This window comes from Staphylococcus rostri (genome assembly GCF_002902145.1).
GTDB lineage: Bacteria > Bacillota > Bacilli > Staphylococcales > Staphylococcaceae > Staphylococcus > Staphylococcus rostri.
The window spans coordinates 1-57,671 of the sequence record NZ_PPRF01000047.1 but is presented as its reverse complement, the minus strand read 5'-3'; the positions used below and the strand labels follow the sequence as shown (position 1 = coordinate 57,671).

The following is a 57,671-nucleotide window of genomic DNA, read 5'->3' as shown; positions in this document are numbered from 1 at the left end:
GGTGTTATTTTATGGGGTGTCACAATTTATTCACAACATAAGTATAATTAATATACCTTTGAAAATCAAAAGAAGAGATTTCTACTCGCAACTGTCTAATTTGGAAAACTCTTCTTATTTCGTGGCATTGTTTAAACTTATATAGTAGATATGCGCTTAGTAAAACCTTGTAATCACTAAATTACTAATATTTAAACGACTGTCATCATTATAGAACCCCTTGTTTCATTGATTTTTCATAAACGGCCAACCTTAAAACGGAACTTAGCAAAACCATTGTTCATACACATTCATTTAATAAGTGTTCTTAGTTCTCATTGTTACTTATATTTTGACTATACTATTTTAATATCACATCTAAGACTTGTTGAATATAGGCTTCTTTAGACAATTTCAAATCATTTTTGGCAAAATAATAAAATTCATTTGAAAAGCAATTCAACAACAAATGTGTTTTAAAATGGCCTTGTTCTGTTTCATCCAGTTGTTCACTAATCGTCTCGGCCAATTGTTGATAAAATGGGATTTGTACGATTGAAATCGAACGGTTAATCGACTTTTCAATGAAAGATAACGTGTGAAAGTGTGTTTCTTTGAGATCAACATAAATTTGGAGAATCCCTTTTACCCGTTCGTAAGCCGTGGCAGTGGCGTGTGTAGCTAAAAAATGTTGAATTTCATCAAACATCGTTTCCACTTGGGCATCCATCATAGCGATACAGAGGACAGCTTTATTTTCAAAATGACGGTACAATGTGCCGACCCCAACATTTGCTTGTTTGGCAGTTTCTGTCATTTTCATTTCTGAAATGTCAACGCCTTGTTGTGATAATTGATTGACGGTCCCGAGTATGCGCACTTTATTTTGACGTGCGTCACTACGCTGTTTGTTTTCTGGCATGAGGGCCTCCTTATGTTTCTAGACGTTGAATCTCAACATCTAAGTTAAAATACGTTTTTAAAAGTTGACGATAATTGTCTGATGTGACGTTTATTTTACGTTTTTCACCTTTTTCTGTTAATGTAAGGTGATTTTGTGACATTGTGGCACGTCCTTTTTCAGTCGGCATTGTTATGACTAAGCGTTTCACAAAAACAGAATTCGGATTTGTTTGATTGTATTTGATGTTGTCCTAAAACATATCAATCGTGCGTGGGGAAATATCGGACTCATATTTTGTATCCCATGCGTCGTTTTCCCATTTTTGAACTTCAAATTGTTTGTGCGCTTCATCGATAAACACCGCTCTAAATGTTCCTGTGACATCTTGAACAACATTATGTTCTGCATCCTCTGTTAACGGTATTGCTTGTAGAGGTAGATCACCGAAACCGACATCTGCAATGTAATGTGTTCCATCGATCACGAAAATTGTGGACATGTGAGAGTCGGGTTGGCTACGTCCTCCGACTGGGGTAAGCATTAAATATTTCCAAATCTGCAGCATTGAGGGTTTCATACCTTATTTTTGCCTCTTGCTTACTCCCTGATACTACGTTGATATACAATGTTGCTATTTCTTTATCAATATCTTTTAATTTATCTTTTAATTCAAATAAGTCGCTTAACAATTTTTCATCTACCATATTTTTTCTTCTCTTTATAATTTGAGCTTGGTTGATTAAGTTCATAAATGTTTTATCATTATCATAATTCAGCTAATTCTAATAAATCGATACTTTGAGTTTCATCATAGGCTGCGATTAATTCTAATGCAAAATTATTTAGTTTCTCCCATTTAATGTCAGATTGAATAGCAATTTTATCTGATTCAACACATTCTTTAATAGCATTTATATCAAAATTTAGTACATCTACAATCATATCTCTTGTTAATGTGTACACAATTGGTATCTGTACAGATTCTTCTTTTGTAACAGCTTTAAATCTATCCATAAAATCATTCACATTGACATTATAACCTTACCTCCTCTTTTAGATACTTCTTTTCCTTTAACTTGAACTTGTATTTTTCCAACGGAATTTTTTATTCAAATTTTCAGAATCATGCACTTCCAATTCTCTCTCGAAAGACATTTTTGTATAGTTAGAATTAATGTCTGGGTTTATTTTCAATGTATTAGTGACCATAGATTCAATTTCTAAGGTAGCTTCCCTTTCCATAATTTTTGAATTCAAAGTTTTAATATAAATCCCTTTCTTTTATATTATACACAATCTATTTTTTAGTTTTATTTGTGATACGCTTCTCCACGCATAATTTTAAATGCACGGTACACTTGTTCTAACAAAATGACGCGCATCATTTGGTGTGGAAACGTCATTTTGCTGAATGATAATGCATAATCGCTGCGCTGCATGACATCTTGGTGTAGACCGTTAGATCCGCCAATGACGAACGTAAAATCGCTTGTACCACGTGTCATGCGTTGCTGTATTTCTTGAGCCAATGCTTCTGAACTCAACATCTTGCCTTGAATTTCTAATGTGATGACTGTGGATTGTGGTTTGATTTTGGCTAGGATGCGTTGGCCTTCTTTCTGCTTAACTTGTTCTATTTCTTTATCACTCATTGTCTCAGGGGCTTTTTCATCTGGCACTTCGACAACTTCTATCTTTGTATAAGCACCCAGGCGTTTTTCATATTCTGCCATGGCTTGTTTCCAATATTTTTCTTTTAGTTTTCCAACTGCAATGACGGTAATTTTCATAACAGGCTCCTTTGTGAATAATATAAAAGTTATCCACATGTTATTAACTTGTTCACACATTTACACCTTTTTATACATGCTATACATTTTTATCCACAGTAAATATGCGCTATTCTCGAACGATTCTGTGTATAAATATGTGGATATGTTAATAACTTTGTTGGTAAATACTTTATTAACATGTGGATAGTGTGTTTTTCTGCATACTTTGTGCACAAGCTTGTGGGTAACTCGATGTATACACTGTACTTTTATTCATTCTGCTTTGATGTTTCTACTATACAACAAAAAAGGCCATGAATACACACCATAATCCGTGCATTTCATGACCTTGTCTTGTAACTATAAGTTTTTCTTATAACGTATAAATCGGTGTTGCTTGTTCCTTATCCGTATCGCACAACTTCACTTCGTTGACTGTGTCTATATCGTGTGCCTGCAGGATTTGGCCTACACTCATGCGTGCTAGGTCTTTCATGTTGTTGTCTTGCGATAGATGCGATAAGTAAATGCGCTTCGTTTGCCCTGTAATCACGTCTCTCATCGCATGTGCCGCATCTTCGTTAGAGACATGGCCCATATCACTCAAGATACGTTGCTTCGTCTTCCACGGATAACGTCCCATTCTCAACATATCCACATCATGGTTACTTTCGAATACAAACGCGTCACTTCCGCGAATCATACCCTTCATACGGTCTGACACATAACCTGTATCTGTGATGAGTGTTAGTTTCTTATAATCGTTGTGAAAGATGTAAAATTGCGGATCAATCGCGTCATGTGAAACGTTAAATGATTCAATATCAAACCCTGCGATAGACTTCGTTTCATACGGGTTAAAAATAAACTTTTGATCGTTCGGAATCTTACTATCCTTCTTTTCAATACATGACCACGTTTTTTCGTTCGCATAAATTGGCAAGCCATACTTACGTGCAATTACACCCAGTCCTTTAATGTGATCAACGTGTTCATGCGTAATAAGAATTCCGTTCAAATTCTCAATTTTGCGGTCTATTTGTTGAAATAAACCTTCCATCTTCTTGCCTGTCAGACCGACATCGACAAGTAGACTCCCTTTATCGTTTTCTATATAAGTGGCGTTACCTGTACTACCACTTGCGAGCACGCTCATTCGTATCAAGTGACCACCCTTTCTACTGTTCTATAATTTTCGGCTTGGCTGATACAGCCTCCACATAATACGTTTTTGTTTCTTTGCCACTTTTAACTTGAATTTCCCAGTTTGCTTGAAGTACTTGCAGATTTGTCTCTTTTACAACCGTATAGTACCCCAATCTTAAGTTTTTAACCTCGTCGCCATCTTTAAGATATTGATTATAATACAGTGCTTCTAACGCTTCGTACGCGCTGATCACCTTATGACGCTTATTATTCTCACCTTTAGACGGACGGATGTCTTGCATTGCTGACTGCTTATAGGACTTCACACGATTATCACTCGCAACAAATGTCAATGCTGCACGTTGATTATTCATAATCGGAAAGCCTTCATATGTCTGCTCATAACCAATTTCATTATCCTTTGTTTCATGATATTGATACTCGTCGCCTTTATACACATTATCGTTAATATACGGCTTGAGATGCGAAATTGGATCGACTCTCACATTAACGTCTTCAGTCACTTTTTTCGTTAACACATATCCGTCATCACTTTGACTGGCATCGCTCCGACGTTCCGCTTCTTCTTCAAAGTTACGCGAACGAGCGGTAATCAACTGCATTTTGACTTTGCTGACGTCTGGTATATTTTTCGGCAACTTAATGTTTTCCTGTGCAAAGTTCACCCCGGTATCATTAGACGCCGGATTCACTTTCGATTTGTTGTATTTATCGATATACACGTAGACGAGGCACACGTTAATCAAGAAGAATACGATAATGAAAAGTGTTTGTGCACGTTTCCAGTTCATTGTTCGATCAACTCCCCATCATCATATTGATACCATGTGTCTGCATGCTTAACATACCATGTCGGCTCAAATTGGCTATTCTCTTGGATTTCCAAACGATCGTCTGGCCCTTTCTCAGACACCATACGATAGCCCACGACCATCTGTTCAACCTTTCTAAAGTCAATTGCGTTATTACCCGCTAATGACGCCCGGACGTCTTCCGCTGTCGGTAATTCGTCCGCTTTTTTGCCGTTATCTATCGTTACGTTCGTTTTCAACAGACCACGACTGTATTCGAAAATACCACGCTCACCCCAACTTACATGTATCTGATTAAGCTGGTTCGGATAGAAAATCGGGCGCCCGTTCAGAAACATTTGGTACGTAATCAAGCCTTGCTCGTCATTCGTCTGGAACAACCGGAAGTCATCCGTAAAACCACCATGCTCGTTAATATAGTCAAATGTTCTCGGGATACTAATATTCATATCACGTGTACTGTGTTCATCCTCTGACAGGTTCGTATAATGATACGTTTTCTTATCAGGGTCATAGTTCACAACACCCGTGTTATTGTTGTAAATCGTATTCCCACTCTTAGTCGTGCGCACAATTGGCGTATCGTCAAACAAAATCGCATTCAAATCTTCCACATTAATATGATTAAAAATCGTGCGATATGTCTTCAAATTCTCCGGTGACTTTTGTGCGTAAATATACGTCGCCTTATTAATCGTATCTTCATTCGTTGATATGTTCATATACGGACGCAACGCTGTTTGTAGTTCATTAAGGTGCTGTTTAACACTCTCCACCTTAACCGACGTTGTCAACTTCACCGCGGTATGTCTATCTCGACCAATCGCATAGACAACCAGATGGTCTGACGTATCAATATCATAAAGTAAACGATCAAACTTAAAATGACTCGGCACTTTCGCTTGAAGATCTAACGTTTCACCTAAATACATCGACAGCGGGATGTCTGTCGGGTAGTCTAAAACTAAAAAATGATCGCTCAACTCTCGCAATAAAAGTGTTTGCTCATTTTCAATATAAACTACCTTTTTAATGTGCTGTTTATTAAAAACGTCTGTCAGATGATTCACTTCAGACGTCGCAGGCATACCTTCAACCTTTGTGCCATGCACATCAATAAGTTGTAATGGCGCAACTACTTGGCTAATCTCCGTATCAAAACGAGGACCGATTGCTTTCGTAACTTCTTTCGTCGGCTCATTATCGATGTCTGTTGAATCTGGTGAAAAGTCCCATATCAGGACCGTTAATACAATACTTGATAACACGAGTGCACCTAAGATGATTGATTTCACGAGTTCTTTAATTCGCATCCCAATCACCATCTTCTATCGCTTCACATGGTAGCGTGATGAAAATAGACGTGCCTTGGCCTTCTACGCTATTCGCCCATATACGACCTCTATGCGCTTCGACAATCTCTTTAGAAATCGCCAGACCTAGTCCTGTACCGCCCATTTTACGTGTACGCGCCTTATCCACTCGGAAAAAGCGATCAAATATCTTGTCCACCTTGTTAACTGGAATACCGATACCGTTGTCCTTAATACGCACCGTCAATCGCTGATGCACTGGGTTATGTTTCACATGGAACTCTACCCGCTTCTCACCACGCGAATATTTCATCGCATTCGTAATGACATTGTCGAACACTTGTGTCATCTTGTCCGGATCAATCTCTGTGAAAATCGTCTCACGCGGAATGTCGCGTACGAATATCGTATCCTTTGCCGACATCTCGTGACGATTAATGATCTTATTGATAAACATATTAAAGTCGACAATCTCTTTCGTTATTTGTTCAGACTTGTTATCCATTTTCGACAAGTGTAACAGGTCGTTTACTAATCGAATCATACGCTCTGTCTCTTCACGCGTGACTGACAAAAATTGTGGCGCGATTGTCTCGTCTTGCCAAGCACCTTGTTCTAACGCCTCGATATAGCTATTCATAGACGTTAACGGCGTACGCAATTCATGCGACACGTTCGCAACGAATTCACGGCGTTCCCGTTCGATTTGTTGCTGTTCTGTAACGTCGTGTAATACCGCAATATAACCGTTCACAAATCCGGTGTTCTGAACAATCGTACTAAAGTTCAAACGCGCAATAATGCCGTCTTCTTCGTTAATATCCAGTAATAAGCTGTCATTATTTTCATTAAGCTCTTCTAAACTCAACTCGTCGTTCAAATCAAGCACGTCAAAGATAAATGCACCTTCAACGTCTTCTTTCGACTGTCCAAGCATTTTGAGTGCCATATCGTTAATAATCTTAATACGTCCACGTCTGTCCGTCGCGATAACACCGTCACTCATATGTCGGATTACAGAATCAAGACGACGCTTTTCACTCTCTGTATTCGCTTGTGCTTCTTGTACACGCTTGGATAGGTTGTTGAACGCGAGCGCCAGTTCACCAATCTCGTCATTTCCGTAGATTTTCACGCGCTGTGTATAATTCCCTTTAGACATCTCGACAGTCTGGTTACGCATATCCGTGATAGGTTTCGTAATCGTACGTGCAATGAAAAATCCGAGTATCACCGTAATAAGCAATGAAATACCGGTACCAACGATAAAAATTTGATTAATGTCACTCAGCTGTTCATAAACCTGATTGATGTTGGATTCAATATAAATATTACCAATCAACCCTTTGCTGGTCGTTACTGGCATATTTTTAACCCACACACGTTGTTTGCCCTCACCGTAGTCTTTCAATACGACATCGGAGTTCGCTTGACGCAATGACAGGGCTTTTTGAATCGAGCTATTATTCGCCTTCTGATTGATGAGATGTCGATTCGACTGTTTAGACGTTGCGACAATAATTTGATCCGTATCAATAAAACGAATTTCAATCATCTCGTTACGGTTCGCATATTCATTCAACAAGTTTTGAATTTCTTTCTGTGTATTCGTCGTATTGTTGCCTTCCGCATATATCTTTTCAATACTCAGCTCAATCTGCTTAGCATTTTGTGAAATATTGGTCTTGAACGTTTCCGTCATTTCCTTTTCAAGACTGTTCGTAAAGTACAATCCGATAATCTGCATCCCAATGATGATCAGTAAAACATAAACAATAACAAGCTTGGTGTGAAGAGATTGAAATTGTTTTAACCACTTCATATACGTAACTTCCTTCTATTCATGATTTTGTAGGAAGTATCCCACACCTCGACGTGTCACAATATAATCTGGATGTGATGGATCATCTTCAATTTTTTCACGTAATCGACGAATTGTTACATCAACCGTACGTACATCGCCGAAATAATCATAGCCCCATACTGTTTGAAGTAGGTGCTCACGCGTCATAACTTGTCCCATATGTTTTGAAAGATAATGGAACAATTCAAACTCACGATGCGTCAAATCGATTGACTCGCCACGTTTTTTGATCGAATAAGCATCCGGGTACACGACAATATCTTTAATCGCAATCTCATTGGCTTGTTGGTTATTCTCAACACTTGGCTGTGCATGATGACGGCGTAAATTCGCTTTGACACGTGCAATCAATTCACGTGTGCTAAAAGGCTTCGTTACATAGTCATCTGCGCCTAATTCAAGCCCTAATACTTTATCGATTTCTGAGTCTTTTGCTGTCAGCATAATAATTGGCATGTCGTACTTTTTACGCACTTCACGGCAGACTTCCATACCGTCTCGACCTGGTAACATAATATCGAGTAACACAATGTCTGGTTCTTGTGCATAGATAAGCTCCACTGCATCATCTCCGTCATACGCCACGAATACATCGTAGCCTTCTTTTTTCAAGTTAAACTCAAGTATATCTGCAATGGGTTTTTCATCGTCTACTACAACTACTTTTTTCGCCATAAAGCATGACCTCATTTCTTCATTAATACAACGCTTTGCCAATTGCTAGTTGGCACAATCCTATACCTTATAATGTATCACTTCTATAATGTGAATTCTATCCTTTTACCTTTATGCTTCCAATGCTGTCACAAGAATCTGTACGAAATCACTAACAGATAATAAAAACTGGACGTCATTCTTTACATTGAATGCATCCAGTTATACGAACTATTATTTTGTCTCTAAAATATGTAGAAAACCTATTTTCATATAACAAAAAAGCTCACCCGATTGGGTGAGCAATTAGCGGTCCCGACGGGAATCGAACCCGCGATCTCCTGCGTGACAGGCAGGCGTGTTAAACCGCTCCACTACGGGACCATAATGGTGACTCCTACGGGACTCGAACCCGTGTTACCGCCGTGAAAGGGCGGTGTCTTAACCGCTTGACCAAGGAGCCGTTCTTTAACACAAAAATTATTATAGCATCGACTCATCTCGTTGACAAGATTTTTTTCGTATTTTTTTGTATAATTTTTTGTAGACGATTAAAAGGGGGACAACATATGGATATAACGGAACAACAAACAGTATCCTACAAGAAGGAAAAACCGCGCCGTGGCGCGAGTTATTTCGTTAAAAGATTTTTCTTTATAACACTTGGTGCTGTATTAATGGGTGTTGCTTTGGAACTATTTCTTGTACCAAATCAACTACTTGATGGGGGTATCGTAGGTATTTCCATTATTTTATCTCATTTAACAGGGTTCAAGTTGGGGCTTTTTATCTTCGTGCTCAATCTACCATTCTTCTTCCTAGGGTATAAACAGATAGGAAAAACATTCGCCATCTCCACGATTTATGCGATTACCGTTTTATCTATCTCAACTGTACTACTGCATCCTATCGATCCAGTGATTGAAGATAAGTTCTTAGTCACAATCTTTGGTGGTGCCGTTCTCGGTATCGGTGTCGGCATTGTTCTAAGATACGGTGGCTCACTCGATGGTACGGAAATATTATCGATTCTCGTACAAAACAAAGTACCGTTTTCTGTCGGTGAAATTGTGATGATTATTAACTTCTTCATCTTCGCAGCGGCAGGCTTTGTCTTTACATGGGAAAATGCGCTTTTCAGTGTTGTCGCATATTTCATCGCCTCTAAAATGATTGATACGGTATTACTCGGCTTTGATGAATCGAAGTCTGTATGGGTCATTAGCGACGCATACAAAGATATTGGAGAAGCGATCAATTCTCGTCTCGGTCGTGGTGTGACGTATTTAAAAGGTGAAGGTGCGTATACAGGTGAGGATAAACGCGTCATTTTCTGTGTCATTACACGTCTTGAAGAAGCAAAACTGAAAGATATCGTAATGGAAATTGATGAAAGTGCCTTTCTTTCTATCGGTAATGTATCCGAAGTTCGTGGTGGTAATCACAAAAAACGTGATATTCACTAAATCAGTAATCTGCTTACATATTTATGACTTAATGCGATTAGGTACTAAATATGTAAGTGGATTTTTTTATTGCAGTTAACTTAATAAAAGTAACGGTTGGGACAAAAGCGTTTAGGATTTGAGCAGAACCGAACGATGAGCAAAATTGCTTTTTAACTTTGCCGAAATCGTGGCAGTCATGTTGAAAATCCTGCTTTTGGGACACCGTTTATCGGTTTCGCAGTGCATAAATTTTTTGTTTCCCAGCCCCATATCTTTTTAAAAGTGACTCATTGGCTCAAAATCTCATATACCATTCTGATTCTATTCAAAAAGCCTGAGATATTGAAATCTCAGGCTTTCATCACATCAGGTAAGTCTTACCGCAATACTTCCGGTAGACTCCCCTCTTTATTCAATTAAACCCAAAGTTGCTCTACAACATTTGTTTGGTTACGGTCTGGACCTACTGAGAAGATTGAGATATGAACGTTACATAATTCTGAAATACGCTCTAAGTAACGACGTGCATTATCTGGTAATTCGTCTAATGTACGTACGTTTGTAATATCTTCTGTCCAACCTGGTAACTCTTCAAAAATAGGTTTGCAGCGTTTTAAATCATTTAAGTTTGCTGGGTACTCTGTAATTTCCTTACCATCTAACTCATACGCTGTACAGATTTTCACTGTATCTAAGCCAGTTAAGACGTCGATTGAGTTAATAGATAAGTCTGTAATACCACTTACACGGCGAGAGTGACGTAATACAACTGAGTCGAACCAACCTACACGACGTGGACGACCTGTTGTTGTACCATATTCACGACCGACTTCACGGATATGATGACCGTCTTCGTCAAATAATTCTGTTGGGAATGGACCATCACCAACACGAGATGTGTAAGCCTTACATACACCGACTACTTTTGATACATTTGTTGGTCCTACACCTGCACCTACTGTTACGTTACCCGCAATTGGGTTACTTGATGTAACGAATGGGTACGTACCGTGGTCGATGTCTAACATCACACCTTGTGCGCCTTCGAAAAGCACACGCTCATCCGCAACGAATGCGTCATCTAATACTTTTGCTGTGTCAGTTACGTATGCTGCTAAACGTTGACCAGCTGCGTAATATTCTTCAAAGATTTCTTCAAATGTAGGTGCTGTTTCGTTAAACATACCTTTGAAGTAATCATTTTTGTATGCCAAGTTTTCTTTTAAACGCTTCTCGAAGACTTCTTTGTCTAAAAGATCTGCCATACGGATACCAATACGTTGTGCTTTGTCTACGTATGCTGGGCCGATACCTTTTTTCGTTGTACCGATTTTGTTATCGCCACGACGTGCTTCCTCAAGCTCATCTTGTTTCAGATGATAAGGTAAGATCACATGTGCACGGTTCGAAATGCGTAAATTATCAGTTGCAATACCACGTTCGTTTAAACCGTCTAATTCTTTTAATAATGCGACTGGGTCTACAACAACACCGTTACCAATTACAGATAACTTGTCTTTGTAGAAAATACCAGATGGTACTAAGTGCAATTTGTATGTTTCGCCGTCAAATTTGATTGTGTGACCTGCGTTATTACCACCTGAAAAGCGTGTAATCACATTTGCTTGTTCTGCTAAAAAGTCTGTAATCTTACCTTTACCTTCGTCTCCCCATTGTGTCCCAACTACTACGATTGATGACATAAGAGCACCTCCAAGTTTTCTCAATTAACCAAATGTATTCTACCAATAACTCGACGTGAATGCAAATTAAAAAACGAACATTCACATTCACAATTTATAGCTTATCGTGTTTTAATCACACATCGTCTTGAACCCTAATGGTTATGCTAATTATCGCTATTTCAATAGTTATACATACGTTTTAAAATCCTAACTTAATCAAAAAAACAGTTTTAAATACATAATAAAAACCGTACAAAACTCAAACAGAGAATTTTAAAGTACGGTTTTTAGCACCGAAAATATTTTTACGCCATCTCGGCATGTGCATAATCAATATCGGTAAATTTATTGTATTGTTTCATAAAGTGCAGTTTCACGGTACCAGTTGGGCCGTTACGTTGCTTGGCGATGATGATTTCAATCTCACCATTTTCATCATTCGTTTGTGGTTCAAAGCCTGCATCGTCATCATCTTCGTCGCCATCGCCACGATTGTAATAATCGTCACGATATAAGAAGGCAACGATATCGGCATCTTGCTCAATCGAACCTGATTCACGAATATCACTCATCATCGGACGCTTATCTTGTCGTTGCTCCACGCCACGTGATAACTGACTCAACGCAATAACGGGACATTCTAACTCACGTGCAATCGCCTTTAACATGCGTGAGATTTCAGAGACTTCTTGTTGTCGGTTGTCTGAAAAACGTGACCCGCTACCTTGAATTAACTGTAAGTAGTCGATAACAATCATATCTAAGCCGTGCTCTTGTTTTAGACGACGGCATTTTGAACGAATATCGGTAATACGAATCCCCGGTGTATCATCTATGAAGATCTTTGTTCGCGACAATTTACCGACGGCTACGGTGAAACGATTCCAGTCTTCTTCCGTCATCGTCCCTGTTCTCAAACGGTTAGAGTCGACGTTACCAGAACTACAAATCATACGTGTCGCTAGCTGGTCAGCACCCATCTCGAGCGAAAAGATACCTACCGTATAGTTATCTTCATGTGTCGCCACTTTTTGAGCAATATTAAGTGCGAAGGCAGTCTTACCTACTGAAGGACGTGCCGCTAAAATGATTAAGTCATTGCGGTTAAAGCCTGCCGTCATCTGGTCTAAGTCTCGATAGCCTGTTGGGATTCCTGGCGTCTGACCGCTATTTTGATCCAACTGTTCCGCATTCTCGTACACTTGACCTAATACGTCACGAATGTCTTTAAATCCGTCACTTTCTCGTGTGGATGACAATTCCAGTATGCGCCGTTCCGCATCGTTTAAGACGGTATCAAGGTCTAGCTCGTCGTTGTAACCATCACTGGCAATGCTGTCGGCGGTATGAATCAACTTCCGCTTCAACGCATCTCTGAATACGACGTTCGTGTAATACTCAATGTTACGCGTTGTCGGTACGCTAGACGTGATTTCAGCTAAATACTGCACGCCACCCGCTTCATTAACAACACCATCCTGTGTAAGACGGTCTAATACGGTCACAATATCAATATCATTGCCATCTTCGTTTAAATGCATCATGGCACGGAAAATATGCTGATGTGGTGCACGATAAAAAGATTCAGGCAACAAGACTTCTTGCGTCGTTGAGATAAGCTCTGGATCTAAAAATATCGCACCTAACACAGATTGTTCCGCTTCATTACTATGTGGCATCTGATTATGTTCAAACATACCATCCATGCCAACAACCTCCTTTAAATTCATTGTGTACAAGCGCCGAGACGTGAATAATGTCCATACACAGCAATTCCTGCAAAAATTAGAATGCCAGCAGACTGTCTAAAAGCGTTGAAAGCTTATTCTATCCATAGCCTCAACACGAACATTCTTTTCTCTGCTTTCATCCCAACGCGCAAGTACAACTAATGTTTAAGGCTGGAACATGTTCATATGCCCCAGCCTTTTCACATGCGCCATCACGCTATTATTGTTCTACTGTATGAACACGGATTGTACCATCTACATCTTTGTGTAATTTCACTGGTACGTTTGTGTAACCTAATGCATGGATACCGTTTGGTAAGTCCATTTTACGCTTGTCTAACTTAATACCGTGCTGTTTATTTAACGCTTCTGCAATTTGTTTTGTGCTGATTGAACCGAACAACTTGCCGCCTTCACCAGACTTTGCTTTCACTTCTACTTCAAGTGTTTCTAATTTTTCTTTTAACGCTTTCGCATCTTCAAACTCTTGTTGTTTCTCTTTTTCAATACGTTTGTTTTTTTGTTCCAATTGTTTCAAGTTACCAGGTGTTGCTTCCACCGCATAACCATTTTTAATTAAAAAGTTATTCGCATAACCTACTGGTACGTCTTTAATATCGCCTTTTTTCCCTTTACCTTTTACGTCTTGTGTGAAAATTACTTTCATGATTCGTCACTCCTATCTATTTGTTCCGCAATTGCTTCTTTCAACTGCTCGATCGCTTCTTCAACCGTCACATTTTTAATTTGGGTCGCCGCATTCGTCAGATGGCCACCGCCACCGAGTGCCTCCATCGTTAACTGTACGTTAAACGCACCGAGCGAACGTGCTGACATGCCGACAAGATCATCTTCACGTCGTGCTACAACATAAGATGCCTCTACGCCGTCCAAGCTCAATAGTTCATCTGCCGCCTGTGCAACCGTGACAGGATGGTAAATCTTATCATTCGCACCGTACGCAATCGCAATACCATTGTCTTGTAGCATGACCGTACGAATCAGTTCTGAACGATTAATATACGTTTCGATATCGTCCTTCAAGAAATGCTGAGTCAAAATCGTATCTGCACCGTGCGCACGTAAATAGCTTGCGGCATCGAATGTACGAGAGCCCGTACGCAATGTAAAGTTACGCGTATCGACGATGATACCTGCGTACATTACCGTCGATTCTAGACGTGTTAAACGTTGCTCTGTCGGTTGATACTCCAACAACTCTGTGACCAACTCGGCTGTCGAGCTTGCATATGGTTCCATATATACAAGTAATGGACTTGAGATAAAGCTTTCGCCTCGACGATGATGGTCAATCACAACTTTACGGTTCGCTTTATTAAGAATGTTTTCATCAATGACCATCTCAGGTTTATGTGTATCCACAATCACGAGCGTCGTTTTCGATGTCATCATATTCCATGCGTCATCCGATGTAATGAAACGTTCTTTCAACTCTGGTTTTTCGTCGATTTCGTTCATCACACGCTGTAATGTTGGATCGATATCCGAGTCATTCAACACAATATACGCATCTAAGTTGTTCATCATCGCAAAACGTGTCACACCAATAGCTGCACCAATCGCATCAAGGTCTGGTCGCTTGTGCCCCATAACAATGACCTTGTCGCCTTCTAACAAAATGTCTTTCAAGGCGTGAGAGATAACACGTGCACGCACACGCGTACGTTTTTCCATCGGGTCCGTCTTACCACCGTAGAAACGTACGTTACCATTCATGTGCTTAATCGCAACTTGGTCACCGCCTCGACCTAATGCTAAGTCGAGACCTGATTGCGATAACTCACCAAGGTCGATTAAGTTTTCCGAACCTTCGCCGACACCGATACTTAACGTTAACTGAGCACGGTAGCCACTACTTTTCTCACGTAGCTGACTTAAAATATCGAACTTATCTTCTTCAATTTCACGCAAGATACGTCGGTTCAAGTACGCGACAAACTGATCTGAGCTGTAACGTTTGAAATAGACGTTATGCGCTTGTGCCCAGCGACTAATAACACGCGTCACCATCGAGTTAATCTCAGAACGCTGTGTATCATTCATATTTTGAGTGATTTCGTCGTAGTTATCCAAGAACAGCGTCGCAATAATCGGTTGCTGATCTTCATACTCTTGACGAATTTCCGTCTCTTCCGTCATGTCTAGGAAATACAACATTTTCTCTTCTTCTGCGTATTTCACACGATAGGCATACGGTCCGTCTTGAAACTCAATTTCTTTCGCTTTTTCTAACTGTTTTAAAATATTCGGGTATACTTCATTGATTGGATCTGAAATAACGTTACGATCGATACGCTCCGTCATAAACGGATTCACCCATTCAATTTGTTCTGCATCGTCTAAAACAATCAAGCCCATTGGCATCGACTTGACAGCACGCTCGGTCCCCAATGATATCCTGCCGCTCAAACTATCTATGTAGCGATCAAAATGCTGGTACACACGTCTGAGAAGCACTGCGCTAATGATGAGTACTACGAGCAAGACAACGCCTGCAACCGATGCGTACATTTTGTTGAACAACAACAGAATGCCCACACTTATAATCGCAGCGAGTGTCATCAATATAAAGGGGATGACCAATGCTTTCTTTATGGCATGACAATTCATTTTGTCACCTCTTATCGTTTATTAATCATACTTTTTAAATTCAAACCAATATCTAACAAACCAATTAATCGTGTCAGTGGATAGAAAATAATACCTAGCGTCACAAATAAAATCGATAAACTGATGTGCAGACGATTCATCGCACATACGTAGTGAATAAAGCTTAAGCCTTGAATCACAAGTAAAAAGCCTAAGACGATTTGGAAGTTGACACTAATACTATTCATTGTCGTTGCAGGTTCCGTTGCCATACCTACTAACAAAGCAATTGCATAAATGATGAAAATAGAACGCTGCATCTGCCATAAATAAAGCGGTCTAAAAACAGGTGTTGCAATTTTGAATTTACGCAGAATCGGACAGATGATTAAGAGTGTCACAAACATAAAGATTGCTAAAGTGATCACGACCATGCCCGGAATCTGTATCGCAAGTTGTTGTACTGAGGCATTTAAGACTTCTTGTGATGCCTTATCTAACTCCTGCATTGCAATCGTTTGATCGACGATTGCTTGATAAGGTTGTAATAATTCTTGTGCATATGGTAATTGTTGCATACTTTGTAACAGCATGATGACGCCTAACGTCAAAATACTTGAAACAAAAGTTGTCATATATAGGATGCGTTCTTTTGATGCGCGCATTTGTAACATACGTGCAATTAATGCGCTGATCACAAATGTAATGATCATAAAGCTCATAACGAACACATTGCCTGTTAATGTTGCGAAAATAAATGTAATGAACGTGCTCAAACCAAAGGAATGGATGGAGCGGTGCCACAAAATAATACCTGGGAGTGTCGCAAACAACGCCACAAATAATCCCAATGGCGGTATGAAGTGTATCACTAAGATGACCAATATCCATGCAAGTGTGCATAGCATCATCGGTTTAAACTGAATTTTTGAAAACAATAACGCCACTTCCAAACTAATTTATTTCTATAACCCTTATTTTACAGGCTTTGTAACATGAATACAATGACTTGCGCTGTACCGGATTATACTAAAACGGCAAGGCACTTTGTACAATTTCTAACACTGTTACTTAGCGTCCTTACCGCTTCTTTCTTCATTCCTTTGATTATAACAAAATGTAGGATATCCGTCTAAGTTTAGCGACGAAAACGAGAAACTTTCAAAAAATGATACAAATAGGGTGCCCAATCATTGAAGTTAAGTAGGAAGCCATCATGTCCGACATTGTCTGGCACGAAGAAATGACGATGATAACGGAAGTGTCGCCCTACCGCTTCTACCTGGTCATCCGGATACAATAAGTCATCCGCAAAACCAATCGTCAGCACTTTGGTATCAAGCATACGGTAAACCGCACTCACATCGGCACGATTGCGATAAATATCATGACTATCTAAGACGTCCAGCAGTGTTAAATAACTCTCCAAATGGAACGACGCCTTGAACTTATCTCCCTGATATTTTTGATATGCCACCACTTCATCTGGCGTAAAGCGCGATTCGTAACTTTTAGAGGAGCGATACGTAAGAAAGCCAAGCTGTCTCGCAATGCTTAAGCCGTCTGTACCGCTTAAATGAATCGCCTGACGTGCAATTTCATTGAATGCGCGACTATACGAAGATGTCTTAGCTGTTGCGGCAAGAATGACCGCTTTTTTTACGTGGAATTGACGGTTGTATAGTAATTCCATCACTTGCATGCCGCCGAGAGACGCACCAATCAAAATATCAATTTCTGTATAACCGAGTGCTTTGACACCAAGTTCAATTGCACGCACAATATCACGCATCGTTAAATGCTCTGGAAAATGTCGGTCGTTCGCACGTGAACTGGAACCAAATGGACTGCCAATCACATTGAACGTTAAAAATTGATAATCATGAAACGGCATATAGCCACCATCGATAATTTCTCGCCACCAGCCCGGCTGCTCATCTGTCCCATATGTTAAGTGATTACCCGTTAATGCATGACAAACTAACACGAGCGGTTGCCCTTTGTATCCGACATACTCATAACGCAACTGTAAATCATCTATCGTTTCACCAGATTCTGTCGTAAATGCACCTAAATGTAACGTATCCACAATATAATTGGTCATCCTACGCGTCCCCCTTTAAAAAATTAAAAACTGTATCATTGAATTAACAACGATACAGCCTAGTAATGTATATGACTTATCATTCGACTTCAATCGTTGGTAGTAGCACCGTACTTAGCTATAAGTGGTTGCTGAAGCGTCAACGGGCCAAATCCCTCAGCTTCTCTGAATAAGTTTTTGTAATATTTAGATTTAGTGTTATGATACACCATTTAAAGCAATAACACAACAAATTAAAATAACGTTGCCATTCTTAATATGGCTACCGTTACCATGCCTACGATAACAGTCATCGTTAAACTTCGCGTACGCAATGCGATCAATATCGTTGGCACAAGCGCGATAAGAAAGATCCAATTAATCGTGTATCCAAATGTGCCATCGTGTTGTTGTATTAAGCCGTCTACAACGAGCGCGGTAAATAACGTAATGGGTATAAACGATAACCACTTAATGACTTTCTCAGATAACTCTAAGCGTGAAATGAGTACGAGCGGTGTCACACGTACAAGCAACGTCACAATACATGATAAAATAACGGCACTTAAAAAGTAGAATGTCATTGATCCATCACCATCCCTAATGTCGCTGTTAATACAGACGCAATAATAATCGCTAAGTAAGACGGCATGAACAGACTTAGAATGAGCATCAAGGCAATCACTACGAGCATTAATAATAGATAAAGACGCAGCTTGGATTGCTGTAGCCCTTCAAATTGCGCAGCGGTTAGAAAGACGAACATGCCTAGAATGGCGTAATCTAAACCGAATGATTCTGGGTGACTGATAAAATCACCAAACGCCGCACCGAGCACTGACATTAATATCCAAAAAGTATACGCCGTGATGTTTAAGCCATGCATCCAATGCCGTCCTATCGTCTCCCCTTTTGAATATGGAGTAATTGCGACACCGAACGTTTCATCAGTCAACAACGTACCAATCCCTATGCGGTGCCAAAGTGTTTCATGTTTAAAGGAAGGGGCTAACGTCATACTCAATAAAAACATACGACTGTTCACAATAAATGTTGTCAGCACAATGACCCAAACAGGTGTATGTACGGCCATTAAGGCAATCACGACAAATTGTGCTGATCCGGCGTATATGAGAATGGATAATAGTGCAATCTCAAAAATATTAAATCCAGATGCACTCCCTACGACACCAAAGGAAAATCCGATACCTGCATAGCCAAGAAGTGTCGGTATACAGTCTTTCACGCCTTGCTTAAATGTCATATACGCCATACTATCCGCCCTTTCATAAAAATTAAATTTATTATATTACAAAAAGTTGACGAAATCTATAAGATTAGTAGAACGCCATAGTGCACGCATACAAACCGAAGTCTAAAAACGCCGTTAAATCAACGTTTTATTTAACGTAATTTTCTGACAAATGTAGCGTGAAGGCAGTCTTAAAATATTAAAAAGACCTCTTAAAGCGAGAGAGAGTCAACTTTAAAAGGTCTTCTATTTATCTATATTTAGAGAGAAAAATTGGTACCGATTATTATTTAGGTTCGATTACAGTTTGACCACCCATGAATGGTACAAGTGCTTCTGGAATTGTAATAGAACCATCTTCATTTTGATAGTTTTCAACGATTGCAGCAAACGTACGACCTACTGCTAAACCAGAACCGTTCAATGTGTGTACGTATTCAGGTTTTGCGTCTTTGTCGCGTTTGAAGCGGATGTTCGCACGACGCGCTTGGAAATCAACACAGTTTGAGCAAGAGCTGATTTCTTTGTAGTCGTTGTAGCTTGGTAACCATACCTCTAAGTCATATGTTTTACTTGAACCGAAACCGATGTCTCCAGTACATAAGATAACACGACGGTATGGTAAGCCTAACTCTTCAAGGATTGCTTCTGCGTTGCCTGTCATTTCTTCCAATGCATTCCAAGAGTCTTCAGGTTTTTCGATGCGCACCATTTCTACTTTATCGAATTGGTGAAGACGGATTAAACCACGTGTATCACGGCCGGCAGATCCCGCTTCACTTCTGAAACATGCTGATTGACCAGTGAATTTTTCAGGTAACACACCTGGTTGGATAACTTCATCACGGTAGTAGTTTGTTAATGGTACTTCCGCTGTTGGAATTGTGTAAAGACCTTCTTTTTCTACTTTGAATAAGTCTTCTTCAAATTTAGGTAATTGACCTGTACCGTACATTGCGTGACGGTTTACAAGTTGAGGTACCATCATTTCAGTGTAACCGTGTTGTGTTGTATGTTTTGTTAACATGTAGTTCATTAACGCACGCTCTAACTTCGCACCTTCGTCTGTTAAGAATACGAAACGCGCACCTGATACGCGTGCAGCACGTTCAAAGTTTGCCATGCCTAAGTCTTCTACGATATCCCAGTGTGCTTTTGCTTCAAAATCAAACTCACGTGGTGTACCCCATTTTTTAAGTTCAACGTTTTCAGTATCATCAGCACCTTGTGGCACATCGTCATGGATTAAGTTAGGAATACGTGATAATTTATCTTGTAATGCGTTGTCCACTTCTTTAAGTTCTGCATCAATTGCTTTTACTTTGTCTCCCGCTTGACGTTGCAATTGAATCGCCTCTTCAGCATCTTCGTTATTGCGTTTCTTTTGTGCAATTAATTCAGATGCTTTGTTGCGCTCTGCTTTTAACTCTTCTGTTTGTTTGATTAACTCACGGCGTTTTTGATCAAGTTCTAACACTTCATCAACGACTACCGGATCATCTCCACGTAATTGAATCTTTTCTTTTACTTTTTCTGGCTCGTTTCTGAATAATTTAATGTCTAACATATTTTGACATCCTTTCATGGTTTTATAGTGAGATTTATTTAGCGGATAGTAAAGCAAATAAAAAACCACGCCCCTCAATACAAGGGACGTGGTTACTTACGCGTTGCCACCCTATTTAACAAGCATATTAAAAATACGCTTGCGCTCTAACAAAAGTTAACGGTTTCACCCGAATTGTTCTTCATGTGTGGGTAGATTTCATATCGTCATCGAATGTTTGTTCACACCAGCCACAAACTCTCTGTAAGGAATCTGATACTACTTAGTCCACAAACAATTAAATATCTGAATTTACTTATAATATAGCAGAGTATTTTTCGTTTTGCAAGCCTATTCATAATAAGAAATTTTTTGTAAATAATTCGCCACTTGTTCGATATCTTTATGAAATTGTCTATCTTCCGTGATGGATGGGACGATTTCACGCAACTTATCGTATTGTTCACGTGTTTTTGGTGACAGTCCGTCTACACCCCTTAATTCCACGGCTTGCAAGGCAATAATTGTTTCTATCGCTAACACACGACGTACATTTTCTAATATTTGATAGCCATGTCTTGCCGCAATTGTTCCCATTGAGACATGATCTTCTTGGTTTGCTGACGATGGTATTGAGTCCACACTTGCCGGATGTGCGAGCGTCTTATTCTCAGACACAAGACTTGCGGCCGCATACTGCATAATCATCGCTCCACTTTGCAAACCAGGTTCTGGACTTAAAAATGCTGGCAATCCACCATTCAATTGTGGATTAACGAGACGCTCAAGACGTCGCTCTGACACATTCCCGAGCTCACTCATCCCAATTTTCAAGAAATCTAACGCAAATGCGATCGGTTGTCCATGGAAGTTACCACCAGAGATAACTAATGTCTCATCGCCTTCATCAAAAATAAGCGGGTTATCGTTGGCCGCGTTCATCTCATGTGCTAACTTCTCTCGTACATAGTTGAACACTTGGAAACTGGCACCGTGAATCTGTGGAATACAACGCAATGTGTATGGATCTTGCACACGTAGTTCCCCTTGACGTGTCGTTAATGATGAACCTTCAAGCCAGTCTAACATCCGTCTTGCTACAGCTGTCTGTTCATCAAAGTTACGCACAATATGTATCGATTGATGATACGCATCCGTAATTCCTCGCAATGCTTGGTGTTTCAATGAAGCAATCCACTCTGACTGATACGCTAGACTCTCCGCTTCGATAAATGTAATCACACCTTGTGCAGTCATTGCCTGCGTACCATTAATCAATGCCAGTCCTTCCTTCGCTTGCAATACTAACGGCGCTCTATCTAAACGTTTTAAGACATCCGAGCTGTCTAAAACTTGCCCTTCATAATAGACTTCCCCCTCCCCTATCAAAGCTAATGCCAAGTGAGAAAGTGGTGCCAAGTCTCCTGACGCTCCGAGTGAGCCCTGTTGTGGAATCACTGGAATAATACGTTGATTGATAAAATATTGAAGTTGTCTCACTAAATCAACCGTCGCACCTGAGTGACCTTTCAATAACGTGTTTAGTCTTAACACCATCATTACGAGCGCGACATTTTGTTCAAATGGTTTACCGACACCGCACGCATGTGAACGAATCAAATTGACCTGCAGTTGATTATACTGTGACGGGTCAATTAATACGTCACTGAACAGTCCAAATCCTGTTGTAATACCGTATATCGTTTCCTTGTTAGCGATAATACGTTCAACGGTTGCACGACTTGCTTTGACACGTTCCAGCGCTTCTGAAGTAATTTCTACCGTTCCTTCTTGAGAGAGAAACGTCCGAATATCATCAATACTTAATTCATTACCTGTTAAATATAAACGCATATGATTCAACCCCTTTGTTATTTCTTACCATCCTTCTTCAGTATAGGATTCAGGAACAAGTTACACAATAGTTGTGACAATATTCGTTATCAGGTAGCGCGTTACTAGACTAGTATGCTAAAACGCCTTATTTTATCTATTGACGAATGGCACATGCGCGTATATCATATCTTGTTGTAATATCGGAAATACCAGATAGGAGGTCTTGCTCTATGGAAATATTGTCGGATGTTAAAATACCGAAACGCAAAGAGGATACACATAAAGGGGACTATGGCCGTATTCTACTGATTGGCGGCAATGCGACTTTAGGTGGCGCAATTATGCTAGCCGCACGTGCCTGTGTCTACAGTGGCAGTGGTCTGATTACGGTAGCAACACATCCAACGAACCACGTCGCACTCCATTCACGCTGTCCAGAAGCAATGGTCATTGACATTAATGATACGAAAAAGCTCACAAAGGTCATCGAACAATCGGACTGTATCTTAATCGGTCCTGGACTCGGTCTAGACTTTAAAGGGAACAATGCAATGACATTCTTGCTACAAAATATTCAATCGCACCATACATTGATCGTTGATGGCGATGCGATATCTATCATGAGTAAGCTCAAACCAGAAATCCCACCTTGTAAAATCATCTACACACCACATCAAAAGGAATGGGAGCGTCTAAGTGGTATTCCAATAGAGGAACAGACGTATGAGCGCAATCGTGCAGCGGTTGACAAGATTGGCGCAACGGTTGTCTTGAAGAAACATGGTACAGAGATTTTCTTTAGAGATAATGAATATAAGTTAGAAATCGGCACACCTGCAATGGCGACAGGTGGCATGGGCGATACATTAGCAGGGATGATTACGAGCTTTATCGGTCAATTTGATGATACGATTGATGCTGTAACAAGCGCAGCCTACACACATAGCTATATTGGTGAAAAACTTTCCAAAGATATGTATGTGGTTCCACCATCAAAAATCATCGATGAAATCCCATACGCAATGAAACAGCTCGAACAATAAATACACATACAAAAAGAAGGTTCAGCACGCAATCATGTGCTCAAACCTTCTTTTTTTGTTATGCTTATTCGTCTTCATTGGCAATGTCTTCTTCAACACGTGCCATAAAGTCTTCTCTTAATGTTTCTGGTCCTTCAGATGGTGCTTCTGTTACTTCAGTATCTTTAGACACCGTTCCGTCTTGTTCGTCCGCTTCTAGGTCTTCAGGTTCTTGTTTCACCTTAGCAACTGTTGATACGAATTGATCGTCGTCTAAACGAATCAAACGAACCCCTTGCGTGTTACGGCCATTGACAGAGATGTCTTCTACTTCCATACGAATGATAACACCATGATCGGTTACAACCATAATATCTTCATTACCTTCGACTGTCGCAATACATACCAGCTTACCATTACGCTCTGTAATATTCGCCGTCTTAATACCCATACCTGCTCGGCGTGATAAACGATATTCACTAATTGATGTACGCTTACCGTAACCTTTTTCAGTTACGACGAGAATCTCAGCTTTGTTATCTTCGTCAGCGACACCTAGACCAATAACCTCATCATCTCCGCGTAGTGTAATACCCTTCACACCTGACGCAATTCGACTCATCGCACGAATATCCGTCTCTTTAAAACGGATGAGTGATGCTTGAGATGTACCAATCAATATGTCTTTGTCGCCATCTGTAAGACGTACCGCTACAAGTTCATCGTCATCTCTAAACTTAATCGCAATCTTACCGTTTTTGTTAATGCGATTGAAGTTGCTCAATGCTGAACGCTTAACCAAACCTTTTTTCGTTACAAAGACTAAGAAGTCATCTTCAGAGTTTAAGTCTTTTACCGCAATCATTGTGCTGATAACTTCATCATTCTCAAGCGCAATCGCATTGACCACTGGGATCCCTTTAGACTGACGTGAGAGTTCCGGTACTTCATAACCTCTCAACTTATAAACGCGCCCTTTATTCGTAAAGAACAGGACATCATCGTGCGTGCTTGTTGTAACCAGTTGGCTGACAAAATCGTCTTCAAGCGTATTCATACCTTGAACACCACGACCGCCTCTGTTTTGTGCACGATACGTTGATACAGGAAGACGTTTGATGTAGTTATTGTGACTCAATGAAATGACAATTTGTTCTTCAGGAATCAAGTCTTCATCTTCAAGGTTATCAACACCGCCTAATTGAATTTCTGTACGACGATCATCACCATAGCGTTCCTTGATGTCTGTTAACTCTTCACGTACGAGTTCTAATAACTTCTCTTCATCTGCAAGAATCTCTTCTAACTCAGCTATGTAAGCAATCAGCTCGTTATATTCATTTTCAATCTTGTCACGCTCTAAACCTGTCAAACGACGTAGACGCATATCTAAAATCGCTTGTGCTTGGCGATCTGACAATGCAAAACGTGCTTGTAAGCTATCCATTGCTACTTTATCTGTTTCTGATTCACGGATAATCGTAATAATCTCATCGATATGGTCTAGCGCAATACGTAGCCCTTCAAGAATATGTGCGCGATCTTTCGCTTTACGTAAATTGTAGGCCGTACGACGACGCACGACTTCTTTTTGGTGTTCTAAGTAGTGATATAACGCCTCTTTCAACGTAATAAGCTGTGGACGTCCGTTCACCAACGCAATCATGTTAACGCCAAATGATGTTTGTAATGGGGTCTGCTTGTACAAATTGTTCAGTATGACACTTGCATTTGCGTCTTTACGCACATCAATCACAATACGCACGCCTGTACGTAAGCTCGTTTCATCACGTAAGTCTGTAATACCTTCAATTTTCTTATCGCGTACAAGGTCCGCAATCTTTTCAATCATACGTGCCTTGTTCACTTGGTACGGTATTTCTGTAACGATAATACGTTCACGACCGCCACCACGTGATTCAATATCTGCTTTGGCACGCATTATAATCGATCCGCGTCCCGTCTCATAAGCACGGCGAATACCGCTCTTACCGAGAATCAAACCTGCTGTTGGGAAGTCTGGTCCTTGAATGTCTTCCATCAACTCTGCAGTCGAAATATCCGGGTTGCGACTGAGGCTCAATACGCCATCAATCACTTCACGCATATTATGTGGTGGAATGTTCGTTGCCATCCCTACCGCAATCCCTGATGCACCGTTCACTAATAAGTTAGGGAAACGTGACGGTAACACGCTTGGTTCGCGCTCATTACCATCATAGTTATCAATAAAGTCAATCGTATCTTTGTTAATATCTCTTAAAAGTTCCAAAGCCAACTTCGTCATACGTGCTTCCGTATAACGCATCGCAGCCGCACCGTCGCCATCCATTGAACCAAAGTTCCCTTGACCATCTACAAGTGGATAACGGTAGCTGAATTCTTGTGCCATACGCACCATCGCTTCATAAATTGACGAGTCACCGTGTGGGTGATATTTACCCATAACGTCCCCGACGATACGCGCTGATTTTTTGTATGGTTTATCTGGCGTCATGCCTTGTTCATTCAATCCATAAAGTATACGGCGATGTACAGGCTTCAACCCATCTCGTACGTCTGGCAATGCACGAGATACGATAACACTCATGGCATAGTCCAAAAATGATTCTCGCATCTCTCTGCTGATATTCCGTTCATTAATTCTTGATTCAGATGTTTCAGCCATCAAGATATCCTCCTTCTCATTTTTCAAGTGTATATGTTAGAAATCCAGGTTGGCATATACAGCGTTATCTTCAATGAACTGACGACGATTCTCTACTACATCGCCCATTAACATCTCAAACGTCTGATCCGCTTCAATCGCATCATCAAGTGTGACTTGCAACATCGCACGATTTTCTGGATTCATTGTCGTCTCCCAAAGTTGATCTGCATTCATTTCACCCAAACCTTTATATCGCGCAATCGACCATTTCGGCGTCGGATTGAGTGTCTCTTTCAACTTGTCTAATTCACGGTCATTAAAGACATAGTGCTTTTGTTTCCCTTGCGTCAATTTGTACAACGGCGGCTGTGCAATATACACGTAACCCGCTTCAATCAACGGACGCATAAAGCGATAGAAGAATGTTAATAGCAACGTACGAATGTGCGCACCATCGACATCCGCATCGGTCATGATCACAATCTTGTGGTATCTCGCTTTTGAAATATCAAACTCGCCACCAATGCCTGTACCGAATGCAGTCACCATTTGACGGATTTCATTGTTGTTTAAAATCTTGTCTAAACGTGCTTTTTCTACGTTCAAAATTTTCCCACGTAATGGTAGAATCGCTTGGATACGTGAGTCACGTCCTGATTTCGTAGACCCCCCGGCAGAGTCACCCTCTACTAAAAAGATTTCACTTTCGGATGGATCTTTACTTGAACAGTCAGCAAGTTTACCAGGTAGACTTGAAATATCTAAAGCCGTTTTACGACGTGTTACTTCACGTGCTTTTTTCGCCGCAATACGTGCACGTGATGCCATAATTCCTTTTTCAACAATCGTACGCCCAACTTGTGGGTTTTCTAGCAAGAAGCGTTCAAATAACTCTGAGAATGTACGGTCAACAATTTGACGTACTTCTGAGTTACCTAACTTCGTCTTCGTTTGCCCTTCGAATTGTGGATCACCATGCTTGATAGAAATAACCGCTGTTAAACCTTCGCGTGTATCTTCACCAGAGAGGCGCTCCTTGTCTTCTTTAATAATTTTGGACTGTAACCCATAACTATTAAGAACGCGTGTCAGAGCCCGTTTAAAGCCGTCCTCGTGTGTCCCACCTTCATACGTATGAATGTTGTTCGCATATGTCAGCAAATTCGTCGCATAACCACTGTTGTATTGCAATGCGATTTCTACTTCCACATCGTCGCGTTGCTCATGTACGTAGATAGGTTCTGGATGGATTGGCTCTTTCTTCTCATTGATGAGCTCAACGTATGATTTAATACCGCCCTCATAGTAATACGTGTCTTCACGTGGCGCTTCATCATCACGTTCGTCTCGTAATGTAATCTCAATGCCTTTATTCAAGAAGGCTAACTCTCGAATACGTTTTTGTAATGTTTCATAGTCATATACAGTCGTTTCTTGGAAAATATCAGCATCTGCTTTGAAGCGGATCACTGTTCCTGTTTGATCTGTATCATCAATTTGTTTCAAATCAAATTCCGGTACGCCGCGTTTATAAGATTGGTGGTGCACACGACCATCACGATGGACATACACCTCAAGCGTCTCACTCAGTGCGTTTACAACAGATGAACCTACACCATGCAAACCACCTGAAACTTTATAACCGCCGCCACCGAATTTACCACCGGCGTGGAGTACAGTCAGAATAACTTCAACAGCCGGACGCCCCATTTTCTCTTGAATATCGACTGGGATACCACGCCCGTTGTCCGTTACTTTAATCCAATTGTCTTTTTCGATGACTACTTCAATCTTGTCTGCGTAGCCTGCGAGTGCCTCGTCAATACTGTTATCTACAATTTCCCATACGAGATGATGCAGACCGCGTTCTGAAGTCGACCCGATATACATCCCTGGGCGTTTACGTACCGCTTCAAGACCCTCTAATACCTGAATCTGACTCGCACCATAGTTTTCTGTGTTGTTCACATCAGTCAATGCTTCCACCTTCACTTTCTGCTATTTCTTAATATTTCCTTCTGCGATTCGATACACTTTTGCATCTTTCATAATTTCATGATCGATGCCGTCCACTGATGTTGTTGTAACAAATGTCTGTACTTTATGCTGTATCGTACTCAACAAGTGTGTCTGTCGAGAATCGTCTAATTCACTTAATACGTCATCAAGTAATAAAATGGGGTATTCCCCCACTTCTTGATGCATTAATTCAATTTCTGCCAGCTTGATTGAGAGTGCTGTTGTACGTTGTTGTCCTTGAGAACCGAACGTTTGTGCATCCATCCCGTTGACTTTAAATCCTAAGTCATCTCGATGGGGTCCTTGCATGCTAACACCCCGCTCAATCTCTTTCTTCAACGATGCTTGGAGTGTCTCAAATACCTCGTTGATTAAGTCGTCCTCATTCTGCGGGGTGTCTTCTAACTTGATACTTGGTAAATATTGCAATGTGAGCGTCTCTTTACCGTTCGTTATCCCCGAATGAATCGGCGCAGCAAGTGTCTCAAGTTCCGCAATAAACTGCTGGCGTCTTAACGTCACTTTAACCGCATATGTTGCAAACTGTTGGTTCAGTACCTCTAGCATTGTCGTATCTTTTTGTTGTTTGAGTTGCAGTTGTTTTAAATAATGATTGCGCTGTTTAAGTATGCGCTGATATTGGGATAAATCATTGAGATATAGACTTGAAATCTGTCCAAGCTCCATATCTATAAAACGACGTCTCACTTGAGGGGAGCCCTTCACAATATTGAGGTCTTCAGGTGCAAACAGGACGACATTCAAATGTCCGATATATTGCGTCAAACGACTCTGCTCTAAATGATTCACCTTGGCTTTTTTGCCCTTTTTCGTAATAAACATCGTAAGTGGCATACTGCCATATCTAAAGCTCAGTTCACCCTCTATTTTAGCATATTCTGCATCAAATCGAATAAGCTCTCTATCGTTCGTTGTTCTGTGACTTTTAGCTAAGGCCAATGTATAAATTGACTCAAGTAAGTTGGTTTTTCCTTGTGCATTTTCTCCAATGAGTATGTTGACTTCCGGATGGCATTCTAATAGCACATGCTCATAGTTCCGGTAGTTTTCCAACTGGAGTGTTGTTAACTTCATTGTGCACCAATTTTTATGACATAAGATCCTACTTCAGGAATCTCAACCACATCGCCATCGTCAAGTTTTTTACCACGACGTGTTTCATGCGCTCCGTTCAAAAACACCTCATATTCTTGTAAAAACCATTTCGCTTGGCCACCTGATTCAATGATGCCTTCATAATTCAAAAACTGACCTAACGTCAGCACGCTGTCGACAATAACTTCCTCAGCCAAATTTATCACTCCATTCGTAATTGCTCACCTAGTATATTATACCTTTTTATCGGCGAAATTTCATGCCCAAACGCGTAATTATTTTATGTTCAACACGTAAAAGTTCCACGTGAAACGATACTGTCCGCTATCATGATATGACAAGGACTCAGACAGCGTTCATTTACGCGTGAAAAAGCTGATAATCAGTACCTTAAAAGCAAGATTTCTGACAAAGTACAAAGATTCGATGTGCATCACTCAAATCTCCATTACAGCACCAACACAGTTATTTCATCGGCTGCTCTTTAAGTGCCTCATCAATGACGTCTTTCACAACCTTGTAGTCTGTCACATCTTTGACACGTTCGCCATTAACGTATACTGATGGCACTTCAGGTACTTGATATTGCTTAGCCAGTTGATGGTCATGTTTCGCTTGTTTATGGAATTTCTGTTGATTATAAGCTTTAAGAATTTGCTGTTTTTGCTCAGATGTAATGTTCAATGCTTGTATTTCTTTTTTTACAAGGTCTTCTGTCAGCCATTTATCTTTAGAGACCGCTTCTTTATCTTTAGGTTGCGCACGATATAACGCTTGATGGAAATCCCAGTATGCTTCTGGTGCGTATTGATTAACCGCTAAAGATGCACGGGCACTCAAATTAGACTCTTCGCCATGTAATAACACGTTGACATAGCGCAACTCTATTTTCTGCGTATCGATATAGTCTTTCTGAATTTTAGGCAAAATATCGCGTTCAAAGTTACCGCAATATGGACATTTAAAGTCACCAAATAACACTACCTTGACACTGCTCTCTTTATTTCCTTGGTGTGGTTGTGATGCTGTATCTTTGTTCAACGCCTGTGCATCAACCGTGTCACTCGACTTGGCTGTGAACGACAGTGTACCGAGAATAGCAAGTGCAAATAAACAAATGACAACGCCAATTAAAAGCGTCTTTTTAGTTTTCATATATCGTTCCTCCGTTACTCGTTATGTATTTAATTATACTAAATTTTGACCAGGTATAGCACTACACGTATGAAAGAAAATAATTGCTTTTTACGGCATAGAAAAAAGCTAAGGTAATGTCCCTTAGCTTTCTCTATAAATTTATTTTCTAGTATGTTCTGATTGGCAAGATAAGTTGTGTAACTGTGTCGTCATCTTTTGGCTTTAAGATAAATGGTTTCATCGTACCAAAGAATGCCACTTCAACTTCATCATTGTCGATGGCTTTCAACGCATCCATCATGTATTTCGAGTTGAAAGATATTTTTAAGTTGCCACCTTCAACATCATTGGCAGTAATCTCTTCTTTTACCGTTCCGATTTCAGGAGATGTTGATGACAATTCAATTTGATCTTCACCCGTACTTAATTTGATGACATTGTTACCACCTTCACGTGCTAATAACGAAGCACGATCAATCGCGTGATAGAACTCATTATTATCAAGACCTAACTTAATCTCATAATTCTCTGGGAATAAGCGAGATGTATCCGGATAATGACCTTCTAACAAACGAGAAATGAAGTTTACATGACCAACACGGAATAATACTTGGTTTGCCGCAAAGTAAATGTCAATGTGATCTTCACTATCTGTCATGATTTTGTTTAACTCAGCAAGTGCTTTACCTGGAATGATGACATTTTTATCACTAATATCTTCGTCCTCAAGTTTTAACTTTCTTACAGCCAAGCGGTGTGAATCGGTTGCTGTGCATATTAATTCATTTTCTTGTATAAGCCAGTTTACACCTGTGAGTACCGGGCGTGTTTCTGACGTGGACACTGCGAAATTCGTTTGTGCGATGATGTTTTTCAGCACTTTGATTGGTAATTGTAGCGCATCTTCACTAGAAATTTGTGGTAATAAAGGGTATTGATCAGGATCTAGTCCACTTAAATTAAATTCAGAGTGACCAGATGTAATCAATGTTTGAAATTGTTCGTTTGTGATCAATTTTACTTCTTTACCTGGTAATTTTTTAATAATGTCAACGAAGAAACGACCTGGTAATACGACTGAACCTGGTTCTGTCACTGTTGCAATTTCTTCACCATCTACTTGAGTTTGAATGGTAATTTCGATTGAGATTTCTGAGTCTGACCCAGTTAACACAATGCTTTCATTCGTTGCATTGATTTTAATACCTGTCAAAATTGGTAAAGTTGTTCTAGGCGAAATGGCCTTTAATGTATCGTTCAATTGTGTGATAAAGTAGTCACGTTTAATAGAGAACTCCATTTTATAAACTCCTTTCAGTCGTTTATATATTATAGTTATTATTAAAAGTCGTAATAATCGTAATAGGGCTTGTGGATTAGTGGATAACTCGGATGAATATCGAGTTTTAAAGGTTGTGCACATGTGGATAACTTGTGTATTGTGTGTACAACTTCTTCACATTCTTCACAAATTAACTTCTGATCTCTTTTTCAAGACTCGCAATTTCTTGCTTCAAAGTCGGGTCATTTTCAATTTCTTTTTTGATTTTGTCATGTGCATGGATGACTGTTGTATGATCACGTCCACCGAATTCTTCACCAATTTTTGGTAGTGAAAAATCTGTAAGTTCACGAGATAAGTACATTGCGATTTGACGTGGGTACGCAATAGATTTTGTACGCTTTTTCGCGGCAAAGTCTTCAATGCGAATACCATAGTAAGCACCGACCACTTTTTGTATATCTTGAATGGTAATTTTTTTAGATTTTGTTACTTGAATAATATCTTCAAGTGCAGCTGCCGTAAGTTCTGTTGTAATCGGCTTACCTTGTAAATTTGAGTAGGCATTAACACGTGTCAGTGCACCTTCCAATTCACGGATGTTTGTCTGAATTTGGTTTGCAATGTATGTCAGTGACTCAATCGGAATATCCAAGTTTTCTTCTTCTGCTTTTTTCTGCAAAATTGCCATACGTGTTTCAAAGTCAGGTGGTGTAATGTCAACGATAAGTCCCCATTGGAAGCGGGATTTCAAACGTTCTTCTAGTGTCGCAATCTCTTTAGGTGGTCGGTCACTAGAGATGACAATCTGCTTATTGTTTTGGTGTAAATCATTGAACGTATGGAAAAATTCTTCTTGCGTTTGTTCCTTTTTCTGAATGAATTGAATGTCGTCAATCAGTAAAATATCGATGTTACGATACTTTGCACGGAACGCCTCTGTATCATTGTTACGAATAGACTGAATGAATTCATTTGTGAACTTTTCAGTAGAGGTGTAAAGGACTTTTGCATCTTTGTTGTTTTCCATAACATAATGTCCAATCGCATGCATCAAGTGTGTTTTGCCGAGTCCAACGCCACCGTAGATAAACAGCGGATTGTAGGCTTTTGCTGGTGATTCAGCGACTGCCAGACTTGCAGCATGTGGAAATCGGTTACCTGGTCCAATCACAAATGTATCAAACGTGTTGTTCGTATTAAATTGTTCCCCTTGTATGACGGGATCAGCGGTTTTGACTTCATTCTGAGTTGCTTTTGAAAAATCTGCTTGGAGTTCATCCAAATCATCTTCAGTTAACACTTCTACTTTTTTAATTGTTTTCCCTGAAACGGCGCCAATGAATTCGATAATCATATCTCTATAGTTGTCGAGTAGCCAATCAGCGACAAAGGCATTGTCCGCAACTAAGACAACTTTGTCATCAGTAAGGGAATGCAACTTAGTATCTTTGAACCATGTGTTAAAAGAAGAAGCAGTTACAGCATCATGAAACAACTTCAGAACATTGTCCCAAGTTTCTTGTTCTGTCATGTTTAACGCCATCTTCCTTAATAAATTTTTAGTTATACACAATATCCCCATGAATTCTAAAAAATAAACACAGGCTGTGAACAAATATCCACAAGTTAATCACAAACTGTGGATGAAACAGGTAACACAGATAGTTATCCACATAGAATTGGGAGAATATTGGTAAGTTTAAAACTAGAGGACATAAGGGCTTCTGCCACTTATCCACACAATTATACTTTTTAACATGATTGACTGTCAAATGGGTGTGAATATGTGTGTTGTATTTTGGATAATATGTGTGCATGAAATAATTATCCACAACTTTTGCGGAAGTGATTGTGCATAAGTGGATAATTTGTATCATCCCATTTTATTGAAAAAAGGCGCTGTGTATAACCTCTTTTTCAAGCGTATGTGATGCTTGTTACATTATTTAAAATAAGAAGATGGAAAATCGTACTTGATTTACAAATTGTATTTTGTTATATTGTAGTAGTTGCTTGAAATGTAAACATTTCATTTAAAAGACAGTTCTATTTTAAATGTAGAAATCGAAATTAACTTATCTAGAGTGATGGATTAGATAATTGTATGAATCGAGACGGAGGTGTTTTGCATGGTAAAACGTACTTATCAACCAAATAAACGTAAACATAGTAAAGTTCATGGTTTTAGAAAACGTATGAGCACTAAAAATGGCCGTAAAGTTTTGGCGCGTCGTCGTCGTAAAGGTCGCAAAGTTTTATCAGCATAAGATCACTGACTTATTCAGTGGTCTTTTTTTTGCGAAAGTAATGCATAACCATCCTATTGAGTAGGGGAGGGGACATCTATTTTATATGTGTGAGGTTGAAGTATTTATAGGAGCTGAGACATTAATACAAACATTCAAATTAGGCTTGAGATTTTATGTATATGCTTAGTCAGCCTTGCCGGGGTGGGACAACGGAATCTTTTAGAAAAATGAGATTCCTGTCCCACTCCCAACACACATTCAATAAAAGATGTCGGAGTCCCGTTAAAATGAGAAAGACGAGTGATATGAAATGGAAAAAGCATACCGAATCAAAAAGAATGCTGATTTTCAACTGATTTATCGACGTGGCAAGTCTGTTGCGAATCGTCAGTTTGTCGTATATACGTATGATCGCCAGGAAGCGGATCATTTTCGACTGGGGATTAGTGTTTCTAAAAAGTTGGGAAATGCTGTCACGCGAAATCGAATTAAAAGAAGTATTAGAGAATGCTTCAAAGTGCATAAAGCAGACTTTTTAGCGAAAGATATTATTGTTATTGCACGTTTTCCAGCAAAGGATATGTCGGTGAGTGAAGTGCAAAAAAGTTTAGAGCATGTTTTGAAGATTGCTAAGGTTTTCAACAAGCGAATAAAGTAGAGGTTAGACTTCGGTTTGTGTGACGTCAGACAAACCGAAGTCTAAAATGTAGAGATATTCTTACGCTTTGAACAGTATAGTCGCAATTAGCGCTGAAACATTTTACAATAAGGCATAATCAAATTGAGCAAAGGAGGCACGTCAACGTGGAACAGTTAGATACAATCACGAGTATATCAACGCCTATGGGTGAAGGTGCGATTGGTATTGTGCGTATGTCTGGGCATGATGCGGTCGCAATTGCAGATAAGTTATATAAAGGAAAGCAGAAGCTTGAGCAGGTGCCAACGCATACGATTAACTATGGGCATATCATTGATCCTGAGACGGGTGATGTTGTCGAAGAAGTAATGGTGTCCGTATTACGAGCGCCACGTACATTTACAAGAGAAGATATTGTAGAAATTAATTGCCACGGTGGGATTTTAACTATCAATCGTGTGCTAGAGTTGACGATGACGCATGGTGCGCGTATGGCAGAGCCAGGTGAATATACGAAGCGTGCCTTTTTAAATGGACGTATTGACTTGTCTCAAGCAGAAGCGGTGATGGACTTTATTAGATCTAAGACGGACCGCGCGTCTAAAGTAGCGATGAATCAAATCGAAGGACGTTTAAGTACATTGATTCAACAACAACGTCAGTCTATTTTAGAAGTGCTGGCACAAGTCGAGGTGAATATTGATTATCCTGAGTATGATGATGTTGAAGAAGCAACGACGGAATTTTTACTAGAGCGTTCAAGAGAAATTAAGGAAGCAATCCAGCAGTTACTCGATACGGGTGTGCAAGGGAAGATTATGCGAGAAGGTCTATCAACGGTCATTGTTGGTAAACCTAACGTAGGGAAGTCTTCCATGCTGAATAACCTTATCCAATCTAATAAGGCGATTGTTACAGAAGTTGCTGGAACGACACGTGATGTACTAGAAGAGTATGTCAATGTTCGTGGTGTTCCGTTGAAGTTAGTGGATACAGCTGGTATTCGTGAAACAGAAGATATTGTTGAACGTATTGGTGTCGAACGTTCACGTAAAGCATTGCAAGAGGCGGATCTCATCTTGTTCGTACTGAATAATAACGAAGCGTTAACACAAGAAGACCGTCAACTATATGATGCAATTAAGAATGAAGACGTTATTGTGATCGTGAATAAGACTGACCTTGACCGTCGACTTGATATAGATGAAGTCCAACAAATGATTGGGGATAAACCATTGATTGAGACGTCGATGCAGACGCAACAAGGCATCGATGCGCTAGAATTACAAATCCGTGACTTGTTCTTCGATGGGACGGTACAAAATCAAGATATGACGTATGTCTCTAACTCACGTCATATTTCACTGTTAAAACAAGCAAAACAAGCAATTCAAGATGCGATTGAAGCGGCAGAAGCAGGGGTTCCTATGGATATGGTACAGATTGATTTAACACGTACTTGGGAACTTCTAGGCGAGATTATCGGTGAATCAGCGAGTGAAGAGTTGATTGATCAATTGTTTAGTCAGTTCTGTCTCGGAAAATAATAAGTGGAGGAATACGAATGATTAAAACATTTGATGTCATCGTTGTAGGTGCAGGACATTCGGGCGTTGAAGCAGGATTAGCGTCTGCACGTCGTGGCGCACGTACATTGATGTTAACGATAAATTTAGACAATATTGCATTCATGCCATGTAACCCGTCAGTAGGTGGACCGGCGAAAGGTATCGTTGTCCGCGAAATTGACGCACTTGGTGGACAAATGGCAAAAACCATTGATAAAACACATATTCAAATGCGTATGTTAAATACGGGGAAAGGGCCTGCAGTTCGTGCATTGCGTGCTCAAGCAGATAAAGTGTTGTATCAACAAGAGATGAAGCGCGTACTAGAAGATGAAGACAATCTTGAAGTCATGCAAGGTATGGTAGACGAACTGATTATTGAAGACGGTGCCGTGAAAGGTGTGCGCACGAATGTCGGAACGGAATATCGTGCAGAAGCGGTTATTTTAACGACAGGAACGTTCTTACGCGGTGAAATCATCCTCGGTAACTTGAAGTACTCAAGCGGTCCAAACCACCAATTGCCGTCTATCACTTTAGCGGATCATTTAAGAGAGATTGGTTTTGACGTTGTACGTTTTAAAACAGGGACGCCACCACGTGTAAATGCGAAAACAATTGATTACAGCAAGACGGAAATTCAACCGGGTGATGATGTTGGTCGTGCATTTAGTTATGAAACAACAGAATATATTTTAGATCAGTTGCCATGTTGGTTAACATATACAAACGGTGAAACACATAAAGTTATTGATGACAACTTGCATTTATCAGCGATGTACTCAGGGATGATTAAAGGAACTGGGCCACGTTATTGTCCATCGATTGAAGACAAATTTGTGCGCTTTAACGACAAACCACGTCATCAATTATTCTTAGAGCCAGAAGGACGCAATACGAACGAAGTCTACGTTCAAGGGTTGTCTACAAGTTTACCTGAAGCGGTGCAACGCCAAATGTTAGCAACGATTCCAGGCCTTGAAAAAGCAGATATGATGCGTGCAGGTTATGCGATTGAGTATGACGCGATTGTACCAACACAATTATGGCCAACACTTGAAACGAAAAAGATTAAGAACCTTTACACAGCTGGGCAAATCAACGGGACATCTGGATATGAAGAAGCGGCAGGTCAAGGTTTAATGGCTGGAATTAATGCGGCTGGACGTGTATTAGGTAAGGAAGAAAAGATTTTACGTCGTTCAGACGCCTATATCGGTGTATTGATTGATGACCTTGTAACGAAAGGGACGAATGAACCGTATCGTTTGTTGACGTCTCGTGCGGAATATCGCTTGTTGTTAAGACATGACAATGCAGATTTACGTCTGACTGATATTGGTTATGAACTCGGTTTAATCTCAGAAGAACGCTATGCGCGCTTTAATGAGAAACGTGAACAAATTAAGGATGAGTTGGCCCGTTTAGCAGGATTACGTATTAAGCCATCTGAACGCGTGCAAGAGATTATTGAACGTGAAGGCGGTTCTCGCTTAAAAGATGGTATCTTGGCGAATGAATTGTTACGTCGTCCGGAAATGACGTATGCGACGGTATTAGAAATCTTAGAAGAGTCACATGTGTTACCATCAGACGTTGAAGAACAAATCGAAATTCAAACGAAATATGAAGGTTATATCAATAAGTCGTTACAACAAGTCGATAAAGTAAAACGCATGGAACAAAAGAAAATTCCAGAGGACCTGGATTATTCTAAAATTGATAGCTTAGCATCTGAAGCGCGTGAAAAATTGGCAGAAGTTAAACCATTAAACATTGCACAAGCGTCACGTATTTCAGGCGTTAACCCAGCGGACATCTCGATTTTATTGGTTTATTTAGAACAAGGGAAAATACAAAGGGTGAAATAAATGAGTGTAGAATGGTTAGCAAAACAATTAGATGAGCATGGTATTACGTTGTCAGATAAGCAGAAACAACAATTTGAGACGTATTATGATATGCTTGTAACGTGGAATGACAAAATCAATCTGACAAGTATTACTGAGAAACACGAAGTTTATTTGAAGCATTTTTATGACTCAATCACGCCGAGTTTTTATTGTGACTTGAGTGAACCACTACATGTATGTGATGTCGGTGCAGGTGCAGGTTTTCCAAGCATTCCATTGAAAATCGTCTTCCCACATTTACATGTAACGATCGTGGATTCATTGAATAAACGTATCCAATTCTTAAATCAATTGGCAGACGCATTAGAATTAGAAGGCGTGCGCTTTGTACATGACCGTGCGGAGACTTTTGGTAAGAACGAAGACTACCGGGCGTCTTTCGATATTGTAACAGCGCGTGCGGTTGCAAGATTATCCGTATTGAGTGAGCTTTGTTTGCCGCTTGTTAAGAAGCACGGACTCTTTTTGGCGTTGAAGTCTTCTAAAGGACAGGAAGAATTGGATGAAGCGCGTTTTGCGATTGGCGTATTAGGCGGACGTGTTGAAGAAGTAATTGCGTTTACGTTGCCGGAAGATGCAGGTGAACGTCAAATCATTAAAATTCAGAAACGCAGTCAGACACCGAAGAAATATCCACGAAAACCAGGCACACCGAATAAAGCACCGCTCGTTGAATAGTGACAGCTCTATTTGTGAAAGTGAGAGATGCGTATGAAAAAACCCTTTTCTAAGTTATTTGGACTTAAAAATAAAGATGATCTATTAGAAGTATCGGAAACAGAACGCCAAGGTGTTGAGACGATTCGTGTGGAACGTATCGTACCGAACCGCTATCAACCGCGTCAGACATTTGATCGCGCACGTATCGAGGAACTCGCTGAATCGATTCGAGAGCATGGCTTGTTGCAGCCGATTGTCGTACGTCCCATTGAGGAAAATATGTATGAAATTATCGCGGGTGAGCGTCGTTTTCGCGCATTGAAGATGAATCAGATGACGGAAGCGGAAGTATTGGTGCGCCATCTCGATGATGAAGAAACGGCGGTTGTGGCGTTGATTGAGAATATTCAACGTGAAAACTTGTCGGCGGTTGAAGAAGCAGAGGCGTATAAAAAGCTATTGGCGTTTGAAGGCATTACACAGGCAGAACTTGCTAAAAGTGTTGGGAAAAGTCAAAGTTTTATTGCGAATAAACTACGTCTGCTGAAACTGACGCCGACTGTGTTACAAGCGATACGTGACCATCAAATTACAGAACGTCATGGTCGCGCGCTCGTCGGGTTATCTGATGAACGTCAAGAAGAGATGTTGGCAACAATTGTGAAACAGCAATTGAATGTGAAGCAGACGGAAGACAAGTTGAAGGAAGCGGTTGAATCGGAAACTGATGATGTTGTCCAAACGGATGAAGATGTCTCAGAAGCCATCATACATGATATTTCAGCAGCACGTGATATTATTGCGGATAGCTTATTAGAAATTCGTGCGAACGGTATTAAGTTTGAACAAAAAGAACAAGATCACGATGATTATTATGAAATTCGTGTGAAACTATATCGCAAGTAAGTATGAACGGACAGTACCCATTGATGAATGGTCGTGCTGCCCGTTTTTTAATCAATTTACAGTTGCGGGAAGTCTTATTTTTTAAAGGGGATATGGGTGGAAAGGTTAAAGTAGCGACACAGTTTAATTTTGATGAAGCACTGCACAATATGATGAACTTCTCAAAACCTTAATAAATGTAAGAATAGGGCGTGGTACAATGAAATCTTTTTAAATCAGATTTCAATACCACGTCCTATTTTTTGTTACAAGTATTGACGCATTTTTTCTAATGCAAGTGTGAAGTTTTCAATGCTTTCATAAGCGTAAGAAAGACGTATCGTGTTTTCTGTACTACCATAAATAAAGCCAGGATTGATGAGAATCTTTTCCTTATCAATCAAATTTGAGAACAGGCGTTTAATATCTACGTTTTTTGTAAAGGTTAACCAAATAAAGAAACCGCCTTGTGGTACTTGCCATGTCGCAATGTCCGTATAATGCTGCTCTAAAAGCTGCAACATCGCGTCACGCTTAGTTTTTAAGACGACCCGAAGTTTTTGTATATGATGGTCATAATCTCCACTTTGAAGCATTTCATAGACGACCATTTGAGATAGGATACTTGAACCGTAATCACTTTGCATACGGATATCGGCTAACTGTTCAATCACTTTTTCTGATGCGATAATCCAGCCGATGCGTAGGGCGGGGGCAATGGATTTTGAAAAGCTACTTACATGAATCACATTGCCGTGTTGATCCATGGCTTTCATCGATGGACCGGGGTGTTGGTCGAACCAAATATCTTGATAAATGTCATCTTCAATAATAGGCATATGGTGTAATTGACTGTACTTGAGAATGCTTTCTTTCGTTGCTTGTGATAGAGATTGACCTGTTGGGTTGTTGAATGTTGGTTCGATATATAGCGCTTTATCTTGATGACTCGGCATGCGATCAGCAATGTTCTGGAAGTTGTGAAAGTCTTGATACGGTATGTGAATATGCTTGTTGTTGAGCGTATCAAAAATATGTGTAGAGTCGATGTAGGAAGGTGTATTGGAAAAAATCAGCGTATGACGACTCAAGAATCCCGTTGTTAACAGTTGAATGGCATGTAATGCACCTGACGTGATAAGTATATGATTTTCTGTAATAGAAATCCCCTTTTGACGTAAACGTTTGGCAATGAGTGCTCTTAACTTAGTGTAGCCATAGCCATTGTTGTAACCGAATGATAGGTCGCCGATATAGTTGGATACGTTCGTCATGGCGTTCTTTAATGCGATATGTGGAATCAAGTCTTTGCCAAGTTCTCCTTTGCTGAGATGAATGTACGTTGAATCCGTTTCTAATTTATTAATGAGCTGCACCGTGTAGTGACTTCTTGTAGTCCATGACCAGTCCATCATTTCAGACCATTTTTGCGCGATAAAGTCCTCGTTAAGATAATCGTTGACATATGTACCGCTTCCTTGTTTCGTATAAATAAACCCCTCAGCTTCTAGTACCTCTATACTTTTGATAATGGTGACTCTATTGACATCGAACTGCTTGGCTAATTGACGATGGGAAGGGATTTTCATACCGTAAAACCAATCCCCGTTGATAATTTTGTTGCGAATATATGTCGCAATTTGCTTGTATTTGATACGCATCACATCCTTGAAAATGGTTGGGTCAATTTCTAGTTGATTGGTTGTACTTATTATAGAACACCTTCATTAAGATGAGAACATACTAAATGAAGGGCGTGGTCGTATTGATGAATAGGCGTCAAGATTACATATCTATCTACGGGGCTTTTGCGGTAACCATTATTTTGTGGGGGTCCGCCTTTCCATTTATCAAACTCGCATTACAAGATTTTCAAGCGACACATTTATCAGCATTACGATTGGTTATCGCAAGCGTCATATTGCTGTTAATCGGTGCTATCAAAAGAGTGCCACTGCCAGATATTCGAGATGTACCATTGCTTATGTTATTAGGGATTTGTGGTTTTGCGGTTTATCATACAGCATTGAGTATCGGTGAATACTACGTGAGTGCTGGCATTGCGAGTTTGCTTGTATCAACAACGCCTATTTTCTCGGCACTATTGGCAACTACTTTTTTACAGGCCACTTTTTCAAAATTTGCTTGGTTAGGATCTATTATCGCATTTTCGGGGATTGCACTGATTTCGTTAGGAGACAGCGAACAGTTAAAGGCATATCTTATAGGCATCATACTGATTTTACTCGCGTCATTTGGCGAAAGTATTTATTTTTCATTTCAGCAGCCTTTACTCGAAAAGTACGGTTTTATGTCACTAACGGTGTATACGATGTTTGCTGGTGTATTAGCAATGTTAGTATGGCTACCGGGCAGTCTTCATGACTTACAAACCGCGCATGTGCACACGGTTTTAGCAGTGCTCTATTTAGCGATAGGACCCACAGTCATTCCTTATCTTGCATTGGCATATACGATTCAAAAAGTGGGCGTGTCTGATGCGACTATTTCACTTTACCTGACACCCGTTGTATCACTTGTATTCGCTTATTTAATGCTGGGTGAAATTCCTACTATCTTCGCAATTATCGGTGGACTTGTGACATTAATAGGTGTTGGTATTACAGTACTTCATGACAAATAAGCAAAAACCCAGGTACATGAAGGGAATGTACCTGAGTTTTTGATTTAACGTGGGGCAAGGGCGAAACTTCTAACAGGGAAACCGGGGGCATGGTCCGGTTTAGGCGCAATGTTAAAAATGATCGCGCCACGTGTCGGCAACTGATCCAAGTTGGTCAAGAGTTCGATTTGATAGCGGTCTTGACCTAGGACATAGCGTTCGCCAATGATATCTCCGTGTTTGGCGATATCGACAGAGGCATCGGTATCGAAAGTTTCGTGACCGATTGCCTTCACGTGTCGTTCCTCCAGCAGATATTGTAAGGCATCGAGTGACCAGCCAGGCAGGTGTTGTTGACCGTCAGCATCTTTGTTCTCGAATGCTTCGTGATCTGGCCAACGTTTCGACCAGTCACTACGGAACGCGACAAACGTATCCGGTTCAATTGCGCCGTGTGTTGCTTCCCATTGTTCGATATGGTCACGTGTCAGACGGAAGTCAGGGTTCTTCGCGACGTCTGCCGAATAGTCCAAGACGATCAATGGTAAGACGAGTTCTTGCAATTCGAGTTCGTGCAAGTAACGTTGATTCGCAACAAAGTGGATGGGGGCATCAATGTGTGTGCCATACTGTGTTACGAATGACCATTGTTGGACGAAAAAGCCGTCCTTCTCAACGGTAAAGGGTGTGTCAATTTGGGCACCTTCAAATGCTGAGAAATGGGGAGAGTCCGCATTGAAGGTATGTGTTAAGTCGATCCAACGTGTTGATTTTAATGTTTGCAATTGTGTCCAAAGTGGATGTGTCATAGGCAAAACCTCCTTTAATCAGCGTGCATTAGCGACAATAAAGCATGTGGGCATTCCTTTTAATTTTGATATGTAGTAGCTGCTAGGCGTGGAAATCAGCTTTTCCACACCTAATCAGCCTTGCCAGGGAGGTTGGGACAAAAGCGTTTAGGATTTGAGCAGAACCGAACGATGAGCAAAATTACTTTTTGATTTTGACGAAATCGTGGCAGTTCTGCCGAAAATCCTGCTTTTGGTACACCGTTTATCGGCTTCCCAGTACTTAAATTTATTGTGTCCCAGCCACATGATAGAAGTGATGGTGGGGTTATGTGTTAAGGGTTCAAAGTCACTTCTAACAATTTTCTAATCTACATAAGCAAAATAATTGGGAAGGTGGGACAACGAAATGGGGGCACGGTCCCACCACCAAGCAGATACGCCTGCCTTATGATGTTTAACCTTGGCGTAGTTTTTGCGCGCTATCTACGAGTACTGTGAGTGCGGCTTTCACTTCATCTTCTTTACGTGTTTTTAATCCGCAGTCTGGATTCACCCAGAAGAGTGAGCGGTCGATTTGTTGTAGGGCACGGTTGATCGCTGTTGTCACTTCTTCTTCTGTCGGGATACGTGGGCTGTGAATATCATAAACACCTAGTCCGATACCAAGGTCGTAATTGATGTTTTCAAAGTCCTGAATCAAGTCTCCATGGCTACGAGATGTTTCAATTGAGATAACATCGGCGTCAAGTTCGTGGATGGCATGGATGATCTGACCGAACTGTGAATAGCACATATGCGTATGAATTTGTGTTTGATCCGCGACAGATGATGTCGCAAGTTTGAAACTATGCACGGCGTTGCGTAAGTAGTCTTCATGATAAGCTTTACGAAGCGGTAAGCCTTCACGTAATGCAGGTTCGTCTACTTGAATGACTTTAATACCTGCAGCTTCAAGTGCTAACACTTCTTCATTAATCGCCAACGCAATTTGGTTTTGTACCGTTTCACGTGGAATATCAACGCGTTCAAATGACCAGTTCAAGATTGTGACTGGACCTGTCAGCATACCTTTGACCGGCTTGTCTGTTAGGCTTTGCGCGTAGACTGTTTCTGCCACTGTTAATGGTGCTGTCCATTTCACATCGCCATAGATGATTGGTGGCTTCACTGCTCGTGAGCCGTATGATTGTACCCAGCCGAATTTTGTTACGAGGAAGCCTTGTAACTTTTCGCCAAAGAATTCGACCATGTCGTTACGTTCAAATTCGCCATGTACCAGGACGTCTAAGCCAATCTCTTCTTGAATTTCAATCCAACGTTTAATTTCATTTTTTAAGAATGTTTCATACGCCTCATCTGAAATACGGTTGTTTTTCCAATCTGCACGATATTTACGTACTTCTGGTGATTGTGGGAATGAACCGATTGTTGTTGTTGGTAAGTCAGGTAAGTTAAGGCGTTCTTGTTGTGCAACTTTACGTTCTGCAAATACTGAAGCACGTTGTGAACGTACGCTATCAAAGTCATAGTCTAAGTTTTTGAAATCTTGTTGTTGGAAACGTGCATATTGTTCAGCTAATGCGTTATATTTCGTCGCATCGTCTTTGTTGAATAAGCGTTTTAAAGCGTCTAATTCATTTAACTTTTCAGTCGCAAAGCTCAAGCCATCACGAATATCTGCGTCTAGTGTTTCATCGTCCAATGATACTGGCACGTGTAATAATGATGATGATGGGTTGATGTAAAGGTCATCTGTGTATTGTGTGAGTGTCTCAATTAAAGCTTTTTTCGCTTCAATATCAGCAGCCCATACGTTACGTCCGTCGATAATACCCGCAAATAATGTTTTCGTACGGTCAAAGTCACCATTTTCAAGTTGTTCCAAGTTATGGCCGCGGTCGTGTACAAAGTCTAAGCCGAGCCCTTTAACTGGTAAGCTGCTTAAAAACTTCACATTTGCACGTTCAAAGTATGTTTGGATAATTAATTTGCCACCCAGTTCTGCATCCGCAAAAGCTTCATAAGCACTTTGTGTAATTGCTTCAAGTTCTGTACCTTGGTCTGTTGCTAAAATTGGTTCGTCTACTTGAATTAGTTCTGCGCCTGCTTGAACGAGTGATTCGAACACTTCGATATAAAGTGGTAATAATGTACGCACTTTGTCTTCAAATGACTGTTCGCCACCTTTTGAGAGTGCAACGAAAGTAATTGGTCCAACAATCACTGGATGTGCAGGAATGTTGAGTGATTTCGCATAATTGAAACGTTCCAATAATGTGTTTTTGCTGACTTTCGGTGTGACATTGTTCCATTCAGGTACGATGTAGTGGTAGTTCGTGTTGAACCATTTAATTAATGCGCTGGCAACGTGTTCCTTGTTACCACGAGCAATGTCGAATAATAAGTCGTCATCTACTTCGCGCCCTTGAAAGCGTTCAGGAATAATGTTGAATAGTAATGATGTATCCAAGATGTGATCGTAAAGTGAGAAGTCGCCCACAGGTACACTATCGAGTTGATGATGTTTTTGTAATAATAAGTTTTCACGATGCAAGTTTTGTAATGTATCGTCGAGTTCTTCTTTGTTGATTTTGCCGTTCCAGTATCCTTCAATAGCTTTTTTCCATTCACGTTTGCGTCCAAGTCTTGGGAATCCTAAGTTTGTTGTTTTAATTGTCATAATATAACCTCCTGATTATGGTCCGTAATAGATTTTGAATATGCTGCGAGTTCTAGCGAGTAGTCGACCCGCTCGAATGGTGTGATGAGATACAGTCCATTGAAATAGTGATGGACGTGATCAATCAGTGACTTACACAGCGATAGGCTAAGTTCGTAAGTGGCTTCTTTGTCATCAGCCACTGCCTCAAATTGTGCGAGTACCTCTTCAGACATCTTAATGCCGGGTACCTCGTTATGTAGGCACAAGGCGTTTTTGTAGCTGGTAATCGGCATAATGCCAATGAAAATGGGTACATCTAGATGTTTGGTTGCTTCATAAATTTCTGTTATTTTCTCCTTTGTAAAAACGGGTTGTGTAATGAAATAATGCATGCCGCTTTCGATTTTTGTTTCCATTTTGCGTACAGCGGCTTTGATGTTACGAACGTGTGGATCGAATCCACCCGCGATGTTAAAGTGTGTTTCTGTCTTTAGCGCATCGCCGTCCGTGTTAATCCCTTTGTTAAAGCGCAGTGCCAATTCTGTTAAGCCTTTCGAGTTCACATCGTATACATTGGTCGCGCCGGGCAGGTGTCCGACTTTCGAAGGGTCGCCGGTAATCGCTAATATTTCATGAATACCGAGTAACGATAGACCAAGTAAATGTGACTGTAAGCCGATTAAGTTACGATCGCGACATGTAATGTGTACGAGTGGTTCAATGTTAAAGCGCTGTTTGATGAGACTTGCGGCTGCAATATTTGAGACACGTACCGTCGCTAAAGAATTGTCTGCCAGTGTAACTGCATCGATTTGTGCATCATCAAGTGCTTTGATGTTGTCGAAGAACCGTGTTGTGTCTAAGTGTTTTGGTGTGTCGAGTTCGACGATAATGGTTGGTCGTTGACGCACACGCTCTGACAATGTAAGGCGTTGAGTCCCTTGTTTTCTCTTCTCTCGTTGCTTATGAATCGGAATGACTTTCTTCTCCGTAATTGGTTTGAGTGATGCTACGGATGCTTTAATATGTCGAATGTGTTCCGGTGTCGTACCGCAACAGCCACCGATAAGACGTACCCCTTCTTGAATGAGCTGCTCGGCAGTATCGCCAAAATATTGTGCGTTGTTGCTATATTTAAATGTGTCGTTATCAATGTCTAGCAGGCTGGCATTCGGATAACAAGATAGATATGCCTTGTCTGGTAAAGCGATATGACTGAAGGAATTCTTCATATGCATTGGTCCGTGATGACAGTTGAGTCCAACAATGTTAGCACCAGCTGCCGTCACTTGTTGTAATGCATCATTAATCTCTGTGCCGTCGATTAGATAGTTGGTGTTTGAAGCGGTCAACTGTGCAACGATTGGAATATCGCTAAAACGTGCCCGTGTTGCAGTGATGACTTTGAGTAATTCTTCTAAGTCGTAATACGTTTCAAATAAGAGCCCGTCGACGCCAGCAGTGACTAAGGTGTCCACTTGAATTTCTGTATGATATAAAATTGCTGACAGTGACAAATCCCCTTTTTTGACGCCTCGGAATCCACCAACTGTACCTAAAATAAAGGTGTCTTCGTTAGCCGCGCGTTTGGCGATAGCTACAGCTGCTTCATGGATTGCTTTTACTTTATGCTCCAAGCCAAATTGTTTCAGTTTCTCAAAATTGGCGCCGTATGTGTTTGTTTGTATGATGTCAGCACCTGCTTCAATGTATGAGCGGTGAATATGTTCTACCTTTTCAGGGTGTGTAAGATTGTAGGCTTCAGGGCACGTATCTAAACCATCAGAGTAGAGAATCGTCCCCATCGCGCCATCAGCCACTAGAACTTTGTGCTTGAGGGTATTTAATAATCGACTCATCGTATACCTCCTTTAGTGCGTTGTCTAAGTCTGAGATGAGATCATCCACATTTTCCAATCCGACGCTAATGCGGAATAGGCCGAATGTAATGCCGCGTGCTTCACGTATTGCTTGTGGAATGGCTGCGTGTGACATGGTATTAGGATGTGACACGATTGTTTCCACACCGCCTAAGCTGACGGATACAAGTGGAATCTTGAGTGCATCCACAAATTGTTGTGCTTTCGTTTCATCAACTAAGCGAAAACCTAAAACAGCACCACCATGATGTGCTTGACGTAAATGCGTGTCACTATTTCCTGGGTAATACACTTCCGAGACAGCAGGGTGTTGTGCAAGGAATGTATTTATTTTTTTAGCACTTTCAACAGATTGGTTGAAACGTACCGCTAATGTTTTCAAGTGTTGGGTTAGCGTCCAACTGTCATAAACGGATAACGCAGTACCCGTGCCGTTTTGAATGAGATACAGTGCGTCTGCAATATCGTCATCATTTGTAACGACGGCGCCAGCAATGACGTCGCTATGACCGCTTAAGAATTTGGTTGCGCTGTGAATCACAATGTCGGCACCGAGGTCTAAAGGCTGCTGACCAAGTGGTGTCATAAACGTATTGTCGACAGCAACACGTATATGGTTACGTTGCGCAATGTCGATGACTGCTGGAATGTTTGTAATTTTGAATAACGGATTGGACGGTGTTTCAATATAAATTAATGCTGTATTGGGTTGAATCGCATTTTCGATATTTTTTGGGTCTTCCGCATTCACCGTTGTAAACGTGATATTAAACTTAGCGAGAATCTGTTCTGTTAAGCGAAATGTCCCACCGTACACATCATCAGGAAGTATGACGTGATCACCTGCTTGTAATGTTAGAAATACAGCGGTAATGGCTGTGATACCTGAATTAAACGCAAAGCCATGTTTGCCGTTTTCAAGTTGTGCTAATTTTGTTTCAAGATGCGCGCGGTTTGGATTGCCACTTCTTGCATAGTCATAAGCCGTTGCGCCACCCAATTGTTGCTGATGATACGTTGATGAGTAATACAGCGGTTGGTTCGCACTTTGATACGTTGGCTCACGATGGCTATCATGAATTAATTGTGTTTGTTTCTTTAAACTCATACCGTCACGTCCTCTCTTGATTTTTGTAAGGCTTGAATTAAGTCGTTTTCAATATCTTCATAGGCTTCTACGCCGATAGATAAGCGAATTAAATGTTGGTCGATACCACGTTGGTCTTTCTCTTCATCGGGCATATCGACATGTGTTTGTGTGTAAGGAAACGTGATAAATGTTTCCGTTCCACCTAGACTTTCAGCAAAGCGACACACTTGGATATGTTTGAGTAATGCGCCAACAGAATAATCAGGTTGTAATCGCAGGCTCAACATACCTGTACGACCGCTATAAAGTACTTCTGCAATACCATCAAGTGTTTGGCAACGTTGCGCTAGTCGCTGGGCATTTTCTTCTGAGCGTTCCACACGTAAATGTAAAGTTTTTAACCCACGCTGTAACAGGTAGCTATCGAAAGGTGAAAGTGTTGCGCCAATCATGTTATGCAAAATGTTCAGCTGTTCTGCAAGTTCTGGATCTTTGACCGTTACGACGCCTGCTAAAACGTCGTTATGACCACCGATATATTTTGTTGCCGAATGTAGCACGATATCCGCGCCATCTTTCAAAGGTGTAGAGAGATACGGTGTTAAAAACGTGTTGTCAATAATCGTCAAAATGTCATGTTGTTTGGCAAGTATGTAATAAGGTGCTGGGTCAATATCAATCATGAGCGGATTCGAAATCGGTTCAATAAAGAATGCACGTGTATTTGCGTTAATATGCGCTGCCACTTCCGTAATATCTTCAAAATGAACGTATTTGAACTTGATGCCATATTGTTGTTCGTAAAACTGGAATAAGCGAAACGTCCCACCGTATAAGTCATAAGAGACGAGTATTTCATCTCCGGTTTGGAATAGATTACAAATGAGTTGGATACTCGCCATACCACTCGCTGTCGCAAACGTCGAGATACCACCTTCCAGCTTTGCAAAGGCTTCTTCAAACGCATTGCGCGTTGGATTCTTCGTTCGTGTATAGTCATAACCCGTAGATTGACCGAGTCCTTGATGTGCGTATGCAGTTGAAAGATAAATAGGGTTTGCGATTGCGCCTGTACAATCTTCAGTCAGTGCAATCTGTGCCAGTTCTGTTGCTTTCATTGTGATACAACCTCCTCAAACAAAATAAAAAGCTTCCGTCCTTTATAGCCGATTCATGATCGGAATATAAAGGACGAAAGCTTTTTCGCGGTACCACCTTTGTTCGTTACTTCATCACTAAAGCAACCTCTTCCAGTACGCCAAATTGTCTGATGTACGTTAAGAGTATGCGTATACAGTGAGGGTGTATACGTGGAATTCCAGTACGCCATCTAACAACATGTTAATACTGTATCGCGATAACGGGCGAACCCGGTGATACCTCATATTGGCATCAACACTCCAAGGCCATTTTCAAACGTGCTTTCAACATCTTCTCTCAGCAAATGAAGACTCTCTGTAATTGCAGGGGACGTTCTACTTTCCTTTTTACAGTGTTTCGAATAATGTGTGTTTTGTTTTGGTAAATCACACTTTACACGAATAGAAAAATGTTGTCAACACATTTATCAGAAAATTATGATTAGAGAGAAATTTGAAGGTCGTGTTAAATGATGGGTATCCCTTGTCTATCTAAGGCGCAACCAGTAAAATAGAATAGTCAAATTTTTTGCGAGAGTAGGTGATAAGATGTCGGATAGTACATCGATGACAGGTGATGAACAGATTAAATTGCTGAACCTGGCAGAGATACGCCCGAATCCTTATCAGCCACGAAAAGATTTTGATCGTGATAAACTCGTAGAACTTTCGGAGTCGATTGTGCAGCATGGGGTGTTACAGCCAATCGTTGTGACACAATCGATTCAAGGGTATTACATTGTTGCGGGAGAGCGGCGTTATCGTGCAAGTGAATTAGCAGGATTAACGCATATTCCGGCAATTGTGAGACAGTTGTCAGATCATGAGATGCGAGAGCTGGCGATTATTGAAAATTTACAGAGAGAGAACTTGAATCCTGTGGAAGAAGCGGAGAGCTATCAGCAATTGATGCAGGCACATCATATGACACAGCAAGCTGTTGCGGCGCGTCTCGGCAAATCACGTCCGTATATCGCCAATATGTTACGCTTGTTGAAATTGCCCACGTCTATTCGTCAATTAATACGAGAAGGTACGCTATCAGGCGGTCATGGTCGGACGTTATTAGGGTTGAAAGATCCTGACAAGATGCGTCAATACGCAGATTTAGCCGTCCGGGAGTCTTGGAGTGTACGCTATTTAGAACAACGAGTAGCTGAGGCACAACCAGCATCAGAAGGGAAACAACAGCAGTCAGCGCAACCGAAAAAACCTCAACTAATACGTCAGCATGAACAACAACTTAGCGAACAGTATGGCACATCTGTAGAAATTGCTACGAAGCGTCATACAGGGCAAGTTACCTTTACGTTCCATTCAGAAGCAGACTATCGACGACTGATTCAGTTGTTGAAACGAAAATAGCAGAATAGCTTAATAGAAAGGGTATGATTATGCAAAAATTTGAGTCTATCATTAAAGGGATGGTTCAGCCATTTCTTGAGCCGGAGACGTATTCTAACCTTTTAACGCAATTAGTGATTGTGGGGATATACGTACTTGCGGCATTTATTGTGACGCGTATTTTAAACAAAGTCATTGCACAATTTTTCAAAGTAAACAGTAAGGGCGGCAAAATCGGTCGCTCCAAACGTTCTAAAACATTGATTACACTTGTACAAAATGTTGCTGGCTACCTCGTATGGTTTATCACATTAACAACAATTTTAAGCAAATTTGGTATTAGTGTTGAAAGTATTTTAGCTGGTGCCGGTGTTGTTGGTTTAGCAATTGGTTTCGGTGCCCAAACTTTAGTCAAAGACGTGATTACTGGTTTCTTTATTATTTTTGAGAACCAGTTTGATGTTGGTGATTATGTCAGCATTAAAAATAATAGCGCACCAATTGCAGAAGGAACTGTTAAGTCTATCGGTTTGCGTTCAACACGTATTTTATCGATTACGGGAGAGCTTTCTACTATTCCAAATGGTACAATGAGTGAAGTGACGAACTTCTCTGTAACGAATGGGGTAGCGATTATTAATATTCCTGTCTCAATTGAAGAAAATCTTGAAGTTGTTGAGAAGAAAATGAATCAATTTCTCAAAAAGATTCCACAGAAGTATGATTTATTCTTAGAGGCACCGGAAGTCTTAGGTGTCGATGCGGTCAATGGTTACGAGGCGAGCATTCGCATCGCGGGTGAAACGACACCAGGCGAGAACTTTACCGGGGCGCGTATTTTACGACGTGAGCTCAAAGACTTTTTACAGGCAGAAGGTATTAAAGCCCCTGCACCAACGCTCGTTCAGTTGTATCAACAAAACAGTGAACAACAATAAGTGAAAGGTGCGTGATGAACGTGTCTGCAAAATATGGTTTAAATGATATAGTAGAGATGAAGAAACAACATGCATGTGGCACGAATCGCTTTAAAATCATTCGCATGGGTGCGGATATTCGTATCAAGTGTGAAGCATGTCAGCGCAGTATTATGTTGCCACGTCAAACATTTAATAAAAAACTAAAAAGTGTACTTGAATCAGCGAGTACGCATGATAAGGAGAATGAATAATGGCTTTAACAGCGGGTATTGTAGGTCTACCTAACGTAGGGAAGTCTACGCTATTTAACGCAATTACAAAGGCAGGCGCATTAGCAGCCAACTATCCATTTGCGACAATCGATCCTAACGTAGGGATTGTAGAAGTACCAGATCAACGTTTGAACAAATTAGCAGAAATTGTGAATCCGAAGAAAACTTTACCGACGACTTTTGAATTTACGGATATTGCAGGTATCGTAAAAGGTGCGTCAAAAGGTGAAGGTTTAGGTAACAAGTTCTTATCACACATTCGTGAAGTAGACGCGATTTGCCAAGTCGTACGTGCATTTGACGACGATAACGTGACACACGTTGCGGGTCGTGTGAATCCGATTGAAGATATTGAAGTGATCAATATGGAGTTAGTGTTAGCCGACCTAGAGTCAGTTGAGAAACGTTTACCACGTATTGAGAAAATGGCACGCCAAAAAGACAAAACAGCGATGAATGAAGTGCGTATTTTAAGCCAAATTAAAGAAGCGCTTGAAGATGGTAAACCAGTACGTAGTCTTGAATTCAACGATGAAGATCAGAAGTACGTGAACCAAGCACATTTATTAACATCTAAGTCAATGCTATATATTGCGAACGTTGGCGAAGATGAAGTAAATGACGCGGACAACGATAAAGTACAAGCAATTCGTGAATATGCAGCGAAAGAAGACTCAGAAGTTATCGTGATTAGCGCGAAAATTGAAGAAGAAATCGCAACACTTGACGATGAAGACAAAGAAATGTTCTTAGAAGAGCTAGGCATTGAAGAGCCAGGCTTACATCGTTTAATTCGTAAAACGTATGACTTACTTGGACTTGCGACATACTTTACAGCAGGTGTACAAGAAGTGCGTGCGTGGACATTTAAAGAAGGTATGACTGCACCACAATGTGCGGGTATTATTCATACAGATTTCGAACGTGGCTTCATCCGCGCAGAAGTGACAGGTTATGAAGACTTCGTAAACAACAATGGTGAACAAGGCGCGAAAGAAGCGGGTAAAATGCGTCTCGAAGGTAAGGACTATGTTATGCAAGATGGCGACGTCGTGCATTTCCGCTTTAATGTATAGTGATAAAATCAGTGATACACTGTCTTTCAGTAAAATGAGAGACGGTGTTTTTTTTATCCGCGACACAAGTAATTGGGGTGAGACGTGCGTGTTAAGTAGTATCAACTAGAAAATAAGGTCTTTATCTGTCGCGTAAAAAAATAAAGGGTTGATGATTGTCAAAAGGCAAGGGGTGTGATACAATTTTGAAATGTGAGTAATGAAAATTATTCCTTGCTTGTCGCATATGAGTGACAAGCCGCATAGACCACAAGGAGGTGCAAATATACAATGAGAAAATATGAAGTAATGTACATCGTTCGTCCTAACATCGAGGAAGATGCACGTAAAGCAGTTGTTGAACGTTTCAACGGAATTTTAGCTTCTGACGGTTCTGAAGTATTAGAAACAAAGGACTGGGGTAAACGTCGCTTAGCTTACGAGATTGAAGATTTCAAAGATGGTTACTACTACATCGTACGTATCCAAACTGAAAACAACACAGCGACTGACGAATTCCAACGTTTAGCAAAAATCAATGACGATATCATTCGTTACATTGTTGTTCGTGAAGACGAAGAAAAGTAATAGAATCTTAATGGGGGCGTGAAGCATGATTAACAGAGTTGTATTAGTAGGTCGATTAACTAAAGATCCAGAATACAGAACGACACCCTCAGGCGTAAGTGTAGCGACTTTTACTCTCGCAGTGAATCGTACGTTTACGAATGCGCAAGGGGAACGTGAAGCAGACTTTATTAACTGCGTTGTTTTCCGTAAACAAGCTGAGAATGTTAATAATTTCTTATTCAAAGGTAGCCTTGCAGGTGTTGACGGTCGCTTACAGTCACGCAGTTACGAAAACCAAGAAGGCCGACGCGTATATGTTACCGAAGTTGTTTGCGATAGTGTTCAATTCCTTGAGCCGAAATCAGCAAATCAACGACACGCACAAAGCAGTCCGAACCCAGGAAATGACTTCCAAAGTTATGGACAAAGTTTCGGTGGACAACAGCAAGGTCAAAATTCGTCATATCAAAACAATCAGCCAGCACGTAATGACAACCCATTTGCGAATGCGAATGGACCAATTGACATTAGTGATGATGATTTACCATTCTAACAATACGAACTGAACAATAAAAATTTTGAACAGGAAGGGAGGCACACAATCATGGCAGGTGGACCAAGAAGAGGTGGTCGTCGTCGTAAAAAAGTTTGTTACTTCACAGCAAACGGTATTACACACATCGACTACAAAGACACTGAATTATTAAAACGTTTTATTTCTGAACGTGGTAAAATTTTGCCTCGTCGTGTGACAGGTACTTCAGCTAAATATCAACGTATGTTGACTACAGCTATCAAACGCGCACGTCATATGGCATTATTACCATTCGTTAAAGACGAAGCGTAAGATATATAAAAACCTCGCAGCTCATTGGAGTGTGCGAGGTTTTTTGTCGTTTTTATATTATTTTTGACCGTTCAAGTACTTATCTAGAATTGGCAATATAACATGATCTAATAGTAGTTCATTGTGCGTACCGTAAAGTAAACCATTAGAATGAATCTCAACTTTTATAGCATCATGAGGGTTAAATGCTACTATCTGGTCTATAAAAATAGCTTGTTCATCCAAAGTCAAAAGTAAGTAATCTTTCAAAATGGCAAAAGCTTTTTCACTTTCTTTAATTTGATTGAAGATATCGTGTATTTTCTTTAAAGTCTCTGCATTAACTGAGGAGTCAGACACTTGCATACTTACTAGAACCCACTTACCACTTTTAAGCAGCGATTCCATAATTTCTATCATGAGAAAAGCGTTAATAATAATTTGCGTAAACCCTGTTTCATATTTTTCCCTCATCAAACGAGGGTATCTCCCATAATTATTTAAATCTGTTAACTCAATAGCCTCGATAGTATATGTTCCTTGTTCAAATGCTTTCATTAACTTCAAATACTTCGACATCGTACACCTCATTCTAATTAATATTTAAATATAATATATCATCTCTATGCACAAAAACAATAAGCTATATCACTATAATACTCGTTCATACTATCAACTAGTCGTCGTAAATAGATTAGGAGAAAAGTGTACACCTCAGTTTTACATATTAAGAAGACATATAAGAATCTGCTCCTAATCTTACATACACTTTTTATTCACAATATGTATTCGTTTACATCATAATATTTGTACCTATGTTTCTCAAAGATGTGCTAAAGTGATAGTAAATATAAAAAAGTCGCATGATGTTGACAGCTTATGTATTGTGTCAGGCTTTATGATTATGCATGGAATCATGAAGTTGGCAGTTTATCTCAAGGTTATGCATAATCAAACTGCTTTGTTTAAAAATTAATGTGAGTCGCTGCTAAGATATATAGACGCTGTTGATTGGCATTTATTGGTATATCTTATAGAAGGCTTAGGAGGAACAAGTATGGTTCAACAAAGGAATACACAGACGTATCAAGGAGACAATAAGTTAATACTGGGGATTGTGCTTGGTGTGATCACGTTTTGGCTGTTTGCGCAATCGCTGTTGAATGTGGTGCCAGCGCTCCAAAATACATTCAATAGTAACCTCGGTACCATTAGTATTGCGGTCAGTATTACAGCACTCTTTTCAGGTATGTTTGTGGTTGGTGCGGGTAGCTTAGCTGATAAGGTAGGACGCGTTAAAATCACGTATGTTGGTTTATGGTTAAGTGTGATTGGCTCGCTTATCATTATTGTTAGTGATATACCAGCACTTTTGATTTTAGGACGCGTGATTCAAGGATTATCTGCGGCAGCGATTATGCCGTCGACGCTTGCGATTATGAAGACGTATTATCGTGGTAAAGATCGACAACGTGCGTTAAGTTACTGGTCTATCGGTTCATGGGGCGGTTCAGGTGTTGCTTCACTGTTCGGCGGTGTGATTGCGACCAATTTCGGTTGGCGTTGGATTTTTATTATTTCGATTATCGTTGCACTGGCATCAATGGTATTGATAAAAGGGACGCCTGAGACGAAAGCGACACATCAATCATCTTATCGCTTTGATGTTCGTGGACTTATCTTGTTTGTCTTGATGATGTTAAGTATTAATATTGTCATTACGCAAAGTGGTACGCTAGGTTTCTTCTCGCCGATTATTCTATGCTTAATGTTGATGTTTATAGTGACAACTTTCTTGTTCGTCAAAGTTGAAAAGGGTCAAGATACGCCGTTAATTGACTTTAAACTGTTCAAGTCAACGTCATATACTGGTGCGACGCTGTCTAACTTCTTATTAAATGGTGTGGCAGGGACGTTGCTCGTCTCAAACACTTTCGTTCAACAAGGACTCGGGCTGAATGGTTCTCAAGCGGGTTATTTATCAATCACATATCTCATTACAGTGTTGGCGATGATTCGTGTCGGTGAGATGGCGTTACAACGTGTCGGTGCGAGAAAACCAATGTTGATTGGTGCGATGTTTAATATGCTTGGAATCGTGCTCATCTCAATGACATTTTTACCGAGTACATTGTATATCGTTGTTTGTGTGATTGGTTACTTGTTCTATGGTTTCGGTTTAGGTTTCTATGCGACGCCATCAACAGATACAGCGATTTCCAATTCGCCACAAGATAAAGCGGGTGCTGCATCAGGTATTTATAAAATGGCGTCATCACTCGGCGGTGCATTTGGGATTGCATTATCAGGTGCGGTTTACGGTGCAGTTACCGATGCGACGAATATTCAAATAGGTGCGATGACAGGCTTGGGCTTAAATATCGTGCTAGCACTTCTAGCTTTTATCATTATTTTTATCACAATTCCTAAGACGCAAAAGCGTGTCTAATATATAACGAAACGGGGCTGGGACATAATTCGTTCCCTAGCCTCTTTTGTAAAAAGCCCTGATTAAATGTTTTTTTGACATCTAATCAGGGCTTTGTTATGGATATTAGTAAAAAAATAAAGCACTTACCGTATAATTATTAATAACCACAAAAATAAAAAAATCGGGGGTGCTTTATATGTATAAAGAGTATAACATTTTTCAACTAACACTGCCAATCGAAACTGAATTTTCTTTTCCAGATAATGATA

The 57,671-nt window shown here is 40.4% G+C and carries 51 protein-coding genes, 2 tRNA genes, 1 pseudogene, 1 riboswitch and 2 other annotated features; of the genes and pseudogenes, 18 read left to right on the top strand and 36 right to left on the bottom strand.

Annotated elements, in window-relative coordinates:
* Positions 1 to 340: 340 nt before the first annotated feature.
* The 12 genes and pseudogenes from CD122_RS07735 to CD122_RS07675 form a co-directional block, all read right to left on the bottom strand.
* Entirely contained in the window at positions 341 to 901 is a 561-nt protein-coding gene (locus CD122_RS07735) for a TetR/AcrR family transcriptional regulator (RefSeq protein WP_103358415.1), read from the bottom strand.
* A gap of 10 nt (positions 902 to 911) precedes the next feature.
* A pseudogene (locus CD122_RS12335) lies at positions 912 to 1,382 on the bottom strand (arylamine N-acetyltransferase).
* A 16-nt stretch (positions 1,383 to 1,398) separates the two neighbouring features.
* Positions 1,399 to 1,587 carry a hypothetical protein gene (locus CD122_RS11800; RefSeq protein WP_142381189.1) on the bottom strand — a complete coding sequence of 63 codons (189 nt, stop codon included), beginning with the start codon at positions 1,585 to 1,587 and terminating at the stop codon, positions 1,399 to 1,401.
* Positions 1,588 to 1,648: 61 nt separating this feature from the next.
* The gene (locus tag CD122_RS07720; protein WP_103358412.1) at positions 1,649 to 1,897 is read right to left on the bottom strand and encodes a hypothetical protein; all 249 of its coding nucleotides are present in this window, start codon (positions 1,895 to 1,897) and stop codon (positions 1,649 to 1,651) included.
* A 296-nt stretch (positions 1,898 to 2,193) separates the two neighbouring features.
* Positions 2,194 to 2,673, bottom strand: a complete 480-nt coding sequence (gene rlmH / locus CD122_RS07710) for a 23S rRNA (pseudouridine(1915)-N(3))-methyltransferase RlmH (protein ID WP_103358410.1) — start codon at positions 2,671 to 2,673, stop codon at positions 2,194 to 2,196.
* A 355-nt stretch (positions 2,674 to 3,028) separates the two neighbouring features.
* Positions 3,029 to 3,811 (bottom strand): MBL fold metallo-hydrolase, encoded by a 783-nt coding sequence (locus CD122_RS07705; RefSeq protein WP_103358409.1) that lies wholly within the window; start codon positions 3,809 to 3,811, stop codon positions 3,029 to 3,031.
* Positions 3,812 to 3,833: 22 nt separating this feature from the next.
* Positions 3,834 to 4,613, bottom strand: coding sequence for a two-component system regulatory protein YycI (locus CD122_RS07700; protein WP_103358408.1), 780 nt, complete (start codon positions 4,611 to 4,613; stop codon positions 3,834 to 3,836).
* Entirely contained in the window at positions 4,610 to 5,947 is a 1,338-nt protein-coding gene (locus CD122_RS07695) for a YycH family regulatory protein (RefSeq protein ID WP_103358407.1), read from the bottom strand. The genes CD122_RS07700 and CD122_RS07695 overlap by 4 nt, the downstream gene beginning before the upstream one ends.
* Positions 5,937 to 7,769 (bottom strand): cell wall metabolism sensor histidine kinase WalK, encoded by a 1,833-nt coding sequence (gene walK, locus CD122_RS07690; protein ID WP_103358406.1) that lies wholly within the window; start codon positions 7,767 to 7,769, stop codon positions 5,937 to 5,939. The genes CD122_RS07695 and walK overlap by 11 nt, the downstream gene beginning before the upstream one ends.
* 15 nt (positions 7,770 to 7,784) lie before the next feature.
* On the bottom strand, positions 7,785 to 8,486 hold the full coding sequence (gene yycF / locus CD122_RS07685; protein WP_103358405.1) for a response regulator YycF: 702 nt from the start codon (positions 8,484 to 8,486) through the stop codon (positions 7,785 to 7,787).
* 289 nt (positions 8,487 to 8,775) lie between these two features.
* A tRNA-Asp gene (locus CD122_RS07680) sits at positions 8,776 to 8,849 on the bottom strand.
* Between the two features lie 4 nt (positions 8,850 to 8,853).
* Positions 8,854 to 8,928, bottom strand: a tRNA-Glu gene (locus tag CD122_RS07675).
* A 106-nt stretch (positions 8,929 to 9,034) separates the two neighbouring features.
* On the opposite strand from CD122_RS07675, the gene CD122_RS07670 reads away from it, so the two are divergent.
* The gene (locus tag CD122_RS07670; protein WP_103358404.1) at positions 9,035 to 9,931 is read left to right on the top strand and encodes a YitT family protein; all 897 of its coding nucleotides are present in this window, start codon (positions 9,035 to 9,037) and stop codon (positions 9,929 to 9,931) included.
* Between the two features lie 398 nt (positions 9,932 to 10,329).
* Here CD122_RS07670 and CD122_RS07665 read toward each other — a convergent pair whose 3' ends face one another.
* The 10 genes from CD122_RS07665 to hutH all read right to left on the bottom strand — a co-directional run bounded on the left by CD122_RS07665 (position 10,330) and on the right by hutH (position 22,673).
* Positions 10,330 to 11,616 carry an adenylosuccinate synthase gene (locus tag CD122_RS07665; protein WP_103358403.1) on the bottom strand — a complete coding sequence of 429 codons (1,287 nt, stop codon included), beginning with the start codon at positions 11,614 to 11,616 and terminating at the stop codon, positions 10,330 to 10,332.
* Between the two features lie 287 nt (positions 11,617 to 11,903).
* A complete protein-coding gene (dnaB, locus tag CD122_RS07660) occupies positions 11,904 to 13,304 on the bottom strand; it encodes a replicative DNA helicase (RefSeq protein WP_103358402.1) in 1,401 nt (466 codons plus the stop codon).
* Between the two features lie 244 nt (positions 13,305 to 13,548).
* Positions 13,549 to 13,995: a 50S ribosomal protein L9 gene (gene rplI, locus CD122_RS07655; RefSeq protein ID WP_044359865.1), complete on the bottom strand. Its 447-nt coding sequence runs from the start codon at positions 13,993 to 13,995 to the stop codon at positions 13,549 to 13,551.
* The gene (locus CD122_RS07650; protein ID WP_103358401.1) at positions 13,992 to 15,959 is read right to left on the bottom strand and encodes a DHH family phosphoesterase; all 1,968 of its coding nucleotides are present in this window, start codon (positions 15,957 to 15,959) and stop codon (positions 13,992 to 13,994) included. Before CD122_RS07650 ends, rplI begins: the two co-directional genes overlap by 4 nt.
* Positions 15,960 to 15,970: 11 nt before the next feature.
* Complete coding sequence (locus CD122_RS07645; protein WP_103358400.1) at positions 15,971 to 16,876, bottom strand: DUF2232 domain-containing protein; 906 nt, start codon at positions 16,874 to 16,876, stop codon at positions 15,971 to 15,973.
* 200 nt (positions 16,877 to 17,076) lie between these two features.
* Positions 17,077 to 18,042, bottom strand: a complete 966-nt coding sequence (gene metX, locus CD122_RS07640; RefSeq protein ID WP_103358399.1) for a homoserine O-acetyltransferase MetX — start codon at positions 18,040 to 18,042, stop codon at positions 17,077 to 17,079.
* A 73-nt stretch (positions 18,043 to 18,115) separates the two neighbouring features.
* Positions 18,116 to 18,218: riboswitch (SAM riboswitch) on the bottom strand.
* Between the two features lie 57 nt (positions 18,219 to 18,275).
* A complete protein-coding gene (locus tag CD122_RS07635) occupies positions 18,276 to 18,605 on the bottom strand; it encodes an AzlD domain-containing protein (protein WP_103358398.1) in 330 nt (109 codons plus the stop codon).
* Positions 18,602 to 19,294 carry an AzlC family ABC transporter permease gene (locus CD122_RS07630; RefSeq protein WP_103358397.1) on the bottom strand — a complete coding sequence of 231 codons (693 nt, stop codon included), beginning with the start codon at positions 19,292 to 19,294 and terminating at the stop codon, positions 18,602 to 18,604. The genes CD122_RS07635 and CD122_RS07630 overlap by 4 nt, the downstream gene beginning before the upstream one ends.
* Positions 19,295 to 19,559: 265 nt before the next feature.
* Positions 19,560 to 20,840: a serine--tRNA ligase gene (gene serS / locus CD122_RS07625; RefSeq protein ID WP_103358396.1), complete on the bottom strand. Its 1,281-nt coding sequence runs from the start codon at positions 20,838 to 20,840 to the stop codon at positions 19,560 to 19,562.
* Positions 20,841 to 20,919: 79 nt separating this feature from the next.
* Positions 20,920 to 21,122: a binding site (T-box leader), on the bottom strand.
* Positions 21,123 to 21,170: 48 nt separating this feature from the next.
* Entirely contained in the window at positions 21,171 to 22,673 is a 1,503-nt protein-coding gene (gene hutH, locus CD122_RS07620; RefSeq protein ID WP_103358395.1) for a histidine ammonia-lyase, read from the bottom strand.
* Between the two features lie 212 nt (positions 22,674 to 22,885).
* Here hutH and CD122_RS07615 point away from each other — a divergent pair, with 212 nt between their 5' ends.
* Positions 22,886 to 23,698: an NAD(P)H-hydrate dehydratase gene (locus CD122_RS07615; protein WP_103358394.1), complete on the top strand. Its 813-nt coding sequence runs from the start codon at positions 22,886 to 22,888 to the stop codon at positions 23,696 to 23,698.
* A 64-nt stretch (positions 23,699 to 23,762) separates the two neighbouring features.
* Here the strand turns inward: CD122_RS07615 and gyrA are convergent, their stop codons facing one another.
* The 7 genes from gyrA to dnaA all read right to left on the bottom strand — a co-directional run bounded on the left by gyrA (position 23,763) and on the right by dnaA (position 33,415).
* On the bottom strand, positions 23,763 to 26,345 hold the full coding sequence (gene gyrA / locus CD122_RS07610; RefSeq protein ID WP_103358393.1) for a DNA gyrase subunit A: 2,583 nt from the start codon (positions 26,343 to 26,345) through the stop codon (positions 23,763 to 23,765).
* A 36-nt stretch (positions 26,346 to 26,381) separates the two neighbouring features.
* Positions 26,382 to 28,313 (bottom strand): DNA topoisomerase (ATP-hydrolyzing) subunit B, encoded by a 1,932-nt coding sequence (gene gyrB / locus CD122_RS07605; RefSeq protein ID WP_206167755.1) that lies wholly within the window; start codon positions 28,311 to 28,313, stop codon positions 26,382 to 26,384.
* Between the two features lie 12 nt (positions 28,314 to 28,325).
* The gene (gene recF / locus CD122_RS07600; protein ID WP_103358391.1) at positions 28,326 to 29,441 is read right to left on the bottom strand and encodes a DNA replication/repair protein RecF; all 1,116 of its coding nucleotides are present in this window, start codon (positions 29,439 to 29,441) and stop codon (positions 28,326 to 28,328) included.
* Positions 29,438 to 29,659: a S4 domain-containing protein YaaA gene (gene yaaA, locus CD122_RS07595; protein ID WP_103358390.1), complete on the bottom strand. Its 222-nt coding sequence runs from the start codon at positions 29,657 to 29,659 to the stop codon at positions 29,438 to 29,440. Before yaaA ends, recF begins: the two co-directional genes overlap by 4 nt.
* A 268-nt stretch (positions 29,660 to 29,927) precedes the next feature.
* Positions 29,928 to 30,617 (bottom strand): DsbA family protein, encoded by a 690-nt coding sequence (locus tag CD122_RS07590; RefSeq protein WP_103358389.1) that lies wholly within the window; start codon positions 30,615 to 30,617, stop codon positions 29,928 to 29,930.
* A gap of 148 nt (positions 30,618 to 30,765) precedes the next feature.
* Positions 30,766 to 31,899 carry a DNA polymerase III subunit beta gene (gene dnaN / locus CD122_RS07585; RefSeq protein WP_103358388.1) on the bottom strand — a complete coding sequence of 378 codons (1,134 nt, stop codon included), beginning with the start codon at positions 31,897 to 31,899 and terminating at the stop codon, positions 30,766 to 30,768.
* Positions 31,900 to 32,071: 172 nt separating this feature from the next.
* A complete protein-coding gene (gene dnaA / locus CD122_RS07580; RefSeq protein ID WP_103358387.1) occupies positions 32,072 to 33,415 on the bottom strand; it encodes a chromosomal replication initiator protein DnaA in 1,344 nt (447 codons plus the stop codon).
* Between the two features lie 598 nt (positions 33,416 to 34,013).
* On the opposite strand from dnaA, the gene rpmH reads away from it, so the two are divergent.
* The 7 genes from rpmH to CD122_RS11955 all read left to right on the top strand — a co-directional run bounded on the left by rpmH (position 34,014) and on the right by CD122_RS11955 (position 39,993).
* The gene (gene rpmH / locus CD122_RS07575) at positions 34,014 to 34,151 is read left to right on the top strand and encodes a 50S ribosomal protein L34 (RefSeq protein ID WP_000240855.1); all 138 of its coding nucleotides are present in this window, start codon (positions 34,014 to 34,016) and stop codon (positions 34,149 to 34,151) included.
* A gap of 292 nt (positions 34,152 to 34,443) precedes the next feature.
* Positions 34,444 to 34,791, top strand: a complete 348-nt coding sequence (rnpA, locus tag CD122_RS07570) for a ribonuclease P protein component (protein ID WP_103358386.1) — start codon at positions 34,444 to 34,446, stop codon at positions 34,789 to 34,791.
* 146 nt (positions 34,792 to 34,937) lie between these two features.
* Positions 34,938 to 36,320 (top strand): tRNA uridine-5-carboxymethylaminomethyl(34) synthesis GTPase MnmE, encoded by a 1,383-nt coding sequence (gene mnmE / locus CD122_RS07565; protein ID WP_103358385.1) that lies wholly within the window; start codon positions 34,938 to 34,940, stop codon positions 36,318 to 36,320.
* A gap of 17 nt (positions 36,321 to 36,337) precedes the next feature.
* Positions 36,338 to 38,212: a tRNA uridine-5-carboxymethylaminomethyl(34) synthesis enzyme MnmG gene (gene mnmG, locus CD122_RS07560; protein ID WP_103358384.1), complete on the top strand. Its 1,875-nt coding sequence runs from the start codon at positions 36,338 to 36,340 to the stop codon at positions 38,210 to 38,212.
* Positions 38,213 to 38,932, top strand: a complete 720-nt coding sequence (rsmG, locus tag CD122_RS07555; protein ID WP_103358383.1) for a 16S rRNA (guanine(527)-N(7))-methyltransferase RsmG — start codon at positions 38,213 to 38,215, stop codon at positions 38,930 to 38,932.
* A gap of 33 nt (positions 38,933 to 38,965) precedes the next feature.
* Positions 38,966 to 39,820 (top strand): ParB/RepB/Spo0J family partition protein, encoded by an 855-nt coding sequence (locus CD122_RS07550; protein ID WP_103358382.1) that lies wholly within the window; start codon positions 38,966 to 38,968, stop codon positions 39,818 to 39,820.
* Between the two features lie 2 nt (positions 39,821 to 39,822).
* Complete coding sequence (locus tag CD122_RS11955) at positions 39,823 to 39,993, top strand: hypothetical protein (protein WP_169926488.1); 171 nt, start codon at positions 39,823 to 39,825, stop codon at positions 39,991 to 39,993.
* Positions 39,994 to 40,065: 72 nt separating this feature from the next.
* Here the strand turns inward: CD122_RS11955 and CD122_RS07545 are convergent, their stop codons facing one another.
* The gene (locus tag CD122_RS07545) at positions 40,066 to 41,460 is read right to left on the bottom strand and encodes an aminotransferase-like domain-containing protein (RefSeq protein ID WP_103358381.1); all 1,395 of its coding nucleotides are present in this window, start codon (positions 41,458 to 41,460) and stop codon (positions 40,066 to 40,068) included.
* 107 nt (positions 41,461 to 41,567) lie between these two features.
* On the opposite strand from CD122_RS07545, the gene CD122_RS07540 reads away from it, so the two are divergent.
* Positions 41,568 to 42,443, top strand: coding sequence for a DMT family transporter (locus CD122_RS07540; protein WP_103358423.1), 876 nt, complete (start codon positions 41,568 to 41,570; stop codon positions 42,441 to 42,443).
* Between the two features lie 44 nt (positions 42,444 to 42,487).
* On the opposite strand, the gene CD122_RS07535 is transcribed toward CD122_RS07540, so the two are convergent.
* The 5 genes from CD122_RS07535 to CD122_RS07515 all read right to left on the bottom strand — a co-directional run bounded on the left by CD122_RS07535 (position 42,488) and on the right by CD122_RS07515 (position 49,963).
* Positions 42,488 to 43,231: a cyclase family protein gene (locus tag CD122_RS07535; RefSeq protein WP_103358380.1), complete on the bottom strand. Its 744-nt coding sequence runs from the start codon at positions 43,229 to 43,231 to the stop codon at positions 42,488 to 42,490.
* 436 nt (positions 43,232 to 43,667) lie between these two features.
* Entirely contained in the window at positions 43,668 to 45,896 is a 2,229-nt protein-coding gene (metE, locus tag CD122_RS07530) for a 5-methyltetrahydropteroyltriglutamate--homocysteine S-methyltransferase (protein ID WP_103358379.1), read from the bottom strand.
* Positions 45,890 to 47,734, bottom strand: coding sequence for a bifunctional homocysteine S-methyltransferase/methylenetetrahydrofolate reductase (locus CD122_RS07525; protein WP_103358378.1), 1,845 nt, complete (start codon positions 47,732 to 47,734; stop codon positions 45,890 to 45,892). Before CD122_RS07525 ends, metE begins: the two co-directional genes overlap by 7 nt.
* Positions 47,688 to 48,863 carry a cystathionine beta-lyase MetC gene (metC, locus tag CD122_RS07520; RefSeq protein ID WP_103358377.1) on the bottom strand — a complete coding sequence of 392 codons (1,176 nt, stop codon included), beginning with the start codon at positions 48,861 to 48,863 and terminating at the stop codon, positions 47,688 to 47,690. The genes CD122_RS07525 and metC overlap by 47 nt, the downstream gene beginning before the upstream one ends.
* Entirely contained in the window at positions 48,860 to 49,963 is a 1,104-nt protein-coding gene (locus CD122_RS07515) for a PLP-dependent transferase (protein ID WP_103358376.1), read from the bottom strand. Before CD122_RS07515 ends, metC begins: the two co-directional genes overlap by 4 nt.
* Positions 49,964 to 50,029: 66 nt before the next feature.
* Positions 50,030 to 50,345 (bottom strand) — a binding site (T-box leader).
* A 188-nt stretch (positions 50,346 to 50,533) separates the two neighbouring features.
* Here CD122_RS07515 and CD122_RS07510 point away from each other — a divergent pair.
* The 7 genes from CD122_RS07510 (at position 50,534) to rpsR (ending at position 54,992) form a co-directional block, all read left to right on the top strand.
* Positions 50,534 to 51,349: a ParB/RepB/Spo0J family partition protein gene (locus tag CD122_RS07510; protein ID WP_103358375.1), complete on the top strand. Its 816-nt coding sequence runs from the start codon at positions 50,534 to 50,536 to the stop codon at positions 51,347 to 51,349.
* A gap of 29 nt (positions 51,350 to 51,378) precedes the next feature.
* Complete coding sequence (locus CD122_RS07505; RefSeq protein WP_103358374.1) at positions 51,379 to 52,266, top strand: mechanosensitive ion channel family protein; 888 nt, start codon at positions 51,379 to 51,381, stop codon at positions 52,264 to 52,266.
* 20 nt (positions 52,267 to 52,286) lie between these two features.
* Entirely contained in the window at positions 52,287 to 52,499 is a 213-nt protein-coding gene (locus CD122_RS07500; RefSeq protein ID WP_103358422.1) for a DUF951 domain-containing protein, read from the top strand.
* Positions 52,499 to 53,596, top strand: a complete 1,098-nt coding sequence (gene ychF / locus CD122_RS07495) for a redox-regulated ATPase YchF (RefSeq protein ID WP_103358373.1) — start codon at positions 52,499 to 52,501, stop codon at positions 53,594 to 53,596. The genes CD122_RS07500 and ychF overlap by 1 nt, the downstream gene beginning before the upstream one ends.
* A 270-nt stretch (positions 53,597 to 53,866) precedes the next feature.
* Positions 53,867 to 54,163, top strand: coding sequence for a 30S ribosomal protein S6 (rpsF, locus tag CD122_RS07490; protein ID WP_044360075.1), 297 nt, complete (start codon positions 53,867 to 53,869; stop codon positions 54,161 to 54,163).
* Between the two features lie 25 nt (positions 54,164 to 54,188).
* Positions 54,189 to 54,698 (top strand): single-stranded DNA-binding protein, encoded by a 510-nt coding sequence (ssb, locus tag CD122_RS07485; RefSeq protein ID WP_103358372.1) that lies wholly within the window; start codon positions 54,189 to 54,191, stop codon positions 54,696 to 54,698.
* Between the two features lie 51 nt (positions 54,699 to 54,749).
* Entirely contained in the window at positions 54,750 to 54,992 is a 243-nt protein-coding gene (rpsR, locus tag CD122_RS07480) for a 30S ribosomal protein S18 (RefSeq protein ID WP_014614919.1), read from the top strand.
* Positions 54,993 to 55,049: 57 nt separating this feature from the next.
* Here the strand turns inward: rpsR and CD122_RS07475 are convergent, their stop codons facing one another.
* Positions 55,050 to 55,550: a hypothetical protein gene (locus tag CD122_RS07475; RefSeq protein WP_103358371.1), complete on the bottom strand. Its 501-nt coding sequence runs from the start codon at positions 55,548 to 55,550 to the stop codon at positions 55,050 to 55,052.
* Positions 55,551 to 56,028: 478 nt separating this feature from the next.
* On the opposite strand from CD122_RS07475, the gene CD122_RS07470 reads away from it, so the two are divergent.
* A complete protein-coding gene (locus CD122_RS07470) occupies positions 56,029 to 57,420 on the top strand; it encodes an MFS transporter (RefSeq protein WP_103358370.1) in 1,392 nt (463 codons plus the stop codon).
* Positions 57,421 to 57,671: the final 251 nt, after the last annotated feature.

Coding starts and splice junctions, on each gene's coding strand:
- dnaB (WP_103358402.1), bottom strand. CDS start 13,304: ATGGATGGTATGTTTGAACATAATCAGATGCCACATAGTAATGAAGCG.
- CD122_RS07590 (WP_103358389.1), bottom strand. CDS start 30,617: ATGAAAACTAAAAAGACGCTTTTAATTGGCGTTGTCATTTGTTTATTT.
- CD122_RS07510 (WP_103358375.1), top strand. CDS start 50,534: ATGTCGGATAGTACATCGATGACAGGTGATGAACAGATTAAATTGCTG.
- yycF (WP_103358405.1), bottom strand. CDS start 8,486: ATGGCGAAAAAAGTAGTTGTAGTAGACGATGAAAAACCCATTGCAGAT.
- hutH (WP_103358395.1), bottom strand. CDS start 22,673: ATGCGTTTATATTTAACAGGTAATGAATTAAGTATTGATGATATTCGG.
- CD122_RS11800 (WP_142381189.1), bottom strand. CDS start 1,587: ATGGTAGATGAAAAATTGTTAAGCGACTTATTTGAATTAAAAGATAAA.
- CD122_RS07470 (WP_103358370.1), top strand. CDS start 56,029: ATGGTTCAACAAAGGAATACACAGACGTATCAAGGAGACAATAAGTTA.
- CD122_RS07515 (WP_103358376.1), bottom strand. CDS start 49,963: ATGAAAGCAACAGAACTGGCACAGATTGCACTGACTGAAGATTGTACA.
- recF (WP_103358391.1), bottom strand. CDS start 29,441: ATGAAGTTAACAACACTCCAGTTGGAAAACTACCGGAACTATGAGCAT.
- dnaN (WP_103358388.1), bottom strand. CDS start 31,899: ATGGAGTTCTCTATTAAACGTGACTACTTTATCACACAATTGAACGAT.
- CD122_RS07705 (WP_103358409.1), bottom strand. CDS start 3,811: ATGAGCGTGCTCGCAAGTGGTAGTACAGGTAACGCCACTTATATAGAA.
- ssb (WP_103358372.1), top strand. CDS start 54,189: ATGATTAACAGAGTTGTATTAGTAGGTCGATTAACTAAAGATCCAGAA.
- CD122_RS07650 (WP_103358401.1), bottom strand. CDS start 15,959: ATGAATTGTCATGCCATAAAGAAAGCATTGGTCATCCCCTTTATATTG.
- rsmG (WP_103358383.1), top strand. CDS start 38,213: ATGAGTGTAGAATGGTTAGCAAAACAATTAGATGAGCATGGTATTACG.
- CD122_RS07720 (WP_103358412.1), bottom strand. CDS start 1,897: ATGGATAGATTTAAAGCTGTTACAAAAGAAGAATCTGTACAGATACCA.
- metC (WP_103358377.1), bottom strand. CDS start 48,863: ATGAGTTTAAAGAAACAAACACAATTAATTCATGATAGCCATCGTGAG.
- CD122_RS07695 (WP_103358407.1), bottom strand. CDS start 5,947: ATGCGAATTAAAGAACTCGTGAAATCAATCATCTTAGGTGCACTCGTG.
- CD122_RS11955 (WP_169926488.1), top strand. CDS start 39,823: ATGAACGGACAGTACCCATTGATGAATGGTCGTGCTGCCCGTTTTTTA.
- mnmG (WP_103358384.1), top strand. CDS start 36,338: ATGATTAAAACATTTGATGTCATCGTTGTAGGTGCAGGACATTCGGGC.
- ychF (WP_103358373.1), top strand. CDS start 52,499: ATGGCTTTAACAGCGGGTATTGTAGGTCTACCTAACGTAGGGAAGTCT.
- gyrA (WP_103358393.1), bottom strand. CDS start 26,345: ATGGCTGAAACATCTGAATCAAGAATTAATGAACGGAATATCAGCAGA.
- CD122_RS07735 (WP_103358415.1), bottom strand. CDS start 901: ATGCCAGAAAACAAACAGCGTAGTGACGCACGTCAAAATAAAGTGCGC.
- rnpA (WP_103358386.1), top strand. CDS start 34,444: ATGGAAAAAGCATACCGAATCAAAAAGAATGCTGATTTTCAACTGATT.
- CD122_RS07540 (WP_103358423.1), top strand. CDS start 41,568: ATGAATAGGCGTCAAGATTACATATCTATCTACGGGGCTTTTGCGGTA.
- rlmH (WP_103358410.1), bottom strand. CDS start 2,673: ATGAAAATTACCGTCATTGCAGTTGGAAAACTAAAAGAAAAATATTGG.
- CD122_RS07700 (WP_103358408.1), bottom strand. CDS start 4,613: ATGAACTGGAAACGTGCACAAACACTTTTCATTATCGTATTCTTCTTG.
- CD122_RS07635 (WP_103358398.1), bottom strand. CDS start 18,605: ATGACATTCTACTTTTTAAGTGCCGTTATTTTATCATGTATTGTGACG.
- metX (WP_103358399.1), bottom strand. CDS start 18,042: ATGACCAATTATATTGTGGATACGTTACATTTAGGTGCATTTACGACA.
- rpsR (WP_014614919.1), top strand. CDS start 54,750: ATGGCAGGTGGACCAAGAAGAGGTGGTCGTCGTCGTAAAAAAGTTTGT.
- rpsF (WP_044360075.1), top strand. CDS start 53,867: ATGAGAAAATATGAAGTAATGTACATCGTTCGTCCTAACATCGAGGAA.
- CD122_RS07670 (WP_103358404.1), top strand. CDS start 9,035: ATGGATATAACGGAACAACAAACAGTATCCTACAAGAAGGAAAAACCG.
- walK (WP_103358406.1), bottom strand. CDS start 7,769: ATGAAGTGGTTAAAACAATTTCAATCTCTTCACACCAAGCTTGTTATT.
- CD122_RS07535 (WP_103358380.1), bottom strand. CDS start 43,231: ATGACACATCCACTTTGGACACAATTGCAAACATTAAAATCAACACGT.
- serS (WP_103358396.1), bottom strand. CDS start 20,840: ATGTTAGACATTAAATTATTCAGAAACGAGCCAGAAAAAGTAAAAGAA.
- rplI (WP_044359865.1), bottom strand. CDS start 13,995: ATGAAAGTAATTTTCACACAAGACGTAAAAGGTAAAGGGAAAAAAGGC.
- rpmH (WP_000240855.1), top strand. CDS start 34,014: ATGGTAAAACGTACTTATCAACCAAATAAACGTAAACATAGTAAAGTT.
- CD122_RS07475 (WP_103358371.1), bottom strand. CDS start 55,550: ATGTCGAAGTATTTGAAGTTAATGAAAGCATTTGAACAAGGAACATAT.
- CD122_RS07545 (WP_103358381.1), bottom strand. CDS start 41,460: ATGCGTATCAAATACAAGCAAATTGCGACATATATTCGCAACAAAATT.
- CD122_RS07550 (WP_103358382.1), top strand. CDS start 38,966: ATGAAAAAACCCTTTTCTAAGTTATTTGGACTTAAAAATAAAGATGAT.
- dnaA (WP_103358387.1), bottom strand. CDS start 33,415: ATGACAGAACAAGAAACTTGGGACAATGTTCTGAAGTTGTTTCATGAT.
- CD122_RS07505 (WP_103358374.1), top strand. CDS start 51,379: ATGCAAAAATTTGAGTCTATCATTAAAGGGATGGTTCAGCCATTTCTT.
- CD122_RS07615 (WP_103358394.1), top strand. CDS start 22,886: ATGGAAATATTGTCGGATGTTAAAATACCGAAACGCAAAGAGGATACA.
- CD122_RS07525 (WP_103358378.1), bottom strand. CDS start 47,734: ATGAGTCGATTATTAAATACCCTCAAGCACAAAGTTCTAGTGGCTGAT.
- CD122_RS07630 (WP_103358397.1), bottom strand. CDS start 19,294: ATGGCGTATATGACATTTAAGCAAGGCGTGAAAGACTGTATACCGACA.
- CD122_RS07665 (WP_103358403.1), bottom strand. CDS start 11,616: ATGTCATCAATCGTAGTAGTTGGGACACAATGGGGAGACGAAGGTAAA.